The organism is Agrobacterium larrymoorei (assembly GCF_013322225.1).
GTDB classification, from domain to species: Bacteria; Pseudomonadota; Alphaproteobacteria; order Rhizobiales; family Rhizobiaceae; genus Agrobacterium; species Agrobacterium larrymoorei_A.
This window is the reverse complement of sequence record NZ_JAAMFB010000017.1, coordinates 1-57,671: the sequence shown is the minus strand read 5'-3', so window position 1 is coordinate 57,671 and position 57,671 is coordinate 1. Positions and strand designations below refer to the sequence as shown.

General features: G+C 56.4%; 51 protein-coding genes, 1 tRNA gene and 3 pseudogenes. 29 read left to right on the top strand and 26 right to left on the bottom strand.

What is annotated here, in order from left to right:
* Positions 1–224: 224 nt before the first annotated feature.
* Positions 225–467: pseudogene (locus G6L28_RS10730) on the bottom strand (chromosome partitioning protein ParB); the annotation flags it as partial.
* 111 nt (positions 468–578) lie between these two features.
* On the opposite strand from G6L28_RS10730, the gene G6L28_RS10725 reads away from it, so the two are divergent.
* The gene (locus G6L28_RS10725; protein WP_174063767.1) at positions 579–3,086 is read left to right on the top strand and encodes a hypothetical protein; all 2,508 of its coding nucleotides are present in this window, start codon (positions 579–581) and stop codon (positions 3,084–3,086) included.
* A gap of 390 nt (positions 3,087–3,476) precedes the next feature.
* Here G6L28_RS10725 and G6L28_RS10720 read toward each other — a convergent pair whose 3' ends face one another.
* Positions 3,477–4,505, bottom strand: coding sequence for a hypothetical protein (locus tag G6L28_RS10720; RefSeq protein ID WP_174063766.1), 1,029 nt, complete (start codon positions 4,503–4,505; stop codon positions 3,477–3,479).
* Between the two features lie 730 nt (positions 4,506–5,235).
* Positions 5,236–5,312: transfer RNA gene (locus tag G6L28_RS10715), tRNA-Arg, on the bottom strand.
* A gap of 469 nt (positions 5,313–5,781) precedes the next feature.
* On the opposite strand from G6L28_RS10715, the gene G6L28_RS10710 reads away from it, so the two are divergent.
* Positions 5,782–6,291: a MarR family winged helix-turn-helix transcriptional regulator gene (locus G6L28_RS10710; RefSeq protein WP_234902530.1), complete on the top strand. Its 510-nt coding sequence runs from the start codon at positions 5,782–5,784 to the stop codon at positions 6,289–6,291.
* A gap of 104 nt (positions 6,292–6,395) precedes the next feature.
* Here the strand turns inward: G6L28_RS10710 and G6L28_RS22860 are convergent.
* Positions 6,396–6,476, bottom strand: a pseudogene (locus tag G6L28_RS22860) (sugar ABC transporter ATP-binding protein); the annotation flags it as partial.
* On the opposite strand from G6L28_RS22860, the gene G6L28_RS10705 reads away from it, so the two are divergent.
* Together G6L28_RS10705 and G6L28_RS10700 are read left to right on the top strand one after the other, a co-directional pair.
* Complete coding sequence (locus G6L28_RS10705) at positions 6,457–6,780, top strand: hypothetical protein (RefSeq protein WP_174063765.1); 324 nt, start codon at positions 6,457–6,459, stop codon at positions 6,778–6,780. The pseudogene G6L28_RS22860 and the gene G6L28_RS10705 sit on opposite strands and share 20 nt — an antisense overlap.
* A 9-nt stretch (positions 6,781–6,789) precedes the next feature.
* Positions 6,790–7,020 carry a hypothetical protein gene (locus G6L28_RS10700; protein ID WP_174063764.1) on the top strand — a complete coding sequence of 77 codons (231 nt, stop codon included), beginning with the start codon at positions 6,790–6,792 and terminating at the stop codon, positions 7,018–7,020.
* Here G6L28_RS10700 and G6L28_RS10695 read toward each other — a convergent pair whose 3' ends face one another.
* Positions 7,021–7,470: a hypothetical protein gene (locus G6L28_RS10695; protein WP_174063763.1), complete on the bottom strand. Its 450-nt coding sequence runs from the start codon at positions 7,468–7,470 to the stop codon at positions 7,021–7,023.
* A gap of 55 nt (positions 7,471–7,525) precedes the next feature.
* Positions 7,526–8,515: a LysR family transcriptional regulator gene (locus tag G6L28_RS10690; protein ID WP_174063762.1), complete on the bottom strand. Its 990-nt coding sequence runs from the start codon at positions 8,513–8,515 to the stop codon at positions 7,526–7,528.
* 269 nt (positions 8,516–8,784) lie between these two features.
* On the opposite strand from G6L28_RS10690, the gene chvE reads away from it, so the two are divergent.
* From chvE to araD1, 4 genes are all read left to right on the top strand, one after another.
* The gene (gene chvE / locus G6L28_RS10685; protein WP_174063761.1) at positions 8,785–9,849 is read left to right on the top strand and encodes a sugar ABC transporter substrate-binding protein ChvE; all 1,065 of its coding nucleotides are present in this window, start codon (positions 8,785–8,787) and stop codon (positions 9,847–9,849) included.
* Between the two features lie 86 nt (positions 9,850–9,935).
* The gene (gene gguA / locus G6L28_RS10680; RefSeq protein WP_174063760.1) at positions 9,936–11,471 is read left to right on the top strand and encodes a sugar ABC transporter ATP-binding protein GguA; all 1,536 of its coding nucleotides are present in this window, start codon (positions 9,936–9,938) and stop codon (positions 11,469–11,471) included.
* Positions 11,471–12,667: a multiple monosaccharide ABC transporter permease gene (mmsB, locus tag G6L28_RS10675; RefSeq protein WP_174063759.1), complete on the top strand. Its 1,197-nt coding sequence runs from the start codon at positions 11,471–11,473 to the stop codon at positions 12,665–12,667. The genes gguA and mmsB overlap by 1 nt, the downstream gene beginning before the upstream one ends.
* Before the next feature lie 101 nt (positions 12,668–12,768).
* Entirely contained in the window at positions 12,769–13,764 is a 996-nt protein-coding gene (gene araD1, locus G6L28_RS10670) for an AraD1 family protein (protein WP_174063758.1), read from the top strand.
* A 68-nt stretch (positions 13,765–13,832) separates the two neighbouring features.
* Here araD1 and G6L28_RS10665 read toward each other — a convergent pair whose 3' ends face one another.
* From G6L28_RS10665 to G6L28_RS10640, 6 genes are all read right to left on the bottom strand, one after another.
* Positions 13,833–14,240, bottom strand: a complete 408-nt coding sequence (locus tag G6L28_RS10665; RefSeq protein WP_174063757.1) for a VOC family protein — start codon at positions 14,238–14,240, stop codon at positions 13,833–13,835.
* A 55-nt stretch (positions 14,241–14,295) separates the two neighbouring features.
* Positions 14,296–14,892, bottom strand: a complete 597-nt coding sequence (locus G6L28_RS10660) for a class I SAM-dependent methyltransferase (RefSeq protein WP_174063756.1) — start codon at positions 14,890–14,892, stop codon at positions 14,296–14,298.
* A 4-nt stretch (positions 14,893–14,896) separates the two neighbouring features.
* Positions 14,897–15,712 carry a transglutaminase family protein gene (locus G6L28_RS10655; protein WP_174063755.1) on the bottom strand — a complete coding sequence of 272 codons (816 nt, stop codon included), beginning with the start codon at positions 15,710–15,712 and terminating at the stop codon, positions 14,897–14,899.
* Between the two features lie 25 nt (positions 15,713–15,737).
* Positions 15,738–16,679 (bottom strand): alpha-E domain-containing protein, encoded by a 942-nt coding sequence (locus G6L28_RS10650; protein WP_174063754.1) that lies wholly within the window; start codon positions 16,677–16,679, stop codon positions 15,738–15,740.
* A gap of 3 nt (positions 16,680–16,682) precedes the next feature.
* A complete protein-coding gene (locus G6L28_RS10645; protein ID WP_174063753.1) occupies positions 16,683–18,092 on the bottom strand; it encodes a circularly permuted type 2 ATP-grasp protein in 1,410 nt (469 codons plus the stop codon).
* A gap of 290 nt (positions 18,093–18,382) precedes the next feature.
* A complete protein-coding gene (locus tag G6L28_RS10640; protein ID WP_174063752.1) occupies positions 18,383–20,344 on the bottom strand; it encodes a putative bifunctional diguanylate cyclase/phosphodiesterase in 1,962 nt (653 codons plus the stop codon).
* A 259-nt stretch (positions 20,345–20,603) separates the two neighbouring features.
* Between G6L28_RS10640 and G6L28_RS10635 the strand changes: the two genes are divergently transcribed.
* From G6L28_RS10635 to G6L28_RS10625, 3 genes are all read left to right on the top strand, one after another.
* Positions 20,604–21,224 carry a L,D-transpeptidase gene (locus G6L28_RS10635; RefSeq protein WP_174063751.1) on the top strand — a complete coding sequence of 207 codons (621 nt, stop codon included), beginning with the start codon at positions 20,604–20,606 and terminating at the stop codon, positions 21,222–21,224.
* Positions 21,225–21,288: 64 nt separating this feature from the next.
* Positions 21,289–22,083, top strand: coding sequence for a class II glutamine amidotransferase (locus tag G6L28_RS10630; RefSeq protein ID WP_174063750.1), 795 nt, complete (start codon positions 21,289–21,291; stop codon positions 22,081–22,083).
* Between the two features lie 233 nt (positions 22,084–22,316).
* Positions 22,317–22,700 carry a DoxX family protein gene (locus tag G6L28_RS10625; RefSeq protein WP_174063749.1) on the top strand — a complete coding sequence of 128 codons (384 nt, stop codon included), beginning with the start codon at positions 22,317–22,319 and terminating at the stop codon, positions 22,698–22,700.
* Positions 22,701–22,754: 54 nt separating this feature from the next.
* Here G6L28_RS10625 and G6L28_RS10620 read toward each other — a convergent pair whose 3' ends face one another.
* Positions 22,755–25,646 carry a response regulator gene (locus tag G6L28_RS10620; protein WP_174063748.1) on the bottom strand — a complete coding sequence of 964 codons (2,892 nt, stop codon included), beginning with the start codon at positions 25,644–25,646 and terminating at the stop codon, positions 22,755–22,757.
* Positions 25,647–26,079: 433 nt separating this feature from the next.
* Between G6L28_RS10620 and G6L28_RS10615 the strand changes: the two genes are divergently transcribed.
* Positions 26,080–27,615 carry a DEAD/DEAH box helicase gene (locus G6L28_RS10615; RefSeq protein WP_174063747.1) on the top strand — a complete coding sequence of 512 codons (1,536 nt, stop codon included), beginning with the start codon at positions 26,080–26,082 and terminating at the stop codon, positions 27,613–27,615.
* Between the two features lie 60 nt (positions 27,616–27,675).
* On the opposite strand, the gene mnmD is transcribed toward G6L28_RS10615, so the two are convergent.
* Entirely contained in the window at positions 27,676–28,404 is a 729-nt protein-coding gene (gene mnmD / locus G6L28_RS10610) for a tRNA (5-methylaminomethyl-2-thiouridine)(34)-methyltransferase MnmD (protein WP_174063746.1), read from the bottom strand.
* Between mnmD and G6L28_RS10605 the strand changes: the two genes are divergently transcribed.
* The 9 genes from G6L28_RS10605 to G6L28_RS10565 all read left to right on the top strand — a co-directional run bounded on the left by G6L28_RS10605 (position 28,403) and on the right by G6L28_RS10565 (position 34,211).
* On the top strand, positions 28,403–29,593 hold the full coding sequence (locus G6L28_RS10605; RefSeq protein WP_174063745.1) for an NAD(P)/FAD-dependent oxidoreductase: 1,191 nt from the start codon (positions 28,403–28,405) through the stop codon (positions 29,591–29,593). The genes mnmD and G6L28_RS10605 overlap by 2 nt on opposite strands.
* 105 nt (positions 29,594–29,698) lie before the next feature.
* Positions 29,699–30,406 (top strand): DUF1045 domain-containing protein, encoded by a 708-nt coding sequence (locus G6L28_RS10600; protein ID WP_174063744.1) that lies wholly within the window; start codon positions 29,699–29,701, stop codon positions 30,404–30,406.
* Positions 30,407–30,484: 78 nt separating this feature from the next.
* Positions 30,485–31,408, top strand: a complete 924-nt coding sequence (gene puuE / locus G6L28_RS10595) for an allantoinase PuuE (protein ID WP_174063743.1) — start codon at positions 30,485–30,487, stop codon at positions 31,406–31,408.
* Entirely contained in the window at positions 31,408–31,911 is a 504-nt protein-coding gene (gene uraD / locus G6L28_RS10590; protein WP_174063742.1) for a 2-oxo-4-hydroxy-4-carboxy-5-ureidoimidazoline decarboxylase, read from the top strand. The genes puuE and uraD overlap by 1 nt, the downstream gene beginning before the upstream one ends.
* A 65-nt stretch (positions 31,912–31,976) precedes the next feature.
* Positions 31,977–32,270 carry a nucleotidyltransferase family protein gene (locus tag G6L28_RS10585; RefSeq protein ID WP_174063741.1) on the top strand — a complete coding sequence of 98 codons (294 nt, stop codon included), beginning with the start codon at positions 31,977–31,979 and terminating at the stop codon, positions 32,268–32,270.
* Positions 32,267–32,608 carry a HepT-like ribonuclease domain-containing protein gene (locus tag G6L28_RS10580; RefSeq protein ID WP_174063740.1) on the top strand — a complete coding sequence of 114 codons (342 nt, stop codon included), beginning with the start codon at positions 32,267–32,269 and terminating at the stop codon, positions 32,606–32,608. The genes G6L28_RS10585 and G6L28_RS10580 overlap by 4 nt, the downstream gene beginning before the upstream one ends.
* A gap of 3 nt (positions 32,609–32,611) precedes the next feature.
* The gene (locus G6L28_RS10575; protein WP_174063739.1) at positions 32,612–33,112 is read left to right on the top strand and encodes an ureidoglycolate lyase; all 501 of its coding nucleotides are present in this window, start codon (positions 32,612–32,614) and stop codon (positions 33,110–33,112) included.
* Positions 33,109–33,465: a hydroxyisourate hydrolase gene (uraH, locus tag G6L28_RS10570; protein WP_174063738.1), complete on the top strand. Its 357-nt coding sequence runs from the start codon at positions 33,109–33,111 to the stop codon at positions 33,463–33,465. Before G6L28_RS10575 ends, uraH begins: the two co-directional genes overlap by 4 nt.
* A 5-nt stretch (positions 33,466–33,470) precedes the next feature.
* On the top strand, positions 33,471–34,211 hold the full coding sequence (locus G6L28_RS10565) for a metallophosphoesterase family protein (RefSeq protein WP_174063737.1): 741 nt from the start codon (positions 33,471–33,473) through the stop codon (positions 34,209–34,211).
* A gap of 6 nt (positions 34,212–34,217) precedes the next feature.
* On the opposite strand, the gene G6L28_RS10560 is transcribed toward G6L28_RS10565, so the two are convergent.
* From G6L28_RS10560 to G6L28_RS10515, 10 genes are all read right to left on the bottom strand, one after another.
* Positions 34,218–35,483 carry a D-alanyl-D-alanine carboxypeptidase gene (locus G6L28_RS10560; protein ID WP_174063736.1) on the bottom strand — a complete coding sequence of 422 codons (1,266 nt, stop codon included), beginning with the start codon at positions 35,481–35,483 and terminating at the stop codon, positions 34,218–34,220.
* A gap of 428 nt (positions 35,484–35,911) precedes the next feature.
* On the bottom strand, positions 35,912–37,054 hold the full coding sequence (locus G6L28_RS10555; RefSeq protein WP_174063735.1) for an alpha-hydroxy acid oxidase: 1,143 nt from the start codon (positions 37,052–37,054) through the stop codon (positions 35,912–35,914).
* Positions 37,055–37,131: 77 nt separating this feature from the next.
* Positions 37,132–37,884 carry a sulfite exporter TauE/SafE family protein gene (locus G6L28_RS10550; RefSeq protein ID WP_174063734.1) on the bottom strand — a complete coding sequence of 251 codons (753 nt, stop codon included), beginning with the start codon at positions 37,882–37,884 and terminating at the stop codon, positions 37,132–37,134.
* Positions 37,885–37,957: 73 nt separating this feature from the next.
* A complete protein-coding gene (guaD, locus tag G6L28_RS10545) occupies positions 37,958–39,268 on the bottom strand; it encodes a guanine deaminase (RefSeq protein ID WP_174063733.1) in 1,311 nt (436 codons plus the stop codon).
* Complete coding sequence (gene puuD / locus G6L28_RS10540; RefSeq protein WP_174063732.1) at positions 39,265–40,512, bottom strand: urate hydroxylase PuuD; 1,248 nt, start codon at positions 40,510–40,512, stop codon at positions 39,265–39,267. Before puuD ends, guaD begins: the two co-directional genes overlap by 4 nt.
* Positions 40,513–40,662: 150 nt before the next feature.
* Positions 40,663–41,583 (bottom strand): LysR substrate-binding domain-containing protein, encoded by a 921-nt coding sequence (locus G6L28_RS10535; protein ID WP_174063731.1) that lies wholly within the window; start codon positions 41,581–41,583, stop codon positions 40,663–40,665.
* 238 nt (positions 41,584–41,821) lie between these two features.
* Positions 41,822–42,655: a xanthine dehydrogenase accessory protein XdhC gene (xdhC, locus tag G6L28_RS10530; RefSeq protein ID WP_174063730.1), complete on the bottom strand. Its 834-nt coding sequence runs from the start codon at positions 42,653–42,655 to the stop codon at positions 41,822–41,824.
* 9 nt (positions 42,656–42,664) lie between these two features.
* Positions 42,665–45,004, bottom strand: a complete 2,340-nt coding sequence (gene xdhB, locus G6L28_RS10525) for a xanthine dehydrogenase molybdopterin binding subunit (protein WP_174063729.1) — start codon at positions 45,002–45,004, stop codon at positions 42,665–42,667.
* Positions 45,005–45,190: 186 nt separating this feature from the next.
* Entirely contained in the window at positions 45,191–46,660 is a 1,470-nt protein-coding gene (xdhA, locus tag G6L28_RS10520) for a xanthine dehydrogenase small subunit (RefSeq protein ID WP_174063728.1), read from the bottom strand.
* Positions 46,661–46,683: 23 nt separating this feature from the next.
* Positions 46,684–47,460, bottom strand: coding sequence for a 3-hydroxybutyrate dehydrogenase (locus G6L28_RS10515; protein ID WP_174063727.1), 777 nt, complete (start codon positions 47,458–47,460; stop codon positions 46,684–46,686).
* Positions 47,461–47,617: 157 nt separating this feature from the next.
* Between G6L28_RS10515 and glpK the strand changes: the two genes are divergently transcribed.
* From glpK to sbmA, 5 genes are all read left to right on the top strand, one after another.
* A complete protein-coding gene (glpK, locus tag G6L28_RS10510) occupies positions 47,618–49,111 on the top strand; it encodes a glycerol kinase GlpK (RefSeq protein WP_174063726.1) in 1,494 nt (497 codons plus the stop codon).
* A 67-nt stretch (positions 49,112–49,178) separates the two neighbouring features.
* The gene (locus G6L28_RS10505) at positions 49,179–49,646 is read left to right on the top strand and encodes an SRPBCC family protein (protein WP_174063725.1); all 468 of its coding nucleotides are present in this window, start codon (positions 49,179–49,181) and stop codon (positions 49,644–49,646) included.
* Between the two features lie 153 nt (positions 49,647–49,799).
* A complete protein-coding gene (locus tag G6L28_RS10500; protein WP_174063724.1) occupies positions 49,800–50,861 on the top strand; it encodes an LLM class flavin-dependent oxidoreductase in 1,062 nt (353 codons plus the stop codon).
* Between the two features lie 45 nt (positions 50,862–50,906).
* Positions 50,907–51,659, top strand: a complete 753-nt coding sequence (gene map, locus G6L28_RS10495) for a type I methionyl aminopeptidase (RefSeq protein ID WP_174063723.1) — start codon at positions 50,907–50,909, stop codon at positions 51,657–51,659.
* Between the two features lie 187 nt (positions 51,660–51,846).
* Positions 51,847–53,124, top strand: a complete 1,278-nt coding sequence (gene sbmA / locus G6L28_RS10490) for a peptide antibiotic transporter SbmA (RefSeq protein WP_174063722.1) — start codon at positions 51,847–51,849, stop codon at positions 53,122–53,124.
* Positions 53,125–53,327: 203 nt separating this feature from the next.
* Here the strand turns inward: sbmA and G6L28_RS10485 are convergent, their stop codons facing one another.
* Entirely contained in the window at positions 53,328–54,320 is a 993-nt protein-coding gene (locus G6L28_RS10485; protein WP_174063721.1) for a polysaccharide deacetylase family protein, read from the bottom strand.
* 137 nt (positions 54,321–54,457) lie between these two features.
* Here G6L28_RS10485 and G6L28_RS10480 point away from each other — a divergent pair, with 137 nt between their 5' ends.
* From G6L28_RS10480 to der, 3 genes are all read left to right on the top strand, one after another.
* Entirely contained in the window at positions 54,458–55,042 is a 585-nt protein-coding gene (locus G6L28_RS10480) for an NnrU family protein (RefSeq protein WP_174063720.1), read from the top strand.
* Between the two features lie 187 nt (positions 55,043–55,229).
* Positions 55,230–55,901, top strand: coding sequence for a tetratricopeptide repeat protein (locus tag G6L28_RS10475; protein WP_174063719.1), 672 nt, complete (start codon positions 55,230–55,232; stop codon positions 55,899–55,901).
* Between the two features lie 176 nt (positions 55,902–56,077).
* Positions 56,078–57,499 carry a ribosome biogenesis GTPase Der gene (gene der, locus G6L28_RS10470; RefSeq protein ID WP_174063718.1) on the top strand — a complete coding sequence of 474 codons (1,422 nt, stop codon included), beginning with the start codon at positions 56,078–56,080 and terminating at the stop codon, positions 57,497–57,499.
* Positions 57,500–57,548: 49 nt separating this feature from the next.
* Here the strand turns inward: der and G6L28_RS23200 are convergent.
* A pseudogene (locus tag G6L28_RS23200) lies at positions 57,549–57,671 on the bottom strand (IS110 family transposase); the annotation flags it as partial.

Here is a 57,671-nt window from a genome sequence, read left to right as displayed (position 1 = left end):
CATGAAGGGCAGTGCATAGACAGCGAGCGTATAGGCCAGGACACAGAGACCGGCGACCAGCGCGACGGCCATCAACATGAGTACGATCATTGAGCAATCCTCCTGAATCCGATGGCCGCGAAGGGCATCGGATCGGTCGCGCGGGGTAGATCCCCGCGCGACCGATTTTTTAAGTGACGGACGGAAGGGAGGCGGGGACCGCTGCTGCGACCCCAGCCCGGTCCTCACTCGGCGGCGATCTGGAAGGCGTGGTCGTCTTGGCGGTCGTCCAGCCACTCGGGCTGCGTCTTGCGCAGCACCGAAGGCAACCAGCCGGTGCCAGCCAGAAGCTGCTCGGCAGCGTCCGCCATGTCCGTCTTCTTCAAGCCCGCGATCCGCCCCGCCGCCGCGTCGCTGACGGCCTCGCGCACGGCAGCGAGAACGTGCGCCTTGGTCACCCGACCGAGATAGGTCCTCACCGTTGGTGTCAATCAGCACCGAACATTCACCCCTTTTACTTATCCAATTTTGACCCCCTGTACCTGTTCATTCCGATCGACGCTGCTGAACTGGGCGGCATCATAGGTGCTGCCTCCATAGTGAACGGCGAGCTCGTCGAGAACGACCAGATCGCGGACATCCGGAGGTGGTTTGCGCGCGACGTGCTTCATCTACGATATCTCGATCAGACGCCGCAGCTCGACCGGGACGGCATGATCACCGGCGAGGCCCGGCGCATGCTCGATCTCAGTCATCTCGCGACCGACCTGCTTGATCTCATCTGGCAGTCGGATGCGTCCGTCGAAGAGAAGTCCGCAAGATCAACATGGGTATGGCGCAACCTCAGGCTCGACTACCTCCCTTCACCTCCGGCGGCCGACGTCCCCGAGGCCCGCAGGCACATATCCTGCCTGAATGCGATGCAGGTTCTTACTCTGCCGATCCGGGCAGAGCTCGGCTCCGCAAAGCTGCCAGTCGAAGTTCGGCAGGAGTTTGTGGACTGGGCCATGCACGCGGTCATAAGGCCGATTTCGGGCGCCGATGACGTGGCGGAAGAGGACATCGCCGCCATGACTGCCTCGCTGATATCGAGGACGCTGGAAGTGCAATCCGAGGCGGACGACGACCATGACCCTGACCTCGACGCACTCATGGCTCGACACTTTAAGGTGATCTCGAATAATTTCGTGAACCTCCTTCCACCCGACTGGAGGAAGGCGGTCACCGACCGGAACGGAATCGCGCAGGCGCTCGGACGCGAGAACATCATGCTACTCGAGCTGGCCCCTGACACCAGCGTCGGGGTCCGGGACGTCTCCGAGGCGATGTCGAGGTGCCGTTCGTCAGGCTTGAGCGAGGCGGAAATCACACTTGAGGGACGCGACGGTGCTGGAAAACTATTGCTCGCACAGGGCGATGACGGGTTCCCGACTGCCACCATCCAGTTCAACGGCCAGACCTTCGATCTCCAGATGGCAACCTTGGCGCTAGTCGATCCCGACGAGGGGATCCGGCGGAGAATGCTGATGTCGCTGCCGAGGAATGGGAATGTCGGCAACCCGCTGAGCGACGAGTTCCTCCAGGAGATAACTTGCGAAGAGGATGTCTTCCGGCGTGTGGAACGTTTCAACGCCCGGCTCGGTCAGGATTTCGCGCGGCACCGCGACGCCATGTGGGACAGGGTCGTGAATGGCGGATCCATCCGCCTTACCGATCTTGCCTTGCCCGATCCGGGACAGCTCCTGAACTTCCTCGGCCTCGATGGCAAATTCCGAGGTAGTGGTGCCGAGCTCGTTGATGCCTCGGCGAAGGTTCTCAAGCCCAGCCTCGGGATCGAACGAGCCGTCTCCCGTCTGTGCGGCGTGCCGATCGCGCTGCCTGACGATTTGCTCCTGCAGTTCGGTCAGTCCATCGGTAAGGATTTTAAGGCATGGCCAGTCGAAAACGAATCCTTGCCGTCGACGGTGACGCGCATGCTCGCATTCGTGTCTGCTGGCGGTTCTCTCGGAGATATCGAGGAATGGCTGTCGCGAACTTTCACCCATGACCGGGCGGAACTCTTCATGTCTATCCTCCGTCTCGATTTCAGGCAGGCGGTGCGCAGCGGCGAATGGTCCGGACTGCCATCGGATCTTGCTCTGTGCCTCATGTGGATCCATGCCGACCACATCACCCGCAATCTCGTGGTAGACGAACTAAATCTCGCCGGATTGACGAAGTGGCTGCAGAAGTACACTCCGTCGGCAATGCTCGACGACGAGCGGGAGATGGCCTGGGACAGATGGGTAGTCTGGACAGCCGCTGAACTCTCTGCGGACCGGGTCCTTGCAGCGGCCGTCGCCGAACTCGTCCGGCGGAACATCGCGATTCCCGATAGTCTCAAGGGCGCGATCGGACACGCCAGCGGAAGTAACTGGATGGCATCACCGACCGTACTGGTGCCCACCTCGAGGGCCCCATCCGGCTATTGGCCATCGGTTGACCCGGTGCCGACAATCGTCGCGCTGGGCTGGCTCGATGCAGAGAGCCCGTTTGCAGTCCGCGAGCAGAGCGAGCTGCTTGCCAGGATCCGTTCCGAGAAGGATCTGAGCGATCCCTCCATTTTCGTCCCCATGGTCGGCCTGTTCGTCGATCTTCCTCAGATCGGCGGCGATCAGCTTGCAGAACTCCGTTCAGACCTCCACGCGCTGGAATCCACAAACACAGCCTCCGTCGGAGGGCAGGCCTATGGCGCATTTGCCGACCTGCTCGCAAAAATTTATCGGCATGCGGATGACGAGGCGGGGTTTTCCGACTGGGTCATGCGGACCGCGAAGGCCAATCAGACCAGATGGCCTTTCCGGAATCCGAGATTCGATGGCAAGGAGGAGTTCGATCGCGCCGCTTCTGTGCTGCTCAATGCGTGCTACGTATTCGCCTGGTCCGGTAACTACCCTCTGGAGGACAGGATTGCGACCCTGTGCAGGCTTTTCAACGGACTGACGCAGAAATGGCCGAGGACGATCAGGCTTGCGCTGGCCAGTCTCGACGGTCTGGCGCGTCAGGTGGACATCCCGACAGCTTCCAAGCATCTGCTGCCATCTCTACTTGAAATGCGAAGCCGCTGACTTTGGGGCGGACGGCTCATCGGCAATGCCGGAGGAGCCGTTCCCTACTGCGCCGCTCTTCGACCGCGACGCTCGCGGTGTCGGCTGGTCGGAAACCAGATTTCGCGCGAGCTTCCGCGAACGTCTTCTTCAGCGGAAGAGACCGACAATGCGTACGAGCGAGATGGCCATCTTGCTGCTCCGGTAACGACGGTGCGAGGCGTACGTTTGTCAGTCCGAGCGTCAGACAGTATCTTGGTGGGGAACTCGTTTAAAGCCCCGAAGCCCTCTCATTTCTGCGTCAAGGAAATGTTCTTCAATAAAGCGGTTACTCACCGGAGCGTCCTAGCAGGCTGATTCAAAAGGAAAATCTTCGAGATCGCTGACTGAATTTACTCTGTTAAGGGAGCGTCACGCACGTAACGCCACCATCTCGGCGATGTCCGACAGCGAGCCCAGCTCAATGTTGAATGCTGAGACGGGCATCTGGCTGGCGGTTGGGAAGGCACAGAGACGCCACTCCCGCTGATAGGCGAACTGGAAATGCTTGAGGTGAACTGGTTTCTCTTTTCTGTGCACGAACGAGCAGGGGTCGTAGTAGGTCACGGGGCCGACCTTGATCTTTACCCCAGGCCAGACCTTCTTCAACCCGGCTCCGAACCTCGCTGCGAAGACATCGGGCTTGTGGATGATGAGCGCCGCATCAGCGTTGAAGTCATCCGGCATCCGACGGTCGATGTCGCGGCATGCGCACCATAGGACGTAATCCGGGCATCGTACCGTCTCCTTGATGAAGCCATCCTCGATGGGACCGGAGAAGCCAGTCGTCGTTTTGGCTTGTGTTCGGCCAAGGCGCACAGCATCGAAGGCCGGATGGTGGAACTGACGCTCGCTTTCTAAGTCGTGCATGGCTTTCGACAAGCTTGCCTGAGAGTAGTAGTTGGACGGCGTGACACGAACCTCGCCGTTTTTCAGCATCTTCTCGATATGCTCCCGTCTGCCGAACTTGACGATCACGCCGTCCAGGTTTTCTGGGTAGCCATTGAACAGGCGCACGCCAGTCGGTTCGCCTTGCTCGAAATACTTGCCGAGCATTTCATTGCTCTTGGAAATGAGGTTCGTGGGAATGCCACCCCGTGTTCCGAACTCCATAACCAGGTGGGCGAAGAGCGGGCCGAACATTCCCTTTGCGTCCGAAAAGTCCTCTCGTGGTGCAATCTGCCCCTTCGCTGTCAGGCGTACATTGTTGTGATTCTGGTCAAGCCATCGCTGAGCGAGGTACTCATCGCTCGCGAGCATAAGGTAGGGTGTTTGGCAGTATTCGTAGCGCCACCAGTCGCTGCGGGGTAGGGATCCGTTCTGCTCGGATGTCGCCTTGTAGCCTTCTGCTGAACGTCTCCAGTACGCCGCTTTCTGCTCCAGTATCCCACTCCAAGCCATCGTAAGAATCCTGTTAAATACCCGTGATCATCGATACCTCCTCCAGTGAGGTCGAGCAATGACGAAGGCGCCGACGTAGCGCAGGGATGAATGGATAGGGACCTGTGAAGAAGGATTGAATCCTTACTGCGGATCCGGAGTCACGAACCTACTCCGGTGGGTTTGGCCGATGATCGGTGGGCAAACGGGTCGATTGAAGGAGTCGCTAAGTATTAACCTTCGCTCGACACCGCAGTTCTATATGATGGTATCGACTTGTCTAAAAATACTGTCGTGGATGCGTGATCGTAAGTATTTTTTCCCCGCAATCTAAATGCTAATCTTCACCTGCAGGCCTCTGCAAAGCCAAGATTTCTCGCATTAACCATTTGCTAACCATAAATCGCATCGAATCCTGGAAAAGGGCCGGGTCTTTCAAGAAACGTCGTCGACAGCCCTCAATCAGCATCGAGGATGTCCGATGAGCAGGGTCGAGTTTGAATTGAGAAAGTTAACTTTACAAAGGAACGGTGTGATCCCGACACGGGCTGTGAAGTCCTCACTTCACGATCAGCTTCCGAGACAGGTCAACCTTGGGGGTGTTTCAGAACTATGCACAAAAAGTTCAGTGCCGGGTCGAGGGCCTATCAATTAGGTACCTCAAGGTCACTGAATCCGCGCTTATGCGTTCACAGTCCGCGTTTAGTGGTACTCAGTCCGCATTTATGTGGCGATCAAGATCATCAATTTTTGGCGCACCCGGCAGGATTCGAACCTGCGACCTTTGGAATCGGAATCCAACACTCTATCCAGCTGAGCTACGGGTGCTTGCCTGTGCGAGGTGACTCGCATTTGGATAGCGGTTTCTTAGCCTAGCTTGGCGATTGCTTCAACGTGTAAATTAAACTCTGGGAAAAACGCTGGCTTCGGTTCGTTTTGAGGATGTGCGGTGTCCAATGTTGATCACAGCTATGGATTGCGTGTCGCTGTTCGGCGATTGGTTTCTATGATAATTTCGGGGCCTTGTGATTCTTGCGTTCTCGCTCTCGTGTTGCATTGGTTATGAAGCAGTTCGTCGCTTTTAAATCCTGCTTTTGACGAATGTTATTTTTAGCGATGCTTATGTAATAAAATCAACATGATCCGGTCGAATTGGCAGCTGACTTTATTTTTGACCTACAACTATTTGTCTATGCAAAACATTAGGGCTTTGGTTTAATTGTTATTAAACCTTGTTCTAATAAACATTGTCATGTAATTAACTATCGTTCGTGGGGACGAATCAGAGGAGACTAAGATGGCTGTAAGTCTCGCGTTTGAGCAAACCGGGGGTAAAACGAAGTTCGTCGAGCATAGTGAGCGTATGCTAAGCTCGAGGGGGGAGATCGATTATTCAATTCTATCCGAAGCTGTACTTTATCGTCTTCGCAGGGCGCAACTATCAGTAGTAGGCGATTTTAATGAGAGTTTGCTGAAATTTGGCCTGCGTCCAGCCGATTTCTCCGTACTTATTCTCGTTGCAAATAATAAAGGCTTGAAGCAGAGCGACGTCGCTGAAGCTCTTGGAATACAGCGGGCGAATTTTGTGGCCATCATCGATGGTCTGGAAGAAAAGAGCTTGCTTCTTCGGCGCAGGTCCGAGACCGACCGCCGCGTACACTATCTTGATATGACGACAGATGGCCGAACCGTTCTTGATGAGATTCTCGCCATCTGGCGCGATCATGAAGAGAAACTTGTCGACAGGCTGGGTGGGGAAAACGCACGCGATCAGTTGATTGGTCTTCTGCGTCGCATTCAGGACTGAACTATATCGGTCTGACATTGGCGTTTCAGTTCAACCTGAAACGCCTCTTCATCGACGATCAAAAAACGGTGCGTGTCGAACGCACCGTTTTTTGTTTGTATCAGTTACACCTGCCTTGCACCCGGGCCAGGGGTTGCGCCCGGCGGAACCCTGCCGAGAATGATCATGCCAAGAACTTCGTCTCTGGAAGCACCCTGCGTTCTTGCGGAAGTGGAGGAGATCGCAGGCATGGCGCGCATCGGAAACCGCATGGCAGCCTTCGCTTTCCAACAGGCGGGGCTGGCACTTGGAAACGGGCGTTCGCGCGTCTTGAGCCTTTACGGCTCCATGCCCGTGATCACAATCGAGCCAGATGAGCAGTCTTTGGTTTTCAATGGGCAGATGGGGCTTGCATTATCGCGGCTGGATGAGGATATCGTCATTTCCGGTATAACAGCGTCTGCGGCAAGCATCCTCTCGTCCGGCATGTTAGGTGCGCGAGGGAAGTAGGAACACCATATGTTTATGATCGATACCAGCCACCCGATGTACCGCCCGCTTTGGGTGCGTCTGCTCATCGTCGGCTTCTGTTCTGCCTGGACGGTCGTTGAGCTCGTCAATCGCCAGATCTTCTGGGCAACAGTCGTCGGCGGTATTGCTGTTTACTCCGCCTATGTTCTGCTGATCGCCTTCAAGCCAGCACCGGAAAAGGCCGAGGAAACTGTTTCACCGACGAATGCCGATGAGTAATCATCTGCCGATCAGCCGGATGGCTTGATCGATCAGAAGATTTGCCGCCGTCATGCGCAGATTGGCATTGGCCCTGAACGCGGGGCTGATGGTGTCAGGATGATTGAGGCGCGCGAAGGCACGCCTCTTCTCGCTTAAGGTTTCCAGCGTATCACGCTCGTTGATCGCAAGTTCATCCGACACATCGGACAGCGATGTTCGCGTGAGGTGAGGCGGCATGATTTCCGGCTCTGGCTCGGATTTCTCGAAAGTCGGGGGTGTTTGCAGAAGCGCCAGATAGGTCTCCAGGGCCGCATTAGCGGGTTCTGCATCATCCGGTGCCGTGTCGAACACGACGCCGGAAAAGGTGGGCCGGATGCTATAACTCGCTTGCGGTTCTTCGGGCATATCCTCCGCCTCGCACTGAAGGCGCGTTACAACCGACTGGAAAACGGATTGTCCGAACAGCATCGATGATCTCCACGCAGATTACAGAAAACCATGCCGGTCTTGCGTCTGGCTGATGTCAAAGCGCCAGCTTGCGACTTTCTTCCAGGACCAGATCGTAAAGAAGCTGGGCGCTTGGCGGCAAAACGCGGTCTCTTGTCGTCAACAGGCTGTAGGGTTTGACCGTCAGTTCGAAATCCGTCGGCAGAATGCGGATGTCGCCCATCGGCGAATGCTGGCCGGATAGAAACTGAGCCATTTCGTAAGCCAGTGGTGCGATAGCAGTCGTCTGGCTGACGATGGCGAGCGTCAATACGATGGACGGTGTGTTTATGATGTTGCGCGGCAACGCCACGCCCTGCGCCAGGAAGACATCCTCCATGGTTCGGCGAAGCAGGGTTCCGGGTGGCTGGAACACCCAGTCGTAGTTCGAGAGATCTTCCAGACGGGCAGGCGGAGCATCAAGCAGGGGATGCCCTTTGCCCACCAACAGACACGCACGCTCGATGCCGATCTCGTGCGCATTGAAGAGACCAGGATCGACGTCGTCGGGGATGCGGCCTATGACGAAATCATGGCGGGCGGCCAGCAGTTCGCGTGCCAGCACATTGCTGGTTTCAACCTGAACGTTGATCTCGATGCCGGGATAGGTATCCATTGCCTTGCGCAACGCTGGAACGACGAGGCTTATGGCAGGTGCCGTAACCGAGCCGATAAATACCGACCCGCCGCTGCCGGATTTCATCTGCGCCAGCTCCCGGCTCGCTTCGCGAAGCTCCAGAAGAATCTTTTTTGCACGTTTTGCTAACGCTTCCCCAAATTTTGTGAGGACAACGCCGCGGGATGCGCGCTGACAGAGCGGACTGCGAACGATGGCCTCCATTTCCGACAGCATGCGAGAGGCGGCGGGCTGGGTTATATTCATGGCAGCAGCGGCAGCGCTTACCTGGCCGTGTTCTCCAATCATCACGAGCATGCGCAAATGGGTCATTTTGAGCCCGGCACGCAACAGAGGGTTGTCTTCTGTTAACGACAGAAAGTCGGCCAATTCCATTCCATCGCGTTCCATTTCCGCTCCAATTTTTACATGTGATAAGGCGCTCACGGATTTATATCGATTTAATATACCAAAATTGATATAGAAAAAGTCATTTATTCTATTTGACAGTTATATGAATTCAGAACAGTTTGCGACGGTGCCGAGGAGGAGCGGTTAAGGGTGTTGCCTTGCTTATGCAGGGCGATCTAATAAGCTAAGCTCCTTACAATTCGGACGTGGATTTGAAGGCGGATTGTAAGAGACATACGCTGGATAAAGGGTTCCAAGGGAGAGAGTTCATGAAATCCATCATTTCGCTGTTTGCGGCCTGTGCCATCGGCGCTGCAACATTTGCGGCTCCGGTTTGGGCGCAGGACAAGGGCACGGTCGGTATCGCCATGCCAACGAAGTCCTCTGCTCGCTGGATCGACGACGGCAACAACATCGTCAAGCAGCTCGAAGCAGCCGGTTACACCACCGATCTGCAGTACGCTGACGATGATATTCCGAATCAGCTTTCGCAGATCGAGAACATGGTAACCAAGGGCGTAAAGGTCCTCGTTATCGCGTCCATCGACGGTACGACGCTGTCGGACGTTCTCAAGCAGGCTGGCGAACAGAACATCAAGGTCATCGCCTATGACCGTCTGATCCGTAACAGCGGCGACGTTTCCTACTACGCAACCTTCGACAACTTCCAGGTCGGCGTTCTGCAGGCAACTTCCATCGTCGACAAGCTCGGCCTGAAGGACGGCAAGGGTCCGTTCAACATCGAACTGTTCGGCGGTTCGCCAGACGACAACAACGCCTTCTTCTTCTACGATGGCGCAATGTCCGTGCTGAAGCCTTACATCGACAGTGGCAAGCTCGTCGTGAAGTCCGGCCAGCAGGGCATGGACAAGGTCGGTACGCTGCGTTGGGATCCTGCAACGGCCCAGGCCCGTATGGATAACCTTCTCTCCGCTTACTACACCGATGCAAAGGTTGACGCTGTTCTGTCTCCTTACGACGGTATCTCCATCGGTATCATCTCCTCGCTCAAGGGCGTAGGTTATGGTTCCAAGGACCAGCCGCTGCCGGTCGTTTCCGGTCAGGACGCTGAAGTACCTTCCGTCAAGTCGATCCTGGCTGGCGAACAGTACTCCACCATCTTCAAGGACACCCGCGAACTCGCCAAGGTTACCGTCAACATGGTCAACGCGCTGATGGAAGGCAAAGAGCCCGAAGTCAACGACACCAAGACATATGAAAACGGCGTCAAGGTTGTTCCGTCCTACCTCCTGAAGCCGGTTGCAGTAACCAAGGAAAACGTCAAGCAGGTTCTGGTTGACAGCGGTTACTACAAGGAAGACCAGCTGAAGTAATTCTATGATCGTGGCGGGGAGGGACACATCGTCGTTCCCCGTTTACCCAAATAAGAACGCCGGATGTTACGGCGCTGGATTGTGATATGGACAATACCATTCTCGAAATGCGGAACATCACCAAGACGTTTCCGGGCGTAAAAGCGCTTGAGAACGTGAACCTCAAGGTTCGTCAGGGTGAGATACACGCGCTCGTCGGCGAGAACGGTGCTGGAAAGTCGACCCTTATGAAGGTCCTTTCCGGCGTTTACCCCGCTGGCACATTTGACGGAGAGATTCACTACGAAGGTGAGCTGCGCAACTTCCGCGCCATCAACGACAGTGAAGACATCGGCATCATCATCATTCACCAGGAGCTGGCTCTCGTACCGCTTCTGTCTATTGCCGAAAACATTTTCCTCGGAAACGAAGTCGCTCAGAACGGCGTCATCAGCTGGCAGCAGACCTTCAATCGCACGCGCGAGTTGCTGAAGAAGGTCGGCCTGAAAGAATCGCCGGAAACGCTCATCACCGATATCGGTGTCGGCAAGCAGCAGCTGGTGGAAATCGCCAAGGCTCTGTCCAAGAGCGTGAAGCTGCTGATCCTCGACGAGCCGACGGCTTCGCTGAACGAGAGCGATTCCGAGGCACTGCTGAACCTCCTCATGGAGTTCCGCAACCAGGGCCTGACATCGATCATCATCACCCATAAGCTGAACGAAGTCCGCAAGGTTGCCGACCAGATCACGGTCTTGCGTGATGGCATGACGGTCAAGACGCTCGACTGTCACAAGGAAGAGATCAGCGAAGACGTCATTATCCGCAACATGGTCGGCCGCGATCTCGAAGACCGCTACCCGCCGCGCGATGTGCCGATTGGCGAAACCATTCTCGAAGTGAAGAACTGGAACGCCTATCACCAGCACCACCGCGACCGTCAGATGCTGCACGACATCAATATCAATGTCCGCAAAGGCGAGGTTGTCGGCATCGCAGGTCTCATGGGCGCTGGTCGTACTGAATTCGCCATGAGCGTTTTCGGTAAGTCCTATGGCCACAAGATCACCGGTGATGTGCTGATTCACGGAAAGCCCGTGGATGTCAGCACCGTGCGCAAGGCAATCGATGCGGGCCTCGCTTATGTGACGGAAGACCGCAAGCATCTGGGCCTCGTGTTGAATGACAATATTCTGCACAACACGACACTTGCCAATCTCGCAGGCGTTTCGTCCGCAACGGTCATCGACGATATCAAGGAAATGAAGGTCGCGACGGATTATCGCAAGCGCTTGCGCATCCGTTCGCATGGCATCTTCCAGGAAACGGTCAATCTCTCCGGTGGCAACCAGCAAAAGGTTGTTCTGTCGAAGTGGCTGTTCTCCAATCCTGACGTCCTCATTCTGGACGAGCCGACACGCGGTATCGATGTCGGCGCGAAATATGAAATCTACACAATCATCAACCAGCTTGCCGCCGACGGGAAAGGCGTTCTGATGATCTCATCGGAAATGCCTGAACTGCTTGGCAATTGCGACCGCATCTACGTTATGAACGAAGGACGGATTGTCGCCGAATTGCCAAAGGGAGAGGCGAGCCAGGAAAGCATCATGCGCGCTATCATGCGCTCAGGGGAGAAGAACTGATGAGTTCGACAAATACCACCACCGAAGAAAGCAACGTCGTCTCGGTCAGCTCTTACATTCGGTCCAATATCCGTGAATACGGCATGCTGATCGCGCTTGTCGCGATCATGCTGTTCTTCCAGTTTTACACTGGCGGTATTCTGTTCCGTCCGGTCAACCTGACGAACCTCGTGCTTCAGAACTCGTTCATCGTCATCATGGCGCTGGGTATGTTGCTCGTCATCGTCGCAGGGCATATCGACCTTTCAGTCGGCTCAATCGTCGCCTTCGTCGGCGCGATCGCGGCCATATTGACCGTGCAATGGGGTATGAACCCCCTGCTTGCGGCACTGATTTGTCTCGTGGTCGGCGGTCTGATTGGCGCGGCACAGGGGTACTGGATCGCCTATCACCGCATTCCATCCTTCATCGTGACACTTGCGGGCATGCTGGTGTTCCGCGGCCTGACGCTGTTCGTCCTCGGTGGCAAGAACATCGGACCATTCCCGGCTGATTTTCAGGTTATCAGCACGGGCTTCCTGCCGGATATCGGCGGTATCGAGGGTATCAACACGACCTCGCTGATCCTTACAATTGCCATCACCGTTGTCTTGTTCGTACTCGCCCTGCGTCGTCGTAAAGTCAACGAGAAGCACGGTATCGATGTCGAGCCATTCGGCTTCTTCATCGTGCAGCATGTCTTGATTTCGGCAGCGATCCTGTTCCTCGGCTACAGCCTTTCCACTTATCGCGGTTTGCCGAATGTGTTGATCGTGATGTTGGTGCTGATTGCTGTCTATAGCTTCATTACCAGCCGCACGACCATTGGTCGCCGCATCTATGCGCTGGGTGGCAACGAAAAGGCGACAAAGCTTTCCGGCATCAACACGGAACGCCTCAGCTTCCTGACCTTTGTCAACATGGGCGTACTGGCTGGTCTCGCCGGCATGATTATCGCTACGCGCCTGAACTCGGCAACGCCGAAGGCCGGTGTCGGCTTTGAGCTGGACGTTATCGCAGCCTGCTTCATTGGCGGTGCGTCTGCATCCGGCGGCGTTGGCAAGATCACCGGTGCGGTTATCGGTGCGTTTATCATGGGCGTCATGAACAACGGTATGTCGATCGTCGGCCTCGGCATCGACTTCCAGCAGATGGTCAAGGGCCTCGTCCTGCTCGCCGCCGTATTCTTCGACGTTTACAACAAGAACAAGGGCTGATCGCTTCAGCGACGTCGACATTTTGTAGTGACAACAAGTGGCCGGTTTCCGGCCACTTTCATGAGTAGGGGACGCGTAATCGCGTTCAGGAAGGAACTATCGTGCTGATTTCTCAAATCAAGGATGCAAGCGGCAAGATCATCGTCGCTGTTCGCGAAGATGGCGGCGAAGCGCGTGCCGTCAAGAACGCAGAATCCGTTTATGCCCTGGCCATGGAAGCTGCAAATGGGGATAAGTCTCTGGCCGATGTGATCAAGGCTCATGGTTATGGCGATGCCGTCGATCTGGAAAAGGCTTATGCCGAAGGCCGTTTCCTGGCCCCGATCAGCCATCCAGATCCAGCCCATCTCCATCTGACCGGCACTGGCCTGACGCATCTCGGTTCCGCTGCTACGCGCGACAGCATGCACAAGAAGACCACGGAATCGTCTGAAGAGAGCCTCACGGACTCGATGAAGATGTTCAAGATGGGTCTGGAGAACGGCAAGCCGAAGGCTGGTGAGAAGGGGGTCCAGCCTGAGTGGTTCTATAAGGGCAACGGCCACGTAGCTGCCGCGCCGGGTGCGCCGTTGATCTCGCCGTCCTTTGCGCTGGATGGTGGCGAAGAGCCTGAAATGGCTGGAATCTACGTGATTTCCGACAAGGGCGAACCGGTGCGCATCGGTTTTGCGGTGTCCAACGAGTTTTCAGATCACGTTACTGAGCGGATCAACTATCTCTACCTTGCTCACTCCAAGCTGCGCCCTGCAAGCTTCGGCCCGGAAATCCGCGTCGGCGCACCGCCATCCGATATTCGCGGTACGTCGCGCATCCTGCGCGATGGCAAGGTGATCTTCGAAAAGCCGTTCCTGTCGGGTGAGGACAACATGTCCCACACCTTTGCGAACCTTGAGTATCACCACTTCAAATATGGCCTGTTCCGCGCTCCCGGCGAAGTGCATGTTCACATGTTCGGCACGGCCACCCTCTCTTTCGCCGATGGCATCAAGCCGGAGGCGGGCGACGTGTTCGAGATCGAGGCTGCCGGTTTTGGCTTGCCGTTGAAGAACCCGTTGAAGGTTGCCGAAGAGGAAACGATTGCGGTTCGCCAGATTTGACGGCAATGCAATCTGGATGATGAACAGCCCCAAGCCTTCGGTTTTGGGGCTGTTCTTTTTGAAGTGGGCTATTCGACGCTCCACAACTTCGTTTCTCCGACCTCCACGGAGTTTCCCGCCGGATCGCGGACGTAAACCGAATAGCTGCCGTTGTTCCAACGTTGATAATGCTCGATATCGATGCCGAGGGATATGAAGCGGTCACGCCATGCATCGACCTCACCCTTGTCCTTTGCGCGGAAGCAGACGTGGCCATTGCCTGTTGTGCCATGGCGGGGGATGGGATTGGCAGGGTCCGCGTTCCGCGACTTTTCCGGGTTGAAGATCAGCAGCATTTGATCCCCACAGCGGAAGAATACGAATTGCCCCTCAAGGCTTCTGACGACTTCCAGGCCAAATATGCCGGTATAGAAGCGTTCTGCAGCGCTTAGATCACTGGCGTAGATCACCGTTTCGAGAATGCCGGTCGCCCGCATCGCTTACTCCTCTTCCCAGCAACCGCAGCGGCGTTCATGCCTTTCGATGCGTGGCTCAAGTCTTCACGGCGGTGACATGAAGCCAATCGGTCGGCTTTCCGTCGTAGCCGCCACCTTTTGCTTCCTCTATCGAGACCGAGACCCATGAGAGCTTCGCGTAAACCTCCAAGAGCCAGTCTTTCGAAGGGTAATTATAAAAGCGGTCGAATTGGTCGTGCCCTTCAGCATCGCCAGCCTTGAAACTGGCATAGAACACGCCCCGGCTTCTCAAGGCCGAATGAATATGCGCAGTAACGCTGGCTAGACCCGAACGCGGAACATGGAGAAGGCACGCATTTGCCCATACGCCATCATAGGCATCGTGTTCATTGATGTCTTCGAAAAGCAGCGTTCGCACGGATATGCCGAGCCGTTTTGCCGCCGCCTGCGCCATTTCTGGCGTACCATCGGTTGGATGGACATCGAAGCCTTTTGCGATCATCGCTTCGCTGTCCTGCCCGGCGCCGCAACCGAGTTCGAGGATACGAGCCCCGGGCTGAAGATGCTTGAGAAAGCTTTCGAGGCGTGGCGAGGCTTTTACGCCTCGTGCTGTGTAAGTCTCGACCTGTGTCGCGTAGAATCCAAGTGTCTTTTGTTCGCCAGCGCTGCCCATCTCCTTAACTCTGAGACTGGCTTTGGGATTGCTGCACCGTGACCGAAACGGTCAGATTTTCGCCCGATAACCCGACGCGCGTACCGGAGACGGGCGCGCAATCGCGGTAGCAGAGGCCGGTGGCGATGCGGACGTAATTATCATCGGGGCAGATCTTGTTTGCGGCATCGAAGCCCACCCAGCCAAGGCCCGGAATATGTGCTTCGCCCCACGCGTGGGTCGCGACCTGTTCCGGCACGTTTTCCATCATCAGATAACCGGAGACGTAGCGAGCTGGAAAGCCGAGTACCCGAGCTGCGGAAATGAAAATATGTGCGTGGTCCTGACAGACGCCTTTGCCCGCCTCGAGCGCCTGTTCGGCAGTGGTTTCGATACCTGTCGTGCCCGGCTGATACTCGACCTCCAGATGGATCAACGCCATCAGTTCGTGCATCCGAGCAAGCTCGCTATCACCCGACGCCTGACGCGCAATTTCGCGGATCAGCTTTCCGGCCTTGGTTCTCGGAGTGTCGCGCATGAAGAGCCAGAGCGGTGCATTGCCGCGGTGTGGGCCGAAAACGCCTGCCTTGTCTTCCGTTTCCACCTCGCCACCTGCAACCACAGTCACAGCATGCCGCGGGCCCTCGGTTTCAACCAGTTCGACACGGTTGCCGAAATGGTCGTCGTACTTCACCTCGACTGTTGCGCCCTCTACCGAAACATTCCAGTCGAGTACCCTTTGGGTCGGTCCGCTTGCAGGTGTCAGCCGCAGGCGCTGAAGCGAATAGGGTACCGGTTCTTCATAAAGATATTCGGTGGTGTGATTGATCTTCAGACGCATTACCCTATCCCCGTCTTCACTCCGCTTACTGATAGAAGCGGTAGCCTTCCGTGATTTCCTGGCCCAACTGGCCGTTTCTGTGGACGAAGAATTCGAGAAACTCGTGCAGGCCCTGATCCATGACACGGTTGATCGTCGTTTCCTTCAGTTTGCCCAGAATGGCCTCTGCGGTTTCATGGGCCTGATGACGCTCGCCGTAATCCTTTTCCAGATAGCCGAGATTGCTGACGATCTTTTCGTAGCAATAGGCCAGAGAACGGGGCATCCGCCCGTTCAGGATCAGGAAGTCCGCAATGTTGGAGGGTTTGTATTCCGCGTCGTAAACCCAGCCATAGGATCGGTGCGCCGAAACGGAGCGCAGGATGGATTCCCATTGCGCATTGTCGAGCGACGAGCCCACCTGCGCTGCGGCAGGCAGCAGCACATAATATTTCACGTCCAGAATACGGGCGGTGTTGTCGGCACGTTCGATGAAGGTGCCGATACGTGAGAAGTTGTAGAGATCGTTGCGCAGCATCGAACCGTGGAAGGCACCACGCACCAGCCCGGCACGATGCTTTATGACATCGATGACGTGCGGCATGTCGGCTGCCTTGACCCGGCGCCCGACGAGGCCTTTCAGCTCGATCCAGAACTCGTTGGTCGCTTCCCATGTTTCCCGGGTCAGTGCCGTGCGCACCATGCGGGCATTGTTACGCCCGGATTCGATGCAGGACATCACGCTGGATGGATTTGCCTTGTCACGCAGCAGATAATCGATCGCATCCGCTGTCGTCACCCGCTCGTTGCCTTGCAGAAACGCTTCGCGCACGCCCGCACTTTGCAGTACGCCATCCCAGTCCTCGTCCGTGCTGCCGCTTCGGGTCAGCGAAACGCGCTGGCCAGCGTCTATCAGTCGGGCGATGTTTTCTGCCCGCTCGATGTACCGGAACATCCAGTAGAGCCCGTTTGCAGTTCTTCCCAGCATGGCTCAGTCCTCCAGTACCCAAGTATCTTTGGTGCCGCCACCCTGGCTGGAATTGACAACGAGCGAGCCCTGCTTGAGGGCTACGCGGGTCAATCCGCCGGGGATGATCTTCACCTTGTCGGACACCAGAACATAGGGACGCAGGTCTACATGGCGCGGCGCAATGCCGTTTTTCACCATGATTGGAACGGTGGAAAGAGAAAGCGTAGGCTGGGCAATGTAATTGGCTGGCCGCGACCGCAGCTTGTCGGCAAACAGGGAACGCTCCTTTTTGGTTGCCGTGGGGCCAACCAGCATGCCGTAACCGCCAGAACCGTGGACTTCCTTGACCACCAGATCGGCCAGATTGTCGAGGACGTATTTCAGGCTGTCCGGCTCCGAGCAACGCCATGTCGGCACGTTTTCAAGAAGCGGCTTGCGGCCGGTATAGAACTCCACGATTTCCGGCATGTAGGAATAGATCGCCTTGTCATCGGAAATGCCCGTTCCCGGTGCATTGGCGATGGTGATGTTGCCGGCGCGATAGACATCCATGATGCCTGGAACGCCGAGTGCCGAGTCCGGGCGGAAGGTGAGGGGGTCGAGAAAATCGTCATCGACGCGGCGATACAGCACATCGATGGCCTCGTAGCCTCGTGTGGTGCGCATTTTCACCTTGCCGTCCATGACCCGCAGATCGGAGCCCTCGACGAGTTCCACTCCCATCATGTCTGCCAGATACGAATGCTCGTAATAAGCCGAATTATAGATACCGGGGGTGAGAACCGCGACGCGCGGTTTGCCCTTGCATCCGGGAGGCGCAAGCGATGCCAGTGACTGGCGTAGCTGATAGGGATAATCCTCGACGCGCTGGACCTTGTTCTCATGGAACAGCTCCGGGAACATCTGCATCATGGTTTCGCGGTTTTCCAGCATGTAGCTGACACCGGAAGGCGTGCGGGCATTGTCCTCCAGCACGTAGAACTGGTCTTCTCCGGTCCGCACGATATCCGTGCCGACGATGTGAGTGTAGACCCCACCCGGCGGCTTGAAGCCGATCATTTCCGGAAGAAATGCTTCGTTCCGCTCAACCAGTTCACGCGGTATGCGCCCTGCCCGAATGATTTCCTGCTTGTGGTAAATGTCATCGAGAAAAGCATTGAGTGCGAGGACACGCTGTTCGATACCCTGCGCCAGCCTTCGCCACTCACGACCAGAAATAATGCGGGGGATGATGTCGAAGGGGATCAGCTTTTCGGCGCTGTCTGCGTGGCCATACACCGCAAACGTGATGCCCGTTTTACGGAATATGTTTTCCGCGTCTCTCGACTTCTGGATCAGGTGAGCCCTGTCCTGTCGGCTGTACCAGTCGTTGTAGTTTTCGTATGGGCTTCGCGGCGTTGAGTCCGCACCTATCATTTCATCAAATGCCAACTTCGGGTTCCCCATTTTTATACATTTGAATACAACGTCATCAGCAATGCAAGAAGCATGCACAGTTCGCGCCAGAGATTTTTTGAATGCTCCCGTTCCCCGCAAACTGATGCAAATTAAAGCGAATTCGCTTCGATCGACTGGAAATGCGGCAAAGAAGAAAAGGTTCAGCGCGTCCCTGAGCTGATAAGTGAGTTTTTTCTGTTCCGCAGAAGCGCAGATGCCTAAAGTTTAGGCGCAGGCAAGATTGTCGGTGCCACTACGCAATAAGGGAATTCAATCCTGCAGTTTCAATTCCGCCGGTCAGGCTTTGTCCCGTTGCTGTTTTCCAGCCAGAGAATCGCCTTGTCCTTCGGCATCGGCTCAGAAAACAGGTGGCCTTGCATCAGCGAGCAGCCCAGCGCGCGCATCGTCTTCAGGTCCTCTTCAGTTTCCACACCTTCGGCGACCACATCGAAACCGTAGGCATGGGAAACGCGCAACACGGCATCCACCAGCGAACTGGAAGAGAGCGTGGTGCCGGTGACGAAGCTCTTGTCGATCTTTACCCGGTCGACGCGGAGCTGTTGTAGCGTGCCAAGCGAAGAGTAGCCGGTGCCGAAATCGTCTATTGCCAGACGGACACCGGCGTTCGACAGTTTCGTCAGCTTCTCCTGCACGAGCCGCGGATTGATGGCGGCTTCCTCGGTTATTTCCAGTTCCAGCACGGAAGCCGAAACGCCAAAGTTTTCCAGCTTCGTGAGGATCAGGTCATCGACGGCAAGCTGTACCAGTTCACGCGGAGAAATGTTCACCGCTATTCGAACATCTGCAGCATTGACGGAGCGGAGCGTGAGCGCCATTAGCGCCACGTCTCGCATGATGAAGCGTAGAAGCGGTTCAGAGAATCCGGTTGCGGACGCTGCGGCTACGATTTCCAACGGCGATATCCAGCCGTGCTTGGGGTGCTTCCAGCGAAGAAGCGCCTCGAAAGCGTCGAGTGTTCTTCCGTAGTCGGACATAATGGGCTGATAAAAGACCTGTAGCGCTTCGTTTGCCAGCGCGTTCGGCAGATCGCGCTCGACATCGCGGTTCATCTGCGCTCTTCGGCGAAGGCCGTCATCGAACAGGCGGAAGCGGTTGCGGCCTTCTTTTTTCGCCGCATAGAGCGCGGTGTCGGCATAGACCATCATTTCGTCTATGTCGCTGACATCCCCAAGATAGACGCCGACGCTGGCACCGACGCGCCCTGCATCAAGCTTGTAGAAGGGAATGGAAATCGTCGTGATCAGCCGGGTTGCCAGAACTTCGGCGTCCTCGTCGCTCAAACGGCTGTCGAGCAATATTGCAAATTCGTCACCGCCGAGCCTCGCCAGCGTTGCCTGGTCGCCGACGGCTTCGGTAAGGCGGCGCGCTACTTCCACCAGAACACGATCGCCTGCCTTGTGGCCGAAGGCATCGTTGACGGATTTGAAGCCATCCAGATCAAGCAGCATGAGTGTGCCGTGCGTGCCTGATGCGGTCAGTTGCTCGACTTTTTCAGTGAAGCCATGCCGATTCAGGAGGCCGGTCAACTGATCGCGAATTGCTCTTCGCTGCATTTCCTGCGCAAACAGCGTTTTCTGCTGATGGGCCAATTCGAGTGAGCGGGAAAGGGCTGTCGCCTCGTTCTTGAGGCGGCTGTCGTTGATGACGAGAGTTTCCCCCACGCGGATACCTCTGATGAGGGCCGCGAGATAGATGAGCACTGTTCCAGCCAGAATATAGCGCTCAAAGCCTCCAGCGACGATCAGGCAAATGACGACGGATGACAGCGGCGGGATGATGAAGCTGAATGGAATGCGGGCATAGGCAAAACCGTGTGTGGCGGCGCCTGCGGTGATACCGCAGACGACCGTCAGGTAGAAAAGGGTCTGCGGTGAGGTGTACCAGTCACAAAGGATGGGAATGAAGGCCCAGATGATGCCGGAAATCATCGCCGTTATCCAATGTGCCTGAAGATGGCCATCCACGCCCAGCAGCGCGTTTGGCACTGTCTGCTCTGTGCCCTCCGGCGACCGGATCGACATGTGGCACAATACCAGCCGCATGATGTTGATGAGCGCGGACGGGATGAACCATAGAACGCCCTCCAAGCCTTTCCCCGCATGAAACGCGACGAGAAGTGAAGCAATGCCAAGGGCGACATTGACGGGAATGGAGATCGCGACCGTCTTGCGAACGGCAAGAAGTTGGTCCGTCACGATGGCATCGTGCAAACTGGACTGGGTCATGACTTGTCCCTGCAGAAATGAAACTTAAGGTTCGAATTTCTACACAAACATTGTTAACCAAACAGCGTTTGCCCCGTGAGAACTACCATTTCTGATTAAAAATAGCCATTTCGAATACACTTTTTCCCGTAGATCGAAAGTCTTGGCTGGCGGCCCTTCAAGTCGCGCCGCGTGTTAATCTTCGCAAGCTCACATTAGGGGTTTGTTAACCATAAAATTATACCCCTTGTTAATCGAGAGATTCACCTGTGGGGGTAATATGTCTATTTCGCGTCGTGGTGTCCTGTTCGGGCTTCCGCTTTTTCTGGCAGGCTGCGCTAGTATAAATCCAGCCAGCCAGCGGCAGAACTATGCTGCGCTGCCGGAAGAAAGATTTCCGATGCCTGCCATGTCGCTGGAGAAGATCAAGCCGGAGCTTCGCCGCCAGGAAGTGGAATATGTGACGAGCCATAAGGCTGGAACGGTGGTGGTCGATACGCCAGCGCGCCGCCTGTATTACGTCATGGGCAACGGTCGCGCGATGCGCTACGGCGTTGGTGTCGGTCGCCAGGGGCTTGCGCTTCGCGGTGACGCCTATGTAGGCCGCAAGGCAGAATGGCCGACATGGACGCCAACGGCGAACATGATCCGCCGCGAGCCGGAGCGGAACCTGAAATATGCGGGCGGTCTGCCAGGCGGGCCCAACAATCCACTCGGTGCGCGTGCGCTTTATCTCTATCGCGGTGGTAACGACACCATGTTCCGCCTGCACGGCACCAATCAGCCGCAGTCGATCGGTCATGCCATGTCGAGCGGCTGTATCCGCATGCTCAACCACGACATCGTCGATCTTTACGAACGTGTTCCTGTCGGCGCTCGCGTGGTGGTCATTCAGGCGTGACATTCTTATAAACGCCCAGATTGGGCGTTTAACCACGCACTCTGACCTTGTCGAAGGTGATTGCATGTGTCGTTTTCTGGCCTATTCCGGCTCTCCCGTCTGGCTCGATTCTCTGTTGATCGAGCCGGAAAGCTCGCTCATCAGTCAGTCGCTCGCGGCTCGTGAGGCAAAGACGGTGGTGAACGGCGATGGCTGTGGAATAGGCTGGTATGGCGACCGCAACGAGCCGGGCATCTATCGTGGGATTCTGCCTGCATGGTCAGACAGAAACCTCACATCGCTCTGCCATCAGATTCGGGCGGGCATGTTTCTGGCCCACGTCCGCTCTGCCACGACCGGCGGAGTCTCCATGGCAAATTGCCATCCCTTCGGTTTCGGGCGTCACCTCTTCATGCATAACGGCCAGATCGGTGGCTACGAGAGGGTAAAACGCGCAATCGAGGCCCATATCCCCGACGAAGTTTATTGTTCGCGCGCCGGGAACGGTGATAGCGAAGCGATCTTCCTGATCGCAGCCGGGCTTGGGCTGGATGCCGATCCCATTGGTGCATTGTCCCGAACATTGGAGATTTGCATGGACGTGGTGGTCCGTGCAGGGGTCGATCAACCCATCCGCTTCAGTGCGATCCACGCTGATGGCGATACGATGCACGCTTTCCGCTGGTCCAGCGACGCCCGCCCACCATCGCTATACTGGCGGAACATGGGTGACGGCATTGCGATTGCTTCCGAACCCTTCGGCGCTGGCGGGGAGCGATGGGACACCATTCCTGCCAACACGGTTGCCACCATTGTCGATGGCAACATCACCTTCCAGCCGTTCCAACCGGTTCAGCAGGCCGTTCGGCTGACGGCGTGATCGTCTTTTTCTGAAATAGAGTGTTGAAATCACAATATAAAATATCGATCGTGGAATTTACTTTTGGTTGCATCTGAGAAATCACTGCGCTAAACTGCAGCCCTTATCAACCATATGTATTTATTCATAGTTTAGTTTATTAGTTTCGGCTGTTTTGTTGCCGGAAACGTGATTGTTGGACTGAAAGGTAATTATTTATCGGAGTTTCATAACTTCAACGGGGTCATCGATTCATGGCGCAACTTCAGAAACTATCCCAATACCAGCCTTACGCACTCGCTGCTTTGCGTATCATTGCCGCTCTTCTTTTCATCGAACACGGCACGCAAAAGCTTTTCGGCTTCCCTGCATCCCAGATGGAGGGGTCTCTGCCGCCCATGCTGCTGATTGCAGCACTTCTTGAACTCGTCGGCGGTCTGCTGATTCTGGTTGGCTTCATTACGCGGCCGGTCGCGTTCATCCTGTCCGGTCAGATGGCGGTTGCCTATTTCATGGCACATGCGCCAAGCAGCTTTTTCCCGGCGCTGAACAAGGGCGATGCAGCCATCCTGTTCTGCTTCATCTTCCTGTATCTGGTCTTCGCAGGCCCCGGTGCCTTTTCGGTAGACAAGCGCTGACCTTGTCAAGGACGTAATCGAAACCTTCAAGACGCCGGATGTTTCGTCCGGCGTTTATCCGTTTGCGGTGATCCTGGCTGAGCGGCCCGAAAGCCAGCTTTCTATTTTCTCCTGTAGCAATTCAGGGCTGATCGGCTTCGAAATATAGTCGTCCATGCCTGCGGCAAGGCAGAGGTCACGGTCGCTATCCAGCGCATGAGCAGTCACGCCGATAATCGGCACACGGTCGCAGTTGCCGTTATCATCTTCCGCCCGCCGGATGGCCTGTGTCGCCTGATGACCGTTCATGACTGGCATCGACACATCCATGAGAATGAGTGAGGGTCGCTCGTTCCTCCATGTGTCGACGGCTTTTTTGCCATTGTCCACGATGCGGAAACGAAAGCCGGTCTGCTGTAGAATTTGTGTGAAAACAATCTGGTTCACGTCATTGTCTTCGGCAACGAGAATGTCGACATCGGTTTCGATATACGGCGCAGCTGGAGTTTTGACGTGTTGCGTCACCGTTCGGTCTGTCTCTCGTCTGGCGAAATCGGTTGCGCCGTTTGGCAGCGCCATTTGGGGCGTGTCAAAGCGCAGTGTACCAGCACGTTTTAGCCGAACATCCCGTATCACATCGTCGAGCGTCTTGCGCAGCAATCGCGCGCGGACTGGCTTCATGAGGTGCGCGGCAAAGTCGATGCCGCCGCCGTCGTCATTTGCCGCATCCAGCGATGTCAGCAGAATGATGGGTATGCTCGAAAGCCGCTCGTCTGCACGGATAAGTCTGGCAACATCGAAACCGTTTGTCACCGGCATGTGATAATCCAGAATAATTGCGTCTGTTTCGACGCCCAGCTTTGTGGCTTCGCGCAGTATCTCCAGACCGGACTGACCGCTGTCGGTAGCATAATTGTCGATGTTCCAGCTTGTAAGCTGCTCACACAGAATCTGGCGATTGACGGCATTGTCGTCGATGATGAGGACGCTTGGCCTACGTGCATTTGGTGTGTAAACGCTCTTTTCGCCACGCTTGCCGACAATCGGTAGCGGCAGGGTAATGGTGAAGGTAGAGCCTGTGCCGATCTCGCTGTCGATGTCGATCTTTCCGCGAAACAGCCCAACGAGACCGACCGTGATGGCAAGGCCAAGCCCCGTTCCTTCGTGTCGGCGTGTAGACGAGCCATCAACCTGACTGAATTTCTCGAAGATCGTGTCGAGCTTCTCTTTCGGTATGCCGATGCCGGTGTCTTCCACTTTCAGCGTCAGTAGCATTTCTGCGCCGTCCACCACTTCCGATGACAGCGTTATGAGAATGTGACCGATCTCGGTGAATTTGATGGCGTTGCCGATGAGGTTCGTCGCGATCTGGCGGAAGCGTCCCGCGTCACCGCTGACCGTATAATCCAGCGGTCCTTCCACACGCACCAGCAATTCGATGTTCTTTTCCAGCGCCTGCGAGGAGAGAAGCGATGCGACATCCTCAATGGCCTCTACGGGATCGAAGGGCGATCTGCGCAGCGTCATCTGCCCTGCGTCGATCTTCGAGAAATCCAGAATATCGTTGATGATGGTGAGAAGCGCATTGCCTGATTTGACGATGACATCTGTGAACGTCTTCTGGCGCGTGTCGAGGGCAGATTTCGACAGAAGTTCCGCCATGCCGAGAACGCCGTTCATCGGCGTGCGAATTTCATGGCTCATATTGGCGAGGAATTCGGATTTTGCCCGGTCGGCCGCCTCCGCTCTGGCCAGCAGCGTTTCCAACTCGGCCTCGCGCATCTTCATCTCGGTCACGTCGGTCACGATGACGAGCCAGTATTTACCCGCGCTGATCGTTGCTTCCAGATTAAGCCATTTTCCTCCCTCGATCTGGATCGTTTCCGATAAATTGTCACCGTTTGCCGCGCTGGCCTTCCACCGCGACATAGTGTTTCCGGCCTCTACATCATCGCCAAAATCGCCACGGGCGGCGCAGTATTTGAAAAACGCAGTCCAGTATTCGCCCGGTTCGAGAAGTTTTGCGGGCACATCGAATATGCGCGCCAGAGCCGGGTTGGACATGATGATCCGGCCATCCTCAACAAGAGCCAGCCCCTGCGCCATCGCGCCAGTGGCGTCCTGCATGTACTCCCCAACCCGCTGCAATTCCGCACGGGCGCGGGTGATCTCCCTTTCTTTCGCACGGACGGCGGTGCTGTCGGAAAAGGTAATCAGGATTTTATCGCCAGCGATCTTCGTCTTCGAAAGCAGCGTGCACTTGCCAGCCCGGCTTTCGACTTCTCTTGTCGTGCGGCCATTGATTGAGCGGATGCGCGCAATCCGGTCCTCATACATCTGCTCGAAGGTGACGTCGCCGACATCATAGCAGCCGCTGTAATAGCCGAGTTCCAGATATCGCCGGTAGGGCTGGCCGACGAGATCCGGCTTTCCGGGTATTTCCCATAGATCGTAAAAGCAGTCGTTGGCGTATTCTATCGTCAGATCAGGGTTGAGAAGCAGCACGCCGACCGGCAGGGACTGGATGATTGCTCCCACTTCGCTCTGCTGCTGCGGGCATGGTGGTGTAGCCTCCTGCTGGAGGCGGGCTTCCTCCGGCTGTCGAACAACCGGTGATGGCTGAGTATCGAAGACTTCGAACAGAAACGTCTGCTCCAACTCATCCACGAAACGCTCGCAGCGAACGGTATAAGATTCCTGCGTATTTTTATTCGTGCAGCGAACCACCTCATCCGTAGCGAAAACCAGGCAGCGACGCTCCTTGTCTTCCCGCTCCAGATCGTCCGGATTGTCGAGCAGGTCATGACTGGTACGACCCGTGAAACTGTCCCGAGGGCGATCGAAAAAATCTGCATAGGCCTTGTTGACGCAGATATAGCGAAGCTGGCTGTCCTTGATACAGGCGGGAAGCTCAAGCGACAGAATGCCGTGCCGTGCCTTTTCCAGCAATCCGCCTTCGTTACTCAAAGCATTCTCCGCTTCACTCTGATGTTACTTTCGAAAACGAAGCACATCTCGACATTGCCCATGACAAACTACGGCAGAAGTGACAGGAAAACCATGCTGTGGAATATCTATTAAGGCTTTTTTAACCAAAGTTTGACCGACAGCTTATCCGCCTTGCGAAACAATCGCTTGACTTTCAGACGTAAAACCCCCACATCCCGCCACAAGCTTTCACCTTCGGCAGCCGCGTGAGCTGCAGCGTCCACTGAAAAACATACGCACGCAGAAGGAAAAGCGCATTTGATACAAGATAGGCGCGGGTCGCCGTTCTTGAGCGCAGAAAGTTATTTCAACCTACAAGTTCCCAATTCACGCGGGGTTCTTGACGCCAGAACAACCGGACAGCATGGCTGAACCGGATAAAAGCGTTTTGGCGCCCCGAAAGGCGATATAATTGACCAGTTTTAACGAACTCGGCCTCTCCGAAAAGCTCGTGGCTGCTGTTACGGCTCTTGGATATACAACTCCTACTCCTATTCAACAAAAGGCCATTCCGCTGCTGCTCGAAGGCCGCGATGTCATCGGCCTTGCACAGACTGGCACCGGCAAAACCGCTGCTTTCGGCCTGCCAATCATCGAAATGCTGATGAAGCATGGCGAGCGTCCGGCAAACCGCACGACACGCTGCCTTATCCTTGCACCGACACGCGAGCTGGTGAACCAGATCGGCGAGAGCCTTCGCGCCTTCGTTCGCAAGACGCCTCTGCGCATCAACCAGGTCGTTGGTGGCGCATCCATCAACAAGCAGCAGCTTCAGCTGGAAAAAGGCCCGGATATTCTGGTGGCGACCCCCGGTCGTCTGCTGGACCTGATTGCCCGTAACGCGATTTCGCTTTCCAAGGTCACGCATCTCGTGCTGGACGAAGCCGACCAGATGCTGGATCTCGGGTTCATTCACGACCTGCGCAAGATTTCGAAGATGGTGCCTGCAAAGCGCCAGACGCTGCTCTTCTCTGCCACCATGCCGAAGGCGATTTCCGAACTCGCGCACAGCTATCTGACGGAGCCTGCCAAGGTCGAAGTCACGCCTCCGGGCAAGGCCGCCGACAAGGTCGAACAGTATGTCCATTTCGTTGGCGGCAAGAACGACAAGACGGATCTCCTCAAGAAGTCTCTGACGGAAAATCCCGATGGCCGCGCTATTGTTTTCCTGCGCACCAAGCACGGCGCCGAGAAGCTCTACAAGCATCTCGAGCATGTCGGCTTCAAGGTTTCCTCCATCCATGGCAACAAGAGCCAGGGCCAGCGCGAGCGCGCGTTGAAGGGCTTCAAGGATGGTGAGATCAAGGTGTTGGTGGCAACGGACGTTGCTGCACGCGGTATCGATATTCCTGCCGTGACCCACGTCTTCAACTACGATCTGCCGGAAGTGGCGGATGCTTACGTTCACCGCATCGGTCGTACGGCCCGTGCAGGCCGTGACGGTATCGCCATCGCATTTTGCGCGCCGGATGAAACCCGTCTGTTGCATGATATCGAAAAGCTGATGAAGATCGAAATCCCGGTCCTCTCCGGCGAGCGTCCAGAAGGTCTTGCAAGCCCGACCCGTGGCAGCGGTAACCGTGGCGGTCGTGGCAACGGCAATGGCAACGGCGGTCGTCGTCAGGGCGGAGAACGTGGCGAGCGCGCGCATGGCGATCGTCCGGCCCGTGGTCATAGAGAAGGTGGCAACCGTGAGGGCGGACGTCGCAATGGCGACTTCCGTGGCCAGCGTGCCGGTGAGTTTGCGCCTGTCGAGCGTGACAACGATCTGGAAGTCACGTCCGACTTCAAGCGCACGAAGGTAGAAGGCGCGCCCGCAGGCAAGCCTGCCGGTAACCGCAATCATCGCGGTGGCCAAGGCCGTCCTGCCCGTAAGTCTGGCTCTTTCGCACCTGCCGGTCAAGGTCGTCCCGCCGGTAACGCCGGTCGCGGTCGCAAGCGTGGCTGATCGTTTTTCGATCTGAAAGTGATAAACGCCCGGGTGAAAATCCGGGCGTTTTTGTTTGGATTATGGAGCTGGCTTCACGCCGCAAAGCATTTCGCGCTTGCCCGCAAAGCCCGGCCTTCTCTCGACCGTGAACCCTGCCGCACCCAAGTTGCGCCGCACGAAACCTGCTGCCGCAAATGTGGCGAAGGTTCCGCCGGGAGCGGTCTTCTCGAAAACTGCGGACATGATATCGAGCGACCACATGTCAGGGTTTTTGGAGGGAGCAAAGCCATCGAGATACCAGGCATCGAAGGTATCCGTACGTTGGACTATACCCTTGATGGCATCCCCGCAAAAGACGGTCAGACGCGTCTGCTCGTCCAGCGTGATGTCGATCCAGCCTTCCGGGTGCGAAGGCCATTGTGCGACGAAAGCCTTGCGCTCAGCATCCAGTTGCGGCCAATGCGAAAGAGCGCGGTCCAATTCGCTTGCGCTCATCGGGTAAAGCTCGAAGGATACGAAATGAAGCTGCCCACCGGCTGGCCGCGAGAGCTTCCACTGCCGCCACGTCTCGCATAGATTGAGGGCGGTACCGAAGCCAAGTTCGCCAATACGGAAGGTTCCTTCCACCGTATGCCAACGATCAGGCAGTCCGTTCCCGGACAGCGAAACGTGTTCGCATTCCAGTCGCCCATCCCTCTGACAATAAAAATGGTCGCCAAAGGCCAGGGAATAGGGCATATCGCCCTCTCGCCAATCCAGCATATTTGAGCCGGCGCGTGCCGGCATGTTTTCGTCGGGATGTGTCATGGTTCAAGCCGATAGTCTTCCCCGCCAGACAGGTCAATCATCTTTGCCATCCAGTGTGCCTTTGCTGATCGTCGGCGGCGGCATCATGGGGCTGTGGGCGGCGGTCAAGGCGGAGCGGCTGGGGATCGATACGCTGCTGATCGATGTCGGACGAATTGGCGGCGGAGCTAGTGGCGGACTGCTCGGTGCATTGATGCCGCATATGCCGGATCGCTGGTCGGACAAGAAGCAATTCCAGTTCGATGCCCTTCTGTCGCTGGAACATGAAGTCCGCGCGCTGGAAGACGAAACGGGCCTGTCGGCAGGCTACAGGCGAAGCGGACGCATCATCCCTTTGCCAAAACCGCATCTTCGACCGATTGCCGAACGCCACGAGCGGGAGGCGACGACGAACTGGAGCCAGCAAGGGCAGCGGTTTCACTGGCATGTGCTGGATAGTACTCCGGTCGATGGCTGGGTGAGCGCCGATGCCGGAGAGGCAGGTTTCGTGCATGACACGTTGGCGGCGCGCGTGTCGCCTCGCGCGTTTGTTTCCCTGCTTGGCGCGAGGCTTAAAACGGCAAAGCATGTGCGCGTTCTGGAAGGTTGTACTTTATCCTCCCTGACCGATGGCGTCGCCCAACTGAAGGATGGAAGCCAGATTGCTTTCGACAAGGCAATCATCGCTGCAGGATATGAATCCTTTCCCCTTCTCTCGGGAGCGTTGCTTCCAGGTACGGAGCGCGCAATCGGTCAGCCTGTCAAAGGGCAGGCGGCTTTGCTGAAAGCGGATATCGACCCGTCGTTGCCGGTTGTGTTCCTGAACGGGCTTTATATCATTCCACATGAAGACGGCACGGTGGCGATCGGTAGCACTAGCGAAGAGGATTTTGACGAGCCCTTCAGCACGGATCAGAAGCTGGACGTCCTGATTGCGCAGGCAAGAGCCGTTGTTCCGGTACTCGAACATGCTCCGGTGATCGAGCGTTGGGCTGGCCTGCGGCCCAAGGCCATCGGTCGTGATCCCATGGTCGGGTCACATCCAGATCATCCGCGGATTATTGCGCTGACCGGCGGCTTCAAGGTTAGTTTCGGACTTGCGCACCGGCTTGCAGACGCAGTGCTGTGTGAAGTCGAAGGCAAAAACATGGACATACCTGCAAGTTTTTCATTGGAAAGTCACATCCGGGTTCTGCTGGGCAATATTTGAAGCGGCAGTATTCCCCGTCGTTAAGCTGTCATGCAAATCACCTAACTGCTGTCGTCATGCAGTATAAATGACCTTATTCCGGCTGTTGAGGCGAGGTGACGACGCATGCGGTACGCCATTCATTACACGCCTTCTCCGAATGATCCGATGACCCACGCCGCTGGGGCATGGCTGGGGCGGGATGTCTATTCCGGCCAGACGGTAGAGCCTCCTGCGCTCAGTGGTCTTGGCATGCAGGAGATTTCCTACCATACCGCTTTGCCGCGCAGATATGGTTTTCACGGACCCATCAAAGCGCCTTTCCGTCTTGCTGAGGGCGTTTCGGAGGCATCGCTGCTACGTGAACTCATGTGTTTTGCTGGAACACATCAGCCGTTCCGCCTTCCGCCGCTGGAAATTGCCAAGCTCGGCAATATCTATGGCCTCGTGCCATCGTGGCCGTCTGAAGTGCTGAATTTTCTGGCCGCCAGCGTAGTGCAGGAGTTTGACCGGTATCGTGCGCCATTATCGGATGTTGAAATCGAGCGCGCCGACCCGGACAGGCTCTCGGCGACGCAGTTGACCAATCTGCATCGCTGGGGCCATCCTTACGTCATGGACGAATTCCGGTTTCAGATGGTGCTGACGGGTGGCATCGTCCCCGCGGAATGCGTCCGTGTCGAGCGAGCAGTTCGCAGTGTTTTCGAACCTCTGCTTGGGCGTCAGATGGAGTTTTCCAATCTCGCATTATTCGTGGAGGAAGAGCCTGGCGCACCGTTTCGCGTTCATTCGCTCCACCCTATGGGACGTGTGTCTGCACGAAAAATCGCCTGATCGTAAATCGCCTACAAAATGATCTCGACTTTCCGTTTCGCGATGCTACCGTTCACGAAATGTCGTGAAGGTGATTTGATGATTTCCGCTGAATACCCCCGCAATCTTGTTGGTTACGGTCGCAACACTCCAGACCCGAAATGGCCGGGCGCTGCGCGCATCGCCGTCCAATTCGTCATCAATTACGAGGAGGGTGGCGAAAGCTGCGTTCTCGACAATGACAAGGCTTCGGAATCGCTGCTTTCGGAAATCGTCGGCGCGCAGCCTTGGCCGGGTCAGCGCAACCTCAATATGGAATCGATTTACGAATACGGCTCCCGTGCGGGTTTCTGGCGCTTGTGGCGGATGTTTACCTCGCTCGGCGTTACCGCCACCGTCTACGGCGTGACCTCTGCGATGGCTCGCAACCCGGACGCTGTTGCCGCCATGAAGGAAGCAGGATGGGAAATCGCCAGCCACGGTTATCGCTGGCTGGAATACAAGGATTTTAGCGAGGAAGAAGAGCGCAAGCACATCCTAGAGGCCGTGCGTCTACATACCGAACTGACCGGCGAACGCCCTTACGGAATGTACCAAGGCAAACCGTCGGATCATACGCTAAAGCTGGTTATGGAGGAGGGCGGCTTTCTTTACTCTTCCGATTCCTATGCCGACGATCTGCCCTATTGGGTGAAAGGTGAGAAGGATAGTCCCTTCCTCATCATCCCCTACACGCTCGAAACCAACGACATGCGCTTTGCCACTCCGCAGGGGTTCAACTCCGGTGATCAGTTCTTCACCTATCTGAAGGATGCCTTCGATGTTCTCTATCAGGAAGGTGCGGAAGGCGCGCCGAAGATGATGAGCGTCGGCCTGCATTGCCGTCTGGTCGGTCGCCCCGGTCGCGCTGCGGCGCTGCGCCGCTTCATCGAATATGTGCTTGGCCACGAGAAAGTCTGGATACCCCAACGCATCGAAATTGCTCGTCACTGGCATGAACATCACAAGCCGGAGGCGGTCTGATGTCGGCGCGCGAGGAATTCATCAGCCGCTTTGGCGCCCTCTTCGAACATTCGCCATTTATTGCCGAGCGTGCCTATGATGCTGGCGTCATATTCGTGCCGATGACCGCAAAGAGTGTGCATGATGCGCTCACGATGATGTTTCGCCGGGCAACATATCAGGAGCGGCTCGGCGTCCTGCGTGCGCACCCCGATCTCGCCGGAAAGCTTGCGATTGCAGGGGAATTGACGGATGACAGCCGCAAGGAGCAGGCCGGTGCAGGCCTGGACCGGCTTTCGCCGGAAGAGCATGCACGTTTTACCGAGTTGAACGCGGCCTATGTCGGCAAAAACGGCTTTCCTTTCATCATAGCGGTGAAAGGGCTGAGCAAGGACGATATTCTGCGCGCTTTCGAAGAGCGTATTCAGAACGATGCTGAGCAGGAGTTTGCAACTGCGACCGCACAGGTAGAAAAGATCGCGCTGTTGCGACTTTCTGCGCTGTTTTCGGGAAATGCGACCTGATGCAGTGGCTTTGCATAGTTTGTTCTGACGACTATAATCTCTTTGGCCGTAGAAGGTGAATGAAAATGAGACCGTCGGAGGTATTGGAAAAAAATCGCGAAGCCATTCGGCAACTGACCAAACGCTTTAATGCGGCGAATCCGCGTGTGTTCGGTTCCGTTGCACGCGGCGAGGATCGACCAGATAGTGACCTTGATATTCTTGTAGACGCTTTGCCGGGCTCGACATTACTTAGCCTGGGTGGCTTGCAGGACGCTTTAGAGCAAATGATGCTTGGAACGAGAATTCACCTTCTAACGCCGGGCGATTTTCCAGAGCGCGTAAAGGTGCGCGTTCTTTCAGAAGCCAAGCCTATATGAATATGGATAGGTGCCAAGAGTTCCTCGCAGATATGCGCCGCGCCGCCGAGGCTTCGTTGAGCTTTGTCTCAGGAATGCAAGAAAGCGAATTTCTCGTTGATATAAAAACGCAGCATGCCGTGGGGATGAGCCTAATTGTTATTGGAGAATCCGCAGTACGGCTGATGGAGGCGTATCCGGATTTTCCTTGGTACTCGATCCGTGGTCTACGTAACCGTGTGGCGCATGGATATTTCACACTTGACCTCAATATCATCTGGCGCACGACTCAGACAACAATACCTGAGTTACTTCAAGGGCTCGATTCGATTGGCAACTGGCGTGCCCAAGGTGAATGAGCATTGACTGAATATCTAGAGATCAAACCGTTGACGAAGCGGGCTTTCGCACCGTTTGGCGACGTTATCGAAACCACACTTCAGTCCATGCGGTTGATAAACTCTGGAAATACCGAGCGTCATCATGCGCTGGCGCAGGCTGACGTGATGGGCGAGGGTGCAAAGGTGGTGCTCAATATCTTTCGCGGCACCGCGCGCGTGTTTCCCTACACAGTGGATATGATGGAGCGGCATCCGCTCGGCAGTCAGAGTTTTTCGCCATTATCCGGCAAGCCGTTCCTGGTTGTCGTTTCCGAAGATGAAAACGGCAGACCGGCCAAACCGCAGGTGTTTCTGGCGAGAGGCGACCAAGGCGTGAATTACCATCGCAATGTCTGGCATCATCCGTTGATGACGGTTGATGCGACCTGTGATTTTCTCGTTGTTGACCGGGATGGGCCGGGCAACAATCTGGAGGAATACTTCTTCGAACAGCCCTTTTTCATTGCGGAGCCGAACCTATGACCGGTCTTACGACACACGTCCTTGATGCCGCGCACGGCATCCCTGCCAAAGGGCTGAAGATCGACCTTTATCGCCTTGATGGGGATGTGCGTGACAAGCTGAAAACCGTTGAAACCAACAGCGATGGTCGCGTCGATGGCGGGCCGCTGCTTATTGGTGACGAGTTCCGCAAAGGCCAGTATGAGCTGGTGTTTCACGCCGGAGATTATTTGCGCTCCAGGGGACTGGTTTTGCCGGAGCCGGCATTCCTGGACATCATCCCCATCCGCTTTGGCATTGCGGATGAGGCGGGCCATTATCACGTGCCATTGCTGCTTTCGCCCTACAGTTACTCCACCTATCGCGGCAGTTGACCACCATGATATTTGCCGCAATTGCCGATATTCACGGAAATTCCGTAGCGCTTGAAGCAGTGCTTGCCGACATAAGGAAGCTTGGCATCAACGATATCGTCAATCTTGGCGATTGCTTCAGTGGACCGCTGGATGCCGGGCGCACTGCCGATATCCTGATTGGCGAAGGCATTCCTTCGGTCCGGGGAAACCACGACCGCGCTTTAATCGAGCAGTCTTTCGAAGAGATGGGGCCTTGGGAAAGAATCGTCTATCCTCAGCTTAGCGCCGCACATCTGGATTGGTTGAAAGCACTGCCTTTCGACATGGTGTTCAATGACATTGCCTATTGCTGCCACGGCTCCCCAAAAGGCGATCTCGATTACTGGCTGGACAGGCTATTGCTGGAGGGCGTTCTTCATTTGCATCCGCAGGCCGAAATCGATGCGCTTGCAGAAGGCATTCCCCAGCCCCTGATGCTCTGCGGCCATACCCATATTGCGCGGACCGCCCAGCTTTCCGACGGGCGACTGGTTGTAAATCCGGGCAGCGTAGGCTGTCCGGGCTGGAAAGATGACGAGCCGTTTTATCACGAAGTGAATGTGGGTCATCCGCTCGCATGTTACGCCGTGCTGGAAGAGACCGCTTATGGCTGGCAGGTTTCGCACCGTCAGGTCCCTTACGATAATCGACCTATGGTGGAGCTTGCCAAGCGTAACGGCATGAAGCGCGTGGGCAATGCCATTGCCCACGGCTGGCTTGGCTGATCCGAGTTAACCCTCGCTGGACATGACCACGCAGGAATAGGATCTTGCTTTCAGGTCCTTGCACGCAGAAAGGGCGTCTGCCTGATTGTCGAACCCGGTAAAGCGGGCGCGGAACAGGGTGGTGCCGCCGCTGCGGACTGCTTCCGTGTAGGGCGCTATGCTCCCGTACCCGGATGCAATCGAAGCTTTGGCTGTATTAAGCATTGAAAGCGCCGCCTTCTCAGAATCGGTTGCGGCAATCTGCACCTCCCAGATGCTGCGCGCGCCCATGGCCGGGCGAACGGCAGAGGTGTGTATCATGTCTGCCGTGACGCCGTTGGCAGATGCGATCTGCCTTGCAACAGGGTCTTGGCGCTTTGCAAACATCGGCAGCGGGACAACGGCGGGAGGAACGTCGAATGTGCGGCTGGTGCTTGCGCTGGCGACCAGCATTTCGTTGCTACGGCCTCTGGTCGCTTTCGGCAGCGTTCGGTCGAGAAGCCTGACGATCTGATCGTCACGGCCGCGGGACGACTTGCCACCAAGGACCACGGCGACCACGCTGCGACCATTGTGGTTCAATGCGGTAACGATATTGAAGCCGGATGCGTTGGTGTAACCTGTCTTGATGCCATCCACGCCGTTGTATCGCTTCAAAAGGCGGTTATGGCCGCGGATCGTCTTGCCCCTGAACTTGAAGGAACTTGTGTTGAACATGGCGTATTCTTTTGGAAAATCCCGCTGCAGCGCCATGCCGAGCCTCGCCATATCCCGTGCCGTCGTCACCTGAGACTTGTTCGGCAGGCCGGAAGCGTTGCGGAAGGTGGTTCTCGACATCCCAAGCTGGCGAGCCTTGCGCGTCATCATCTGGGCAAATTTCGCTTCCGAGCCACCGAGGTGATCGCCCATGCCTTCGGCAAGGTCGTTCGCAGATTTGACGATCATGCCATAGACGGCCTCTCGCACGGTGAAAGTCGTTCCGGCTCGTACCCATAGTTTGGACGGGATGGTGGAAGCGCCATTCTTGGACATGGTGATGCGCTGGTCCCATCTCAGGCGGCCATTATGCAGCGCTTCGAAGGTGAGGTAGAGGGTCATCATCTTCGTCAACGACGCGGGAAACCGGCTGGTATCTGCGTTCTCTGCATCCAGAACTTTTCCGTTATGCGCATCTATGACAATATGGGCATAGCGCGCCTGGGCCTGTTCTGCCCCGAAAGAGATGATCGCGCAGAAAAACGCCAAAGCGAAAACCCACGCTCCAGCCGCTCCCCGTCTGATCCCTACCGACATGAATTTCCCCTTGTATGCACGAGCTGACCGAGGCCTTGCAACCTAATGATACTTTCAGGCGACAAAACCGCTAAAACTTTAAAGACTGCCTTCATGCTTAATTAAGTATGAAAATCGACCCCCACTGGTGACGGGTCGAATTTGGGAATTGGAGAAAATTTAAGGCCGACAGGGCGGCTCGCAAATCAGAGGCGGAGGCTCTCCTGTCTCCTTGATCGGATTGAGGTCATCAGGTCTGAAGGCCCGCGTTTGCGCGCTTTTCGCTTCGAGAGGCGCAGATCTCGATGGACGTTTCTGGGGACGAGAAGCTATTCAAAAGCGCCGAAATGGCGCGTCCGGCAAAAGGTTAACGCGCTGAAATTTATTGTCCAGCCTCACGCCATTGTGAGGCCAGCGTTCGGCCATGATGGCGCATTTGCCAGCCCAATTCAGGCGTTCTGCACTAGAATGCTGCGGTCGACATCAGTGATAAGGCGCTTTCCGCAGAGCGCCATGGTGATATCCATCTCCTTGCGGATAATCTCAAGAGCCGTCGTCACGCCCAGCTTTCCATTGGCGCCAAGGCCGTAGAGGAAGGGGCGGCCGATATAGGTGCCCTTGGCGCCGAGTGCTACAGCTTTGAGAACATCCTGACCTGAGCGAATGCCGCCATCCATATGAACCTCGATCCTGTCACCCACGGCGTCAACGATCTTCGGCAGCATGACGATGGAGGACAGCGCGCCGTCCAACTGACGCCCGCCGTGGTTGGACACGATGATGGCGTCAGCCCCCGTATCTGCCGCCGCACGGGCATCCTCTTCGTCCAGAATACCTTTCAGGATCAGCTTGCCGCCCCAGCGCTCCTTGATCCACTCGACATCCTTCCAGGAAAGGCGCGGATCGAACTGTTCTGCCGTCCAGGACGAGAGGGAAGAGAGATCAGAGACATTCTTGGCGTGGCCGACAATGTTGCCAAAGCTGCGGCGCTTGGTTTGCAGCATGTCCAGGCACCACTTCGGGCGCGTCGCCATCTGCCAGATGTGCTTTGGCGTGAACTTCGGTGGTGCGGAAAGACCGTTGCGCAAGTCCTTATGGCGCTGTCCAAGAATTTGCAGATCGAGCGTCAGCACCAGCGCCGAGCATTTCGCAGCCTTGGCGCGGTCAATCAGGTTGTTGATGAAATCCCGGTCCTTCATCACATAAAGCTGAAACCAGAAGGGTCTTGAAGTGACCGAGGCGACGTCTTCGATGGAGCAGATGCTCATGGTGGAGAGCGTAAAGGGTACGCCGAATTCTTCCGCAGCCTTGGCCGCCAGCATTTCGCCGTCGGCATGCTGCATGCCGGTAAGGCCGGTGGGAGAAAGTGCCACAGGCATCGAAACCTTCTCGCCGATCATTTCGGTTTCCAGCGAGCGGTTCGTCATGTCCACCAGCACGCGCTGACGCAGCTTTATCTTCTGAAAATCATCCTCGTTGGCGCGATACGTGCCTTCGGTCCAAGCTCCACTGTCTGCATAGTCGAAGAACATTTTCGGCACACGACGTTGTGCCTGTTTCTTCAAATCCGCAATCGTCAGAACTTTGCTCATGGATAAAGCCTTCAAATTTGAATGTTGATGGCAATTAGCATGAAATCGCGATTTGCAACATCAAAAACGCACTGTTTTCAGTTCCAAAAGGGCCTTAGAAACAGCTCGCAACCCAGCAGCAGCAGGCAGATCAAAAACCATCGGCGAAAGGTGGCAGGGGTGACGAGGCTTCTGATCTTCTGACCCGCCCACATGCCAAGAAGTGCGGGGATGATGGCAAGCGCCGAAAGTGTCAGCTGCTGTGTCTGGAACACGGAATTCGACGCGAGACCGAGCGCCAGTGCTATGGTCGATACCGTGAAAGACAGGCCAAGCGCCTGTACGAGATTATCGCGGTCGAAACCAAGTGACTGGATATAGGGAACAGCAGGCACAACGAACACACCGGTTGCGCCCGTCAAAAGCCCGGTGATGAGGCCGACGACAGGAGACAGAAATTTCTCCAACCGTTGTGAAACGGAAAGTGGCGGAGCAAGCAGGCTGTAGGCCGCGTAGATGGCGAGTGCCGCTCCAAGTGCCGCCGTCGCCCACTGGCTTGCGCCGCCAGTCATCAGGCGGATGCCGATCAAAGTGCCCAGCACAATCATGATCATCATCGGCCACAGCCGCAACAGGATAGCCTTGAAACTCGGCCCGGAGAATAGCTGCCAGATATTGGTGACGAAGGAAGGCAGGATCAAAAGAGCCGCAGCTGCGACGGGCGGCATGAAGAGGCCCAGCACACCCATCGCAACGGTAGGCAGCCCCATGCCGGTGACGCCTTTGACAATGCCTGCAAGGATGAAGGTGGCGGTGATGGCAATCAGAAAGCCAATATCCGTAGTCAGCATTCAAGGCGTATCCATTACGATTCCCATAACAGGTTAACGGCTGTGACATCGTAATGCTACGGCAACGACCGAACTACATCAATCCGTTCTTCATCGCCGCACCCGCCACATAGGTTTCCACTACCGTCCGGTCGTCGCCCATCGTCAGCATCAGGAAAAGCTCTTCCGTCAGGCTGTTCACCACTTCCATCTTGAGCGCCATGGCAGACGTGGAAGATGCGTTGAGAACGGTGATATCGGCGTCCGTGCCAGCATCCAACGTGCCGATTTGATCGACCATCGATAGCGCTTCGGCATTGCCGCGGGTCATAAGATACCAGCTTTCCAGCGGGTTCAGTCTTTCGCCCAGAAGCTGCTGGATTTTATAGGCTTCATCCATGGTGCGCAGCATCGAATAGCTTGAACCGCCGCCGATGTCTGTCGCGACCGCAATGCGCACCGGCTTTTCGCGTCTCTGAAGCTTCTTCATGGGGAAGAGTCCGGAGCCGATGAAGAGGTTGGAGGTGGGGCAATGCACAGCAACCGCGCCGGTTTCGGACAGGATGTCCGCTTCGCGGTCCGACAGGTGGATGGCGTGGCCGAGTAGGGTCTTTTTGCCCATCAGGCCATAGCGTACATAGATATCGGTGTAGTCGATGGCTTCGTGATAGAGTTCGCACGTATATTTTATTTCATCCAGATTTTCTGAAAGGTGGGTCTGGATGAAAAGATCGGGGAATTCCTGTGCGAGCGCCTGCGCTGCTTCCATCTGCCTCGGCGTGGAAGTGATGGCGAAGCGCGGGGTGATGGCTACGTGGTTGCGGCCCCTGCCGTGCCAGTCTGCGATCACCTGTCGCGTTTCGTCATAGCCCAGCTCCGGCGTGTCGAGCAGGCCCTGTGGTGCGTTGCGATCCATCATCACCTTGCCACCGACCATCAGCATATTGCGCTTCATGGCTTCAGCAAAAAAGGCATCGGCGGAGGTCTTGTGCACCGAGCAATAGGCGACAGCCGTGGTGGTGCCGTGGCGGATCAACTCGTCGTAGAAGTGCGTGGCTATACGCTGTGCATGGGCGCTTTCGACGAAGCGGCACTCCTCGGGGAATGTGTAGGTATTCAACCACTCCAATAGATTGGCGGCGTATGAACCGATGACCTGCATCTGCGGGAAATGCAGGTGCATGTCGATAAGGCCCGGCACGACTAGGTGAGGGCGGTGGTCCGCCTCCTCGGTGCCTTCCGGTGCCTGCGCCTTGATATCGGCATAGTCACCGATTGCTGCGATCTTGCCCTCGGAGATCAGCAGGCCGCCATCTTCGATATAGAGATAGCTTGCCGTATCATCGATGGAGAGGGGTGCGCGGTTGAAACTCAAAAGGCGTCCGCGCAGCAGCAGCATGCTCATTCTGTCTTTCCCTGGGAAACGGCGCTCTCATACCATGCGGTCAGCACCTTGCGTTCGGCCAGCGTGATCGCTGTGATGTTGCCGGGGGGCATGGCATGGGAACGTCCCGCCTGTAAATAGATTTCCCGCGCATGGGCGGCAATTTCCGAATCCGTTTCCAGCTTCACGGATTTCGGCGTGAAGGGAACGCCCTCCCAGACCGGCTCCGCCGCATGGCACATGGAGCAGCGGCTCTGCACCACATCGCGGGCGCTGGCGAAGTGCAAATCGCCCGTAAACAGCTGCTGCGCTGGCGAAAGCTTGGCGGCCTGCGCCTGCTCTTCACCCGTCAGCACCTTCGGCACGGTGGAAAGCCACATGATGACAATAAAGATGATCGCCGTCAGCAGCCATGTCCATGTCGGTCTGCCCTTGCGGGCATGGGTGGTGTTGAACCAGTGGCGAATGGTGACGCCCATCAGGAACACGAGTGCTGCGATGATCCAGTTGAACTGCGTGCCGAATGCCAGCGGATAATGGTTCGACAACATGAAAAAGATGACGGGCAGCGTCAGATAGTTGTTATGCAGCGAGCGCTGCTTGGCAATGCGCCCGTATTTCGGGTCGGGCGTGCGCCCGGCAATCAGGTCTGCCACCACGATCTTCTGGTTGGGAATGATGATCATGAAGACATTCGCCGACATGATGGTGGCGGTAAACGCGCCGAGATGCAGGAAGGCCGCTCGCCCGGTAAACACCTGCGTATAGCCCCATGCCATCGCGATCAAAGCGATATACAGCACGGCCATCAGACCCCAGGTATTATTGCCGAGAGGCGATTTGCACATCAGATCGTAAAACACCCAGCCGATGGCGAGCGAGGCGAGCGACAGACAGATAGCCTGAAACTGCGTCAATTCCAGCACGGAATGGTCGATCAGAAACAGATCCGCTCCGCCGTAATATACGATGCAGAGCATGGCAAAGCCTGAGAGCCACGTGGCATAGCTTTCCCATTTGAACCACGTCAGATGTTCCGGCATCTGCGCGGGCGCAACCAGATATTTCTGGATGTGATAAAACCCGCCGCCATGCACCTGCCATTCCTCGCCATAGGCACCGACCGGAAGGTGATCACGTTTGACGAGACCCAGATCGAGCGCAATGAAGTAGAAGGATGAGCCGATCCAGGCAATGGCGGTTATCACGTGCAGCCAGCGAACGGCAAAAGCCATCCATTCCCACGCAATGGCATATTCGTACATTCTGTTCCCCTGTCTTTGCATCGCACAATGCGAAAAATTCGACCGTCAGAAAAGGGGGCAGGACGAAAACGTGGCGATATTGTTGTTAAGACAAGTCGCATCCAAGCAGTATTTTTTCTTTGACCGCGCCGAGGAGACGTCCTGTGGCTTCTAGTTGCTTGATATCGAGTTTCGAGACCGAATGGTGTCTGGCATCAATTTGAATATCCATTCTCGAAACAGCTTCACCTTCAGGGAGTTGCGGCGGCTTTCGGGGTATGCGATCCAGTAGTTCGCCGCGTCGTAGCTCAAAATGTCGAATGGCTGGATCAGTCGTCCCAGCGCGACCTCATCCCTGTAGAATTCAGGTGTGAGGATTGCGACGCCTTGACCCGCAATGGCCGCTGCCGCCTCGAATGTTTGTGCGCCAATGCGGCTGATGGGACTGTCCTGAAACTGCGGATCATCGATGCCCGCCGTTTTGAACCATTGCCGCCACCAAGGGTCTTGTGGATCGATAATACGGAGTTTGAGCAGATCTTCGGGTTTGTTGATGCCGCCGATGGTTTCGGCCAATGCCGGACTGAGCATAGGGGTGAAGCCGCCGCTCATCAGAAGATGGGCCGTCAGTCCGGGCCATTTCCCGTTTCCGGATCGGATGACCAGGTCGACATCCAACTGATTGACGTCGACAAATTCCTGAGAGGTTTCCAAACGGACCGCAAGCCCCGGATTTTCGACCTGAAAAGCGCCGAGATGACGAGACAGCCAGCGCGCTGCGAAAGTGGGCGTGGTGTGAATGAAAAGCGTGCCGCCTGTCGTCTGTCTTGCGTCCCCGACGGCGTTGCGAAGAGCAGCGAAAGCTTCCGATACTCGCGGCGCGAGTTTGCTGCCAGTCTCGGTGAGGATAACCTGCCTTGGTTTGCGAAGAAAAAGGGCGGCCCCCACGAAATCTTCCAATAGCTTGATCTGGTAGCTCACCGCCGTCTGGCTCATGCCCAGCTCGTCACCAGCCTTGGTGAAGCTCAAATGTCGGGCGGCGCTTTCGAAGACCCGTAACGCATTCAGCGGGAAATTCCGCGACAGTTTCATGGATAAGTTCTCTTTATTTATGCAGCCTCATGTTTCATTGGTTTTCTTCAAAAAACAAGCGTATTTCTATCTCCAGTCATCAACTGAACTTTGGAGATAACCCACATGCGTGCCGCATCGTTGCGCGCGTGGCCGCGCTTTGGCGCATTGCTGCGCCTGTTCGAAATCCTCGCCCAGATAGTCCCCGATGCCACGCCGGACGAGGATATGTCCGATCACCTCATGCGTGATATCGGCTTCATGGATGGGCGGGACGGGAAAGGGCCGGGGCGGGAGCGTCGCAGCGATGCATTGCGTGAAGCACTTCGGCTGCCACCAAGGCCGCTATGACGGCTGGGCGTTTGTCTTTAACGAGGTTTCCGCCGATGGGCAGAGTGAGATGTTCGAGATTGGTCGTTCCGCCCTCTCGGGCGAGCCAGCTGGCGAATGTCGCGCGTTTGGTTTTTGAGCCGATCATGCCAATATAAGACAGGTCGTGTCTCGATAGAGCTTCCTTGGCGATCAGGAAATCCAGCGCGTGGTCGTGGGTGACGATGATGGCGGCACCGCCGGGGGGAATGCCTTTCACCATTGCTTCCGGCATGGCCGTCAGTTGCACCGCAACGCCTTCTGGCAATCCATCCAGTTCGGCGCGGCGCGTTTCGATGACCGAGATGGAGAGTGGCAAAAGCGAAAGCGCCTGCGCCAAGGCCTTGCCGACGTGCCCGGCACCGAAAATGAAGACGGCGGGTTGATGTTCTTCCGCCTGCTTCAGACGCGCCGAGAGAGCATCCGCCACAGCCTGCGTTACCTTGGTAAAACGCAATAAGATACGCCCGCCGCAGCACTGGCCGATCTCAGGGCCGAGCGGGATATCCAGCGTCTCGATGCTGGTCTTGCCTTCCAGCATGGCGCGGGCATGGTCGATTGCCATATATTCAAACTGCCCGCCGCCGATGGTCTCCCAGAGGCTTGTCGCGGACACCAGCATGAAGGTTCCGGTCTCTCTCGGTGACGAGCCCTTTACCGCCTCGATCTCTACGAGGACTGCAAGGCCACTATTGGCGAGGAAGGACGCCAGCGACTTAGGCATCTGCTTGCCTCACACCTTCTTCAACCGCTCTACAGCCATCAGCACGCGTTCCGGCGTTGCCGGTGCATCCAGGCGGGGGCAGACCTTGTAGTCGGCGACAGAGGCGATGGCCATGGAGAGGGCTTCCAGAACCGAGATGGCGAGCATGAAGGGGGGTTCGCCGACCGCCTTGGAGCGGCCAATTGTCGGTTCGGCGTTTTCGGCCCATTCCGCCAGCTTCACGTTGAAGATTTTCGGGCGGTCGGAGGCCAGCGGGATTTTGTAGGTGGAGGGGGCGTGAGTGCGCAGCCGTCCCTTCGCGTCCCACCACAGTTCCTCCGTCGTCAGCCAGCCCATGCCCTGCACGAAACCGCCTTCGATCTGACCGATATCGATGGCCGGGTTTAGCGATTTGCCGACATCATGGAGGATATCGGTGCGCTCCATCATATATTCGCCGGTCAGCGTATCGATGGTGACTTCCGAACAGGATGCACCATAGGCGTAATAATAGAAGGGTGTACCTCGACCGGCTGCACGATCCCAGTGGATTTTCGGTGTTTTGTAGAAGCCTGCGGCGGAAAGCTGCACGCGCGCAAAATAAGCCTGTCGGATCAGGTCGTTAAACGAAATTTCCTCGCCGGCGATGCGGATCCGGTTTGGAAGGAAGATGACGTCTTCTTCCGATACACCCCACTTCTCAGCGGCAAATTTGATCAGACGTTCCTTGATCTGTCGGGCCGCGTCCAGCGCCGCCATGCCGTTGAGATCGGTGCCGGAAGAAGCGGCGGTTGCCGAGGTGTTCGGCACTTTGCCGGTCGTCGTGGCGGTGATTTTGACCCGCCCGATATCCACCTGAAACGTGTCGGCTATGACCTGCGCGACCTTGGTGTAAAGACCTTGGCCCATCTCCGTCCCGCCATGGTTCAGGTGGATGGAGCCGTCATTATAGACATGCAGTAGCGCCCCCGCCTGATTGAAGGCTGTCATGGTGAAGGAAATGCCGAATTTCACCGGCGTCAGCGCAATACCCTTGCGCAGGATCGGGCTAGTCCGGTTGAACTCGATGATGGCTTGACGGCGTGCCTGATAATCGCTGGAGGCTTCCAATTCATCTACCACGCGGGCGATTATGTTGTCTTCGACTTCCTGATGATAGGGCGTGGTGGTGCGGCCCGAGCCGGTCTGGCCGTAGAAATTCAACTTTCGGATTTCGAGCGGGTCCTTGCCCACCGCATAGGCGATTTCCTCGATGAAGCGTTCCGCGCCAAGCATGCCCTGCGGGCCACCGAAGCCACGGAAGGCGGTGTTGGAAACCGTATGCGTTTTCAGCGGCTTGGAAGCCAGTTTCACATGCGGGTAGAAATAGCTGGAATCGGCATGGAACAGCGCACGGTCCGTCACCGGGCCAGAAAGGTCCGAGGAGAAGCCGCAGCGTGCTGCGTACGTCGCATCCACTGCATGAATGCGGCCTTCCTCATCGAAGCCGACTTCGTAATCGACTTTGAAATCGTGGCGCTTGCCGGTGGCGACCATGTCCTCATCGCGGTCGGGGCGGATTTTGACGGCCCGCTTCAATTTCTTTGCCGCAATGGCGCAAAGTGCTGCAAACTGGTTGCCCTGCGTTTCCTTGCCGCCGAAGCCGCCGCCCATGCGGCGAACCATGACGGTGACCGCATTGGAGGGAATCTCAAGAATATGGCTGACGATATGCTGGATTTCGCTTGGGTGCTGGGTGGAACTCCACACCGTTACATCGTCATCCTCGCCCGGCACCGCCATGGCTATGTGGCCTTCAAGGTAAAAATGCTCCTGTCCGCCGATGCGCATCGAGCCTGTCAGGCGGCGCGGGGCGACGTCCATTTCCACGCCAGCATCGCCACGTTGCAGCACCATGCCAGGCGTTACCAGCGGCTCGCCATTTTCAAGCGACGTGTCGATATCCGTAAAGTGGGGCAAGTCCTTGTAGGTGATCTTTGCCCTGCGCGCTGCTTTGCGGGCAATGTCGCGGGTCTCGGCAAAGACGGCGAAGATCGGCTGGCCGTGAAACTCCACCAGCTTTTCCGCCAAGAGCGGCTCGTCATGGCGACCGCCTGATGATACGTCGTTTTCGCCGGGAACGTCCTTACCTGTCATCACCCAGAGCACGCCAGGCGTTGCTTCCACCTCCGCCAAATCCATCGAGAGGATTTCGGCATGGGCGCGGTCGGAGAGGCCCAGAGCGCCGTGGATCAGGCCTGCGGGCTCTGGAATATCATCGATATATTCGGCAGTCCCGGTCACATGCTTATGCGCTGAATCATGGCGAAGCGACCCATGCATCTTGCCATCGACTTCGGTTTTCTGGCGGTCGAATGTGGTGGTGTCCATTTCAGTTCTCCCCTCCGTCTCGAAGGGTATCGGCCATCTCTACGCCCTCATTCCTGTGCTTGTCACAGGAATCCAGCCAAGGCGCGTCTGCGCTGTGAAGGGTTCTTTCGCGACCAAGGACTTGGTCGCACTGGATTCCTGTGACAAGCACAGGAATGAGGGAGGTTGGGTTTGTGCCAATCATGATCAAGCCTCCTCAAGCGCAAAGCGCTTGATTTCCTGCGGCTTCCCCGAAGTTTCCAGAAAGAACCGCGTCAGCAGGTTCTTCGCCGTCAGCATTCGGTATTCGGCAGTGGCGCGCCAGTCGGTCAGTGGTTGAAAATCGGTGTCGATTGTGTCGCGTGCGGCATCGATAGTCTCTTGGTCCCACGCTTTGCCCCGCAAAGCATCCTCCAGAGCTGTCGCGCGCTTCGGCGTTCCCGCCATGCCACCAAAGGCGATGCGGATGTCTTCCACGGTGCCGTCCCCGGCGAGCGTGAGATGATAGGCCGCGCAAAGCGCCGAGATGTCCTCGTCGCGGCGTTTCGAGATCTTGTAGATGGCAAACTGGCTGTCAGGCGCTGGAAGTGGCACCTCGATCTTCTCCACGAATTCGCCGGAAAAGCGGTCCTGCTTGCCATATTCGATAAAGAATTTTTCCAGCGGCAAAGAGCGGCTGCCAGATGCCGAGCGCAGTGTCAGTGTCGCGCCAAGCGCGATCAGCGGCGGCGGAGTGTCGCCGATGGGCGATCCGTTGGCTATGTTGCCGCCGATGGTCCCCATGTTGCGCACCTGCTGGCCGCCGATCCGGTCGATCAGCCGTCCGAACGCCGGAATCTGCTTTGCCAGCGTTTCAAAAGCTTGCGCGTAGGTCGTGCCAGCGCCGATGGAAATCACGTCATTCGTCACCGAGATCGATTGAAGCTCGCTCAGGTGGCTGATGAAGATCACCGTGTTCAGCGCCCGCATCTGCTTTGTTACCCAGAGGCCGACATCTGTCGAACCCGCAACGATGGTGGCTTTCGGTTCTGCACCGTAAACGGTCGCAAAATCCGATAGGCTGGCAGGGACGATGGTCCGACATTCATCCTTGGAAACAATGATCGTCTCGTTGAGGGGAATGGCCCATAGCCGAGACATGATGCTGGCGCGGTCGCGCTCGATCGGATCGAACAGAGTGCTGGGCCGGGCTACGGTCACGCTCTCGGCTGCCTTGATGATGGGCTCGTAGCCGGTGCATCGACAGAGATTGCCTTGCAGCGCCGTTTCGATATCGGCGCGCGAAGGTTTCTCACGCGATAGCCATAAGCCGTAAAGCGACATGACGAAGCCTGGTGTGCAAAAACCGCATTGCGAGCCGTGGTAATCCACCATGGCCTGCTGCACCGGGTGAAGCGCGCCGTCCTTACCCGCCAGATGTTCCACTGTCACTATATGCGTACCGTGCAGCGAGCCCATAAAACGGATGCAGGCATTGACCGTTTCGTAACGCAACGAGCCCTCGAAAAGCCGACCGACCAGCACCGTGCATGCGCCGCAATCGCCTTCGGCGCAGCCTTCCTTGGTTCCAGTCAGTCTCTTTCGCAGCCTCAGATAATCGAGCAGCGTTTCCGTAGGGCCGAAGTCCTTCAGAACGATGGTCTCGTTATTGAGGATGAAGCTGATTGCGTCTTTCATGCACTGCCTTCGTTTCATTGTCTTTATTGGGCGGTCCAGCCGCCATCGATGGAGATATGCGTTCCGGTAATCTGCTTGGCTGCGTCGCTTGCGAGAAACACTGCTGTTGCCGCCACCTCGGCGGGGCTGACGAATTCCTTTGTTGCCTGAAGCCTCAGCAACACGTCGTTTTTCACCTCTTCCTCGCTGATGCCGCGTGCTTTCGCCGTATCCGGAATCTGCTTTTCTACCAGCGAGGTCAGCACATAGCCGGGGCAGATGGCGTTGACGGTTATGCCGGTTTCGGCCAGTTCGAGGGCGGCAGATTTCGTCAGTCCCATGATACCATGTTTTGCCGCAACGTAGGCGGATTTAAACGGTGAGGCGACAAGCCCATGCGCAGATGAAATGTTGATGATGCGGCCTTTTCCGGCAGTTTTCATCAACGGTATCACGGCGCGCATGGTGTGGAACGAACTCGTCAGATTGACGGCTATGATCTGGTCCCATTTTTCCGGCGGAAACTCCTCCACCGGGGCCACATGCTGAACGCCTGCATTGTTGACCAGCACATCGACCGAGCCAAGCTTTTCATGCGTGGTCTTGACGAGATCGAAGATTTCGTCCGGCTTGGTCATGTCGGCTGGATGATAGAGAATGCGGGTACCGCTCTCTGCCTCCATCAGCAGCCGTGTATGTTCGATTTCGTCTTCGTTGCCGAATCCGTTCAGCATCACGTTACAACCGTCGTTGGCAAAGGCCTGCGCAATTCCCAAGCCTATACCACTGGTCGATCCCGTTACGATCACTGTCCGCTGCATGCGTTCCCCTTTTATCCAACGTCACTACGGCTCGTACTTCAAGTTATGCTTAAACCGGGGGAACTGGCAATTGGATTTCACATACACAGCCAAGAGTGGGTTGACTTTGTTCTTCCCGCATATTGTGTTGCGCCAAACTGATTTTCGGGAGGAATAAATGGGCGGCTACGTTCTCGCCATCGACCAGGGTACAACATCGACGCGCGCCATCGTTTTTGACGGCTCGATGAAGGTGGCAGGGACCGGGCAGAAAGAGTTCAGGCAGATATTCCCGAATTCCGGCTGGGTGGAACACGACCCAGAGGAGATTTGGGAAACCGTCGTCTGGTCCATCAAACAGGCGCTGGAAAAGGCAAATCTCAAGGCTTCCGATATTTCCGCCATCGGCATAACCAACCAGCGCGAAACGACGCTGCTGTGGGATCGTGAAACCGGTAAGCCCTTGCACAATGCGATCGTCTGGCAGGATCGTCGCACGGCAAAATATTGCGACAAACTGAAGAAGGCCGGTCACGAGAAGCTTTTCACCAAGCGCACCGGCCTGCTGCTGGACCCTTATTTTTCCGGTACCAAGCTTTCCTGGCTCCTGTCCAACGTGAAGGGCGCGCGCAAGCGGGCGGAAAAGGGTGAGCTTTGCTTCGGCACCGTCGATACCTTCCTGATCTGGCGTCTAACGGGCGGCAAGTCCTTCGTCACGGACGCGACCAATGCCTCGCGCACGTTGATGTTCAATATCGAAAAGAACGTCTGGGACAAGGAACTGCTCGACATCCTCGACGTACCTAAATCCGTACTGCCGGAAGTGCTGGATTGTGCCGCCGACTTCGGCGTGGCAGATGCGGAACTGTTCGGCGCGGAAATTCCGATCTTGGGCGTAGCGGGAGACCAGCACGCCGCCGTCATCGGTCAGGCCTGCTTCGAGCCCGGTATGTTGAAGTCAACCTATGGAACAGGCTGCTTTGCGCTGCTCAATACGGGTGAGGACATCGTTCGCTCCAAGAACCGGCTGTTGACGACGATTGCCTATCGTCTCGATGGCAAGTCCTATTACGCGCTGGAGGGTTCCATCTTCGTGGCCGGTGCCGCCGTGCAGTGGCTGCGTGATGGCCTGAAGATCATCGGCTCCGCGCCTGAGACGGGCGCTTTGGCCGACAAGGCCGATCCGGGGCAGGACGTCTATCTCGTTCCCGCTTTCGTCGGTCTCGGTGCGCCCTGGTGGGATGCCGAGGCGCGTGGCGCAATGTTCGGCCTGACACGGGGGACGGGGCCAGCCGAGTTTGCGCGCGCCGCACTCGAGGCCGTCTGCTACCAGACCGGCGATCTGTTGGATGCCATGCACAAAGATTGGAAGAACGGTGATTGCGATACCGTCTTGCGCGTGGATGGCGGCATGGTGGCCTCCGACTGGACGATGCAGCGCCTTTCCGATCTGATCGATGCGCCGGTCGACCGCCCCGTAATCCTCGAGACGACGGCACTCGGTGCCGCATGGCTTGCTGGCAGCAGCGCAGGGGTTTGGCCAAGCATGAAGGAGTTTTCCGAGGCCTGGTCGCGCGATCGCCGTTTCGAGCCGACGATGGATGAGGAAACCCGGACGCGGAAGATCAAAGGCTGGAAAAATGCTGTAAGGCGCACGTTGAGCGCCAGTTGAAATTCGCCAGTTATAGTAATTCATGAAATACGCTATGGTGTGTGCTGTTCAAGGGGAGGAACAGCACATGCCATCCATAGCAGAACATGAGTTGTCGCTTAGCCGTATTGTCGATGCAACGCCGGAAAAGATGTTTCGGGCCTGGACCGATCCGGATTTACTTGTCAGCTGGTGGGCACCTTTACCCTACACCACGTCAGATGCAGTTATAGATCTAAGGCCCGGTGGCGCATTCAATACCACCATGCATGCGCCGACAGGCGAGATTTACGAAAACCTCGGCGTTTTTCTGGATGTCGTGCCCAACCAGCGTATCGTCTTTACCGATGCTTTCACCGAAGGCTGGGCTCCTGCCGAGCGGCCTTTCATGACCGGCTACATCACCTTCGAAGATGCGGGAAACGGGAAGACCAAATATACGGCCCGCGCCTTGCACTGGAACGCCGACGACAAGAAAACCCATGTGGACATGGGCTTTGAGGAGGGTTGGACCGCTGCGGCGGAACAACTTGAGGCGCTTCTGCAAAAGATTTGAACCGGAGTCTTTTCCGCCGCTGCCATCGAAATTATCGAACAATCCGTTTCAGATTTTCAGTTTGCTTCACGACCCTCGCGCACCTATTTCAGTTTTCTAAATTGCGCATGGCGATTTGAGAAAATCGATGCGGTCTTTGAACGAGGAGCGGGCATGGAACTTGGTCTCTATACATTCGCGGATGTCGATCCGAAACCTGCTGACGGCTTCGGGCAGGAAGGCGCGCGGCGTCTCAAGGATTTGCTGGAAGAAATCGAGCTTGCCGATCAGGTCGGCCTCGACGTGTTCGGCCTTGGCGAACATCACCGGCCCGACTATGTGGTCTCTTCGCCCTCCACCGTTCTTGCCGCGGCTGCCGTAAAGACAAACAACATCCGGCTTTCCAGCGCTGTTTCCGTGCTGAGTTCAGATGATCCGATCCGGGTTTTCCAGCAGTTCGCCACAGTGGACCTATTGTCCAACGGGCGTGCGGAGATCATGGCGGGGCGCGGCTCCTTTATCGAATCCTATCCGCTATTCGGCTATAATCTTGAAGATTACGACGAACTCTTCGCCGAAAAGCTCGACCTTCTTCTGGCGCTTCGTGAAAGCGAGATCGTCACATGGTCCGGCACCAAGCATCCGCCCATCAATGGCCGGGGCGTCTATCCGCGTCCCTTGCAGGAGCTTTTACCCGTTTGGATCGCTGTCGGAGGAACCCCGCAGTCTGTTGCTCGTGCGGGTGCCATGGGTCTGCCGGTGGCGCTTGCCATTATCGGCGGCGAGTATCGACGTTTCGCGCCGCTTTTTGATCTTTATCGCGAGGCGGCTCGCCGCGCTGGTCAACCGGCGGAAAAGCAGAAGACCAGTATCAACGTCCACGGTTTCATTGCCGATACGACCGACAAGGCCGCCGATCAGTTCTATGGACCGCAGGCGGCGGTGATGGACCGGATCGGCCGTGAGCGCGGCTGGGGGCCAACGAACCGTGCGCATTTCGACATGGCGCGTGGGCCAGAAGGCAATCTTTTCCTCGGTGAGCCGGAACTGGTCGCGGAAAAGATCATCAAGGCCCATGGCGTATTCAAGAACGATCGCTTCCTTCTGCAAATGGCCATCGGGCTTATGCCGCACGACCAGATCATGCGCGGGATCGAGCTTTACGGCACCAAAGTCGCTCCTATCGTCAGAAAAGAATTGACTGGCAGTGCCGATAGGGTGAAAGCGACGGCTTGATTGCCGGGCTTTATTTTCGCCCTCTGCCGAAGACATGGACGTGAAATGGTTATCTCGACGGAAGAAGAACTCATCAAGCTCAAGGATATTGGCCGGATCTGCGCTGTCGCGATGCAGACCATGGCCAATGCGCTGGAGCCGGGGATCACCACCGCTGAGCTGGACGATATCGGTCGCAAGGTGCTGGAGGGAAACGGCGCGCAGTCTGCGCCTGAATTCTGCTACCAGTTCCCGGGTGCCACCTGCATCAGCGTCAATGAGGAAGTGGCGCATGGCATTCCCGGCCCGCGCATCATCAAGGCGGGCGATCTCGTCAATATCGATGTCTCCGCCGTAAAAGACGGTTTCTTCGGTGACACCGGCTCGTCCTTCGCCATGCCGCCGGTGAAAAAGGAGATCGAACGTCTCTGCCGGGATGGCAAGCGTGCGATGTGGACGGGCTTGCAACAGGTGAAGGCCGGTCGTCCGCTTGCCGACATCGGCAACTCCATCGGCGCTTTTGCCAAGAAGAACCGCTACACGCTGATCACCAACCTCGCCAGCCACGGCATCGGGCGTTCCCTGCACGAAGAGCCGACGGAGCTCGCCACCTGGCCGGACAAGGATGAAACCCGCGTCATGACCGACGGTATGGTCTTCACCGTAGAACCGTTTTTATCCATGGGTGCCTATTGGGCCGAAGACGGCGATGACGACCCCTGGACACTCTTCAGCGACCCAAGCGCTCCTACGGTCCAATTCGAACACACGGTGGTGGCCACCAAGAACGGACCGCTGATCCTCACGCTTGCGGAATAATCTCCACCGGATTTTCGTCAGTGCTTAAGTAACACTTTGGCATATGCAGTAGCGGAGACGCTCCACTATCTTACATCTTCGTAAGATAGTGTTTGCCGCGTTGCCGTGGACAAATTTCTGGCCTAGTTTCGCGACCAAAGTGCTTCGCCAATAATGGCTGATCTCCAAACTCGCGAGAGTTCGAAACGTGTTTCATTCCTTTTTCCCAAAACCCAAGCTGTTTTTTACCTCTGCCCTAGTCTGGTCGTTGCTCATGATTGGGTTGTGGTATGCCGGTGCAAAGGACTGGGGGTCATCTCTAGGCATTCCGTCTTTACCGGAAGGGCAGGCGCCTATCATCGGGGTATCAGTGTTCTGGTCTCCGCCGTTTCTCTGGTTTTATCTGTTTTATATAGTGGCAGTTGGTCTATTCGCCGCTTTCTGGTTCGCATTCAGCCCGCACAGGTGGCAGAACTGGTCGATACTGGGCTCTGCACTGATTATTTTCGCTACGTATTTTTCGGTTCAGGTCAGCGTTGCGATGAATGCATGGTACGGTCCGTATTATGATCTCGTCCAGCAAGCGCTCGCAAAAACGGCTCCGGTAACGGCGGAGCAACTCTATATGGGGCTAGTCGGCGTCACAGGTATTCTGTTTTTCGCTATCACGGTTGGCGTTCTCAATCTTTTCTTCGTCAGCCACTATATCTTCCGTTGGCGTACGGCGATGAACGAGTTCTACATGGCGAATTGGGACCGCCTGCGTCATATCGAAGGCGCCTCCCAGCGTGTTCAAGAAGATACGATGCGATTTTCGAGCACCGTTGAAGGCTTGGGCGTTGGGCTCGTTAGAGCGATCATGACGCTTATCGCTTTTCTGCCTGTGCTATTTACTTTCTCAGAAACGATTACCGAGCTTCCGATCGTTGGCGAAATTCCCCATGCTCTCGTTTGGGCCGCCGTTGTTTGGTCTTTGTTCGGTACGGGCTTTCTTGCCTTGGTCGGTATCAAGCTTCCAGGCCTTGAATTCCGCAATCAGCGTGTCGAAGCTGCCTATCGAAAAGAACTGGTTTACGGCGAAGACCATGACGACAGGGCGGATCCGATAACTGTCGCAGAATTATTTGCAAAAGTTCGCAAAAATTACTTCCGCCTGTATTTCCATTACATGTACTTCAATGTCGCCCGTATTTTTTATCTGCAAGCGGATAACCTTTACAGCTTGATCGTACTTATCCCCTCTATTGCAGCAGGCAAAGTTACTCTTGGCGTATTCACGCAGATCGGTAACGTCTTCGATCAGGTGCGAGGTTCGTTCCAGTACCTCATCAATTCATGGACTACGATCGTTGAACTTCTATCCATCTATAAGCGCCTCAAAGCTTTCGAAGCAGCCATCGACGACAAGCCGCTGCCGGAAATCGATCAGCGCTATCTGAAGCGTGAAGCGGAAGATGGTGAACTGGCTGCGAACAAACCTACGTAATCGGGGCGAAAACCTCTTCTCCGTCATCCTCGGCCTTGTGCCGAGGATCTAACCAAGTTGAAATATTTGAGACGTTGCGGATGCTCGGGATGGGTCCGAGCATAACGACAAGCTGGGCTTCGCCAGACATTTCCGCATTTTTTTGTACGATGAAATGCTACTAATCCGTTGATTTACGAGATTGTTCGCACTGAGCAAAGCCCTCACCCCTCAGACTTTTCCTTCCGTCGCGCCTCGATCATCGGCATCGCCTCTTCATAGCTGACACAGGCGACATCTTCTTTCTTACAAACTTCGCGTAGCAGGCGCTCGTAGGCGTTCCAATACGCGCCGCCGTTCATCTTCACGAAGTGAAAGCCGAGCTGAAGCGGAATGCGTTCGCCGTTGTATTGCTTGTCGAAGGCGGCGCGGAAGGCGGTGTAGGCGCGGTCTTCGAACTCGGCGGATTTCGCGGGTGTTTCGATGGCCATGGAGTGGCGCACGAAGAGATTATAATCCATCGCAATGATAGGACGGTTATTCGGGCCTTCGGGAATAAGCGGCAGGCCGAAATGCTCTATCCCGTTTTTTCGCACCGGCCACGCCGGACCTTTGGTGATGCTGGTCGCGTCGAAGGCAAAGCCGTGCTTCTTTTGCGCCGCTGTCAGCGCATCGCTTTGTGAGAGATAGGGTGCGCGAAAGCCGTTGATGCCGTGCACGAATTCGCGCCAGCCCTGCGGCTCCTCGACCTTTTTGCCGATCATCGACCAGGCATTTTCCATGGCGCTGGTGAACGCGGTGAATTCGGCGTCCCATTGATCCTCGGTCCACTCGCCGCCATCGAAATGGCCGCAGGTGTGATTGGCAATCTCGTGGCCTTCCTGTTTGGCTTCCCAGATATTGCGCAGCCGCGTTTCCACCTCTTCCACCGACTGCCCGAAACCGACGTTGGAACGGCCGATCTTCTGCCCCGGTCCCTGATAGGTCTTGGAACTGGTCTTGCGGTCCATGATCAGCGTGCAAGCGAGAAAGTATGTGAAATGTGCACCCACTTCCTTCGCCGTTGCGCGGCTTCGCGCCCACAGCGCATTGTCGCCCGCGCCATCGAAAGACACCAGCACGAGCTGCTTCGGCTTTTCATCTGGCTGGACCGGCTGCGCGAACGCCGCCGTTGCCGTGGCTATGGAAAGCAAAAGGGGGACGAGGGGACGCAACATTCAGTGACCACGTAAAATTTCAAAAGCGGCCTTTTGCCGGTCGATTACGGCGAAGCTTTGATTTGGCTGGCATTTTTTGCCTTTTCGCCATAATCCAAGATGCACTGAACTATCGTTTTCCGGCAAAGGAAGCCTTCATGCTCTTGCTCGTCGTGTCCCTCATCATTTTCTTCGCCACGCATTCGCTGCGTCTCATTGCTCCCGGCTTCCGTTCAGATTTGATCAGCCGCTTGGGCGAAGGGCTGTTCAAGGGCATCTATTCCGTGGTCAGCATCCTCTCAATCGCTTTCGTTGCCTATGCTTTTGGGCAGGCGCGGCAGGTCACGGACATGCTTTACTATCCGCCTGTCTGGATGAGCCATATTGCACTGACGTTGATGCTGATCGCAATGATCTGTCTTGCCGCCAGCATCCTTCCTGCTGGCCATATTGCGACCAAGACCAAACATCCTCTGGTTCTCTCTTTGAAAATCTGGGCATTTTCGCATCTTCTCGCCAACGGCGAGACCTCGTCCGTCATCCTTTTTGCCTCGTTTCTCGCGTGGGGCGTGGTGATGCGTATTTTCCTGAAGCGGCAGCAGAGAGCGGGACAACTTGCTCTTCGGCCTTTCGTATCTTCCCGAAATGATTTTGGCGCGATCGTACTGGGAGTTCTGCTTTGGTCCGCCTTCATCTGGAAGCTGCATGAATGGTTGATCGGGGTTCAACCGTTGCCGATGTAAGTAAATCAGGTCTTTTTGATCTGCTAATGCCAGGGGAGGCGCTCTTTCCCCCTTACATAACAACGAAAATACGCTAGAAGGCCGAGCAATAAAGGTGGCTGGCCTTGTTTTGCCAACCCCGCAAGCGCTTTGGCATGTCCGCATGACGGTCGAAACAAATCGATCGATGCGGATAATGGAGAATTTGATGGCGAACGAGAATGAAACCTTCATCCGCGAAGTGAACGAGCAGATTCGCTCCGAGCAACTGAGCAATTTCTGGGGGCGTTACGGCATTGTCGTCATCGGTGCTGCGATCCTGATCGTGCTTGGCGCGGCAGGTGCGGGTATCTATGAATATTGGAGCAGCAATCGCGCCTCCAATTCCGGCGATCAGTTTGCAGGCGCGCTGACGCTGGCGGCCGAAGGTAAGCAGGATGAGGCATTGAAGGCGCTTTCCGAGCTTGAGACATCGGGCCACGGCTCTTACCCGGTCCTCGCGAAGTTCCGCTCGGCCACGCTCCTGGCGCAAAAGGGCGATGCCGCTGGCGCAATTGCCGCCTTTACCAATATCGGCAATGACACCAGCGCGCCGCAGGTCTTCCGCGACACGGCGAAGGTTCGTGCAGCCTGGCTGCTGGTAGACAACGGCACTTACGAGCAGGTTTCGGCTCAAGCCGAAGCGCTGACCAGCGAAGGTCAGGCTATGCGCAATTCTGCACGCGAAGCGCTCGGTCTTGCTGCGTATAAGGCAGGCAACTTTGCGCAGGCCAAGCAGTGGTTCGAACAGATCACCGGTGATGTTCAGGCGCCACGCAATGTCGCCAACCGCGCACAGATCATGCTGGATAATATTGCCGCAACCGGCAAGGCATCGTAAACAGTCTACCCAATAATCGCCGCTGGCCGGCTGTAAATGGCAATTTCTGCGCTTACCTAGGCTCACGTACTTTAAGTACGCTGCGCTCCGGTTCCCGAAAATATCATTTTCGCCAGACCAGTAGCAATTCTTGAATAGACTGTGCGTTTGCGCAAAAGTTTAGATTAGGATTTTCAATGAGTTTCACCGTCGCCATCGTCGGGCGTCCCAATGTCGGCAAGTCCACGCTGTTCAACCGTCTGGTTGGCAAGAAGCTGGCGCTTGTGGATGATACGCCGGGCGTGACCCGAGATCGCCGTCCGGGCGACGCGAAGCTCGTGGACCTGCGTTTCACCATCATCGATACCGCCGGTCTTGAGCAGTCCGGTCCGGAAACGCTTCAGGGCCGCATGTGGGCGCAGACGGAAGAGGCCATCGAAGAGGCCGATTTGACGTTGTTCGTCGTAGACGCAAAATACGGCCTGACGCCTGCCGATGAAACGCTCGGCGAGATGCTGCGCCGTCGCGGCAAGCCTGTGGTGCTGGTGGCTAACAAATCCGAAGCCAAGGGTTCGGATGGCGGCTTTTACGATGCCTATACGCTCGGCCTTGGCGAGCCTTGCCCGATTTCCGCCGAGCATGGTCAGGGCATGATCGATCTGCGCGATGCCATCGTCGCTGCCATCGGCGAAGACGTGGCCTTCCCGCCGGAAGACGATTTCGATGAGGCCGAAACCGACATTTCCGTGCGCGACGACGTGGATGATGAGGATGAAGAGCCGGTCTATGACGAGACCAAGCCGCTGCGCGTCGCCATTATCGGTCGCCCGAATGCAGGAAAGTCCACGCTTATCAACCGCTTCCTCGGTGAAGACCGTCTGCTGACCGGCCCGGAAGCGGGAATCACCCGCGACAGTATTTCGGTGGAATGGGACTGGCGCGGCCGCACCATCAAAATGTTCGATACGGCGGGTATGCGCCGCAAGGCAAGAGTGACGGAGAAGCTGGAAAAGCTTTCGGTTGCAGATTCGCTGCGCTCCATCCGCTTTGCGGAAACGGTGGTGATCGTCTTCGATAGCACCATTCCATTCGAGAAGCAGGATCTACAGCTTGTGGATCTGGTCATCCGCGAAGGCCGCGCCGCCGTGCTGGCCTTCAACAAGTGGGATTTGGTGGAAGATCCGCAGGCGTTTCTCGCCGATCTGCGTGAGAAGACAGAGCGTCTGCTTCCGCAGGCACGCGGCATACGCGCCGTTCCGATTTCCGGCCAGACCGGTTACGGCCTCGATCGCCTGATGCAGAACATCATCGACACGGACAAGATCTGGAACCGCCGTATTTCTACTGCCAAGCTCAACAAGTGGCTGGATATGCAGGTCACGCAGCACCCGCCACCGGCCGTCTCCGGTCGCCGTCTGCGCCTGAAATACATGACGCAGGTCAAGGCCCGCCCGCCTGCCTTCATGATTTCCTGCACCCGGCCTGAAGCGATCCCGGAATCCTACACGCGCTATCTGGTAAACGGCCTGCGCAAGGATTTCGACATGCCTGGCGTGCCGATCCGCGTGCATTATCGTGGTTCGGATAATCCGTTCGAGCATAAGGCGAAGAAGCGGTAACGGCGGCGTTCACGGACTGGGGTACAAACTTGCCTCACACTCGACGTCATCAACTCTGTTGAGCTAAATCCTCTCTGAGCCTTGCGTTGATGGTTATGATGATTTTGCGCATGGTTGCTGCGATTGCGACGATGGGTGGTTTTCCGTTTTCGATGAGGCGTTTGTAGAAAGG

Coding starts and splice junctions, on each gene's coding strand:
- G6L28_RS10720 (WP_174063766.1), bottom strand. CDS start 4,505: ATGGCTTGGAGTGGGATACTGGAGCAGAAAGCGGCGTACTGGAGACGT.
- G6L28_RS10710 (WP_234902530.1), top strand. CDS start 5,782: ATGGCTGTAAGTCTCGCGTTTGAGCAAACCGGGGGTAAAACGAAGTTC.
- G6L28_RS10705 (WP_174063765.1), top strand. CDS start 6,457: ATGCCAAGAACTTCGTCTCTGGAAGCACCCTGCGTTCTTGCGGAAGTG.
- G6L28_RS10700 (WP_174063764.1), top strand. CDS start 6,790: ATGTTTATGATCGATACCAGCCACCCGATGTACCGCCCGCTTTGGGTG.
- G6L28_RS10695 (WP_174063763.1), bottom strand. CDS start 7,470: ATGCTGTTCGGACAATCCGTTTTCCAGTCGGTTGTAACGCGCCTTCAG.
- G6L28_RS10690 (WP_174063762.1), bottom strand. CDS start 8,515: ATGGAACGCGATGGAATGGAATTGGCCGACTTTCTGTCGTTAACAGAA.
- chvE (WP_174063761.1), top strand. CDS start 8,785: ATGAAATCCATCATTTCGCTGTTTGCGGCCTGTGCCATCGGCGCTGCA.
- gguA (WP_174063760.1), top strand. CDS start 9,936: ATGGACAATACCATTCTCGAAATGCGGAACATCACCAAGACGTTTCCG.
- mmsB (WP_174063759.1), top strand. CDS start 11,471: ATGAGTTCGACAAATACCACCACCGAAGAAAGCAACGTCGTCTCGGTC.
- G6L28_RS10665 (WP_174063757.1), bottom strand. CDS start 14,240: ATGCGGGCGACCGGCATTCTCGAAACGGTGATCTACGCCAGTGATCTA.
- G6L28_RS10660 (WP_174063756.1), bottom strand. CDS start 14,892: ATGGGCAGCGCTGGCGAACAAAAGACACTTGGATTCTACGCGACACAG.
- G6L28_RS10655 (WP_174063755.1), bottom strand. CDS start 15,712: ATGCGTCTGAAGATCAATCACACCACCGAATATCTTTATGAAGAACCG.
- G6L28_RS10650 (WP_174063754.1), bottom strand. CDS start 16,679: ATGCTGGGAAGAACTGCAAACGGGCTCTACTGGATGTTCCGGTACATC.
- G6L28_RS10640 (WP_174063752.1), bottom strand. CDS start 20,344: ATGACCCAGTCCAGTTTGCACGATGCCATCGTGACGGACCAACTTCTT.
- G6L28_RS10635 (WP_174063751.1), top strand. CDS start 20,604: ATGTCTATTTCGCGTCGTGGTGTCCTGTTCGGGCTTCCGCTTTTTCTG.
- G6L28_RS10630 (WP_174063750.1), top strand. CDS start 21,289: ATGTGTCGTTTTCTGGCCTATTCCGGCTCTCCCGTCTGGCTCGATTCT.
- G6L28_RS10625 (WP_174063749.1), top strand. CDS start 22,317: ATGGCGCAACTTCAGAAACTATCCCAATACCAGCCTTACGCACTCGCT.
- G6L28_RS10605 (WP_174063745.1), top strand. CDS start 28,403: ATGGTTCAAGCCGATAGTCTTCCCCGCCAGACAGGTCAATCATCTTTG.
- mnmD (WP_174063746.1), bottom strand. CDS start 28,404: ATGACACATCCCGACGAAAACATGCCGGCACGCGCCGGCTCAAATATG.
- G6L28_RS10600 (WP_174063744.1), top strand. CDS start 29,699: ATGCGGTACGCCATTCATTACACGCCTTCTCCGAATGATCCGATGACC.
- puuE (WP_174063743.1), top strand. CDS start 30,485: ATGATTTCCGCTGAATACCCCCGCAATCTTGTTGGTTACGGTCGCAAC.
- uraD (WP_174063742.1), top strand. CDS start 31,408: ATGTCGGCGCGCGAGGAATTCATCAGCCGCTTTGGCGCCCTCTTCGAA.
- G6L28_RS10585 (WP_174063741.1), top strand. CDS start 31,977: ATGAGACCGTCGGAGGTATTGGAAAAAAATCGCGAAGCCATTCGGCAA.
- G6L28_RS10580 (WP_174063740.1), top strand. CDS start 32,267: ATGAATATGGATAGGTGCCAAGAGTTCCTCGCAGATATGCGCCGCGCC.
- uraH (WP_174063738.1), top strand. CDS start 33,109: ATGACCGGTCTTACGACACACGTCCTTGATGCCGCGCACGGCATCCCT.
- G6L28_RS10565 (WP_174063737.1), top strand. CDS start 33,471: ATGATATTTGCCGCAATTGCCGATATTCACGGAAATTCCGTAGCGCTT.
- G6L28_RS10560 (WP_174063736.1), bottom strand. CDS start 35,483: ATGTCGGTAGGGATCAGACGGGGAGCGGCTGGAGCGTGGGTTTTCGCT.
- G6L28_RS10555 (WP_174063735.1), bottom strand. CDS start 37,054: ATGAGCAAAGTTCTGACGATTGCGGATTTGAAGAAACAGGCACAACGT.
- G6L28_RS10550 (WP_174063734.1), bottom strand. CDS start 37,884: ATGCTGACTACGGATATTGGCTTTCTGATTGCCATCACCGCCACCTTC.
- guaD (WP_174063733.1), bottom strand. CDS start 39,268: ATGAGCATGCTGCTGCTGCGCGGACGCCTTTTGAGTTTCAACCGCGCA.
- puuD (WP_174063732.1), bottom strand. CDS start 40,512: ATGTACGAATATGCCATTGCGTGGGAATGGATGGCTTTTGCCGTTCGC.
- G6L28_RS10535 (WP_174063731.1), bottom strand. CDS start 41,583: ATGAAACTGTCGCGGAATTTCCCGCTGAATGCGTTACGGGTCTTCGAA.
- xdhC (WP_174063730.1), bottom strand. CDS start 42,655: ATGCCTAAGTCGCTGGCGTCCTTCCTCGCCAATAGTGGCCTTGCAGTC.
- xdhB (WP_174063729.1), bottom strand. CDS start 45,004: ATGGACACCACCACATTCGACCGCCAGAAAACCGAAGTCGATGGCAAG.
- xdhA (WP_174063728.1), bottom strand. CDS start 46,660: ATGAAAGACGCAATCAGCTTCATCCTCAATAACGAGACCATCGTTCTG.
- G6L28_RS10515 (WP_174063727.1), bottom strand. CDS start 47,460: ATGCAGCGGACAGTGATCGTAACGGGATCGACCAGTGGTATAGGCTTG.
- glpK (WP_174063726.1), top strand. CDS start 47,618: ATGGGCGGCTACGTTCTCGCCATCGACCAGGGTACAACATCGACGCGC.
- G6L28_RS10505 (WP_174063725.1), top strand. CDS start 49,179: ATGCCATCCATAGCAGAACATGAGTTGTCGCTTAGCCGTATTGTCGAT.
- G6L28_RS10500 (WP_174063724.1), top strand. CDS start 49,800: ATGGAACTTGGTCTCTATACATTCGCGGATGTCGATCCGAAACCTGCT.
- map (WP_174063723.1), top strand. CDS start 50,907: ATGGTTATCTCGACGGAAGAAGAACTCATCAAGCTCAAGGATATTGGC.
- G6L28_RS10485 (WP_174063721.1), bottom strand. CDS start 54,320: ATGTTGCGTCCCCTCGTCCCCCTTTTGCTTTCCATAGCCACGGCAACG.
- G6L28_RS10480 (WP_174063720.1), top strand. CDS start 54,458: ATGCTCTTGCTCGTCGTGTCCCTCATCATTTTCTTCGCCACGCATTCG.
- G6L28_RS10475 (WP_174063719.1), top strand. CDS start 55,230: ATGGCGAACGAGAATGAAACCTTCATCCGCGAAGTGAACGAGCAGATT.
- der (WP_174063718.1), top strand. CDS start 56,078: ATGAGTTTCACCGTCGCCATCGTCGGGCGTCCCAATGTCGGCAAGTCC.